Origin of the sequence: Pseudomonas sp. SD17-1, assembly GCF_029201585.1 — a bacterium.
In the GTDB taxonomy this organism is placed as follows: domain Bacteria; phylum Pseudomonadota; class Gammaproteobacteria; order Pseudomonadales; family Pseudomonadaceae; genus Aquipseudomonas; species Aquipseudomonas palmensis.
Map to the genome: position 1 here is coordinate 509033 of NZ_CP104044.1, position 56304 is coordinate 565336.

The following is a 56304-nucleotide window of genomic DNA, read 5'->3' on the forward strand; positions in this document are numbered from 1 at the left end:
ATGTGGCGCGACACCAGCCTACCGCCAAGTTCCTGATTGGCAGCGGCAAGGTCGAGGAATTTCGCGACCTGGTCAAAGCCGAACAGGCCGATTTGGTCATTTTCAATCACACCCTCACGCCCAGTCAGGAACGTAACCTCGAACGTATCTTCGAGTGTCGCGTGCTTGACCGCACGGGTCTTATTCTCGACATCTTCGCCCAGCGGGCACGTACCCACGAAGGCAAGCTGCAGGTCGAACTGGCCCAGCTCGAGCACATGAGCACGCGCCTGGTGCGCGGTTGGACTCACCTCGAGCGGCAGAAGGGCGGTATTGGTCTGCGCGGGCCGGGTGAAACCCAGCTCGAAACCGACCGGCGCCTGCTGCGCATACGCCTGCGCCAGATCAAGGGCCGCCTGGAGAAGGTGCGCAGCCAGCGCGAGCAGGCACGGCGCGGGCGCAAGCGCGCGGATATCCCCTCGGTGTCGCTGGTGGGGTACACCAACGCCGGCAAGTCCACCCTGTTCAATGCGCTGACCCAGTCCGAGGTGTATGCGGCCGACCAGCTGTTCGCCACCCTCGACCCGACCCTGCGTCGGCTCGAGCTGGATGACGTCGGGCCGGTGGTGCTGGCCGACACCGTGGGCTTCATCCGTCACCTGCCGCACAAGCTGGTCGAGGCATTTCGGGCTACGCTCGAAGAGTCGAGCAACTCCGACCTGCTGCTGCACGTGATCGACGCCCATGAGCCGGAGCGCATGGAGCAGATCGAGCAGGTCATGGCGGTGCTCGGCGAGATCGGTGCCGAAGGCTTGCCGATCCTCGAGGTGTATAACAAACTCGACCTGCTCGAAGGGGTCGAGCCGCAGATCCAGCGCGATGCCGACGGCAAGCCGCAGCGGGTATGGGTATCGGCCCGTGACGGTCGTGGCCTGGAGCTGGTGGGGCAGGCGATTGCAGAACTGCTGGGGGATGACCTGTTCATCGGTACCCTGCGCCTGGAACAGCGTTTCGCGCGGTTGCGCGCGCTGTTCTTCGACCTGGGGGCGGTGCAGAGCGAAGACCATGACGAAGACGGCAACACCCTGCTGGCGGTACGCTTGTCCCGGGTCGAGTTCAATCGCCTGGTAAGCCGCGAGGGGATGAAACCGCTGGAGTTCATCGAGCAACACACTTTGCAATACAAGCCCGACCTCGCGGTCGGGCAGCCGTGACAGGCATTCTGTAGCATTGGACGGCGCGCCGTGGGCGCGTCTTTGCTTTATCAGATGGAGAGCGCTATGGCTTGGAATGAGCCGGGTGGCAACTCGAACAATCAGGATCCTTGGGGTGGGCGCCGTGGTGGCGGCGACAAGAAGGGACCACCGGATCTCGACGAGGCCTTCCGCAAGCTGCAGGATAGCCTGAACGGCATGTTCGGCAGTGGCAAGAAACGGGGCGGCGACAGCGGCTCCGGCAAGGGTGCCGGTTTCGGTCTGCTGGGTATCGGCCTGGCCGTACTGGCGGCCATATGGCTGTACAGCGCCGTGTACGTGGTGGACGAACAGGAGCAGGCCGTGGTGCTGCGCTTCGGCAAATACTACGAAACCGTAGGGCCGGGCCTGAACATCTACTTCCCGCCGATCGATCGCAAGTACATGGAGAACGTCACCCGCGAGCGTGCTTATACCAAGCAGGGCCAGATGCTGACCGAAGACGAGAACATCGTCGAAGTGCCGCTGACCGTGCAGTACAAGATCACCAACCTGCAGGATTTCGTGCTGAACGTCGATCAGCCTGAAGTCAGCCTGCAGCACGCGACCGACAGTGCCCTGCGCCACGTGGTGGGTTCCACCTCGATGGACAAGGTGCTGACCGAAGGTCGTGAGCAGATGGCCGTGGAAATCAAGGAGCGTCTGCAACGCTTCCTCGACACCTACCGCACCGGTATCACCGTGACCCAGGTCAACGTGCAGAGCGCGGCAGCCCCGCGTGAAGTGCAGGAAGCCTTCGACGACGTGATCCGTGCCCGTGAAGACGAGCAGCGTGCGCGCAACCAGGCCGAGTCCTACGCCAACGGCGTGGTGCCGGAAGCCCGTGGTCAGGCGCAGCGCATCATCGAGGATGCCAACGGCTACCGCGATGAAGTGGTCTCGCGTGCCAAGGGTGAGGCCGACCGCTTTACCAAGCTGGTGGCCGAGTACCGCAAGGCTCCAGAGGTGACCCGTCAGCGTCTGTACCTGGACACCATGCAGGAAGTGTATAGCAACACCAGCAAGGTCCTGGTATCCGGCAAGGACGGTCAGAGCAACCTGCTCTACCTGCCGCTGGACAAGATGATCGACAGCCGCCGCAGTGGCAGCACCCCGGTCACCAGCGTCACGCCGTCGGCCAATGACGCCGCCAACCGTGCCGCCGCAGACCTGCAACAGCAACAGCGCGAGACGCGCTCCAGGGAGAGCCGCTGATGAGCAATAAATCCCTGATCGCCGTGATCGTCGCCGTGGTGCTGGCGATCGTCGCCTGGAACAGCTTCTACATCGTGGCCCAGACCGAACGCGCCGTGCTGCTGCAATTCGGCCGTGTGGTACAGGCCGATGTGCAGCCTGGCCTGCATGTGAAGGTTCCCTACGTCAACCAGGTGCGCAAGTTCGACGCGCGGCTGATGACCCTTGACGCACCGACCCAGCGGTTCCTGACCCTGGAGAAGAAAGCGGTGATGGTCGATGCCTACGCCAAGTGGCGCGTGCAGGACGCCGAGCGTTTCTACACCGCGACTTCGGGCCTCAAGCAGATCGCCGACGAACGTCTGTCGCGCCGTCTGGAAAGCGGCCTGCGCGACCAGTTCGGCAAGCGCACCCTGCATGAGGTGGTTTCCGGTGAACGTGACGCGCTGATGGCTGACATCACCGCTTCGCTGAACCGCATGGCCAGCAAGGAGCTGGGCATCGAAGTGGTCGACGTTCGCGTCAAGGCCATCGACCTGCCCAAGGAAGTGAACCGCAGCGTGTTCGAACGCATGAGCACCGAGCGTGAGCGTGAAGCTCGCGAGCACCGCGCCAAGGGTAACGAGCTGGCCGAAGGCATCCGTGCCGACGCCGATCGTCAACGCCGCGTGTTGCTGGCCGAAGCCTATCGCGAGTCGGAAGAAACCCGTGGTGATGGTGATGCCCAGGCAGCAGCCATCTACGCCAAGGCCTATGGTCAGGACCAGGAGTTCTACGCGTTCTATCGCAGCCTGAAGGCCTATCGCGAGAGCTTCGCCGACAAGAGCGACGTGCTGGTGCTGGACCCGAGCAGCGAGTTCTTCCGCTTCATGGGCAAGACCAAACCGTAAGCATGCACACCCCGCCCGGCGGCTAAAACGTCGGGCGGGGTGCCTCCCGCGAGAAAACGGGTGTATGATGCGGCAGCCGGGAAATTCCCGGCTTTTTTGCGTCTGCAAGATCGATTGGCCTTTATCGGGCCCGGGCTTGTGGCGCACTTCAGGTTTTACGAGGGTATCGGTACTGCGGTTTCGCTGGAATCAGCGCTGCCCGTCATTGTGTGCCGATAGCTGCTTCACTCAAGGCTCGCCCGCGGGCAGGCCGCCCGGACCATAGGGGAAATGGCGTAATGGCAACGGTAGACCGCTGGCTGCTGCCAGATGGCATCGAAGAAGTACTGCCACCTGAGGCGGCGCGCATCGAGATCGCGCGTCGTCAGGTGTTGGACCTGTTCCAGAGCTGGGGTTACGAGTTTGTCGTGACCCCGCATATCGAGTACCTGGAATCGCTGCTCACCGGTGCCGGCCAGGACCTGGATCTGCGCACCTTCAAGGTCATCGACCCGCAATCCGGGCGGCAGATGGGCTTTCGGGCCGACATCACGCCACAGGTGGCGCGCATCGACGCGCACACCCTGCGCCGTGAAGGGCCGAGCCGCCTGTGCTATGCCGGCAGCGTGCTGCACGCCTTGCCACGTGCCCTGTCGACCTCGCGCAGCCCGATTCAGCTGGGCGCCGAGCTGTACGGCGATGCCAGCCCGGTCAGCGACGTCGAGGTCATCAGCCTGATGCTGGCCATGCTGCAACTGGCCGACGTGCCGGATGTGCACATGGACCTCGGGCATGTCGGTATCTACCGCGGCCTGGCCCGTGCGGCTGGCCTGTCGGGCGCGGTCGAGCAGCAGTTGTTCGACGCCCTGCAGCGCAAGGCCATCGACGAAGTGATCGAGCTGACCGCCACGCTGCCGGCTGACCTGGCCGGCATGCTGCGTTCGCTGACCGAGCTGTGCGGTGGGCGCGAAGTGCTCGAGCAGGCACGTGTGCGCCTGGGCCGTGCCCCGGCCGCAGTGCTGGCGGCGCTGGATGACCTGATGGCGATCGCCGAGCGCCTCGCCACGCGTTACCCCGAGCTGCCGCTGTATTTCGACCTGGGCGAGTTGCGCGGCTACCACTACCACACCGGTGTGGTGTTTGCCGCCTTCGTGCCAGGCGTCGGCCAGTCGATCGCCCAGGGCGGTCGTTATGACGACATCGGAGCAGACTTTGGCCGGGCACGCCCGGCTACCGGTTTCTCCACGGATTTGAAGACCCTGGTCACACTGGGGCGAGCCGAGGTGGTGTTGCCGTCTGGCGGGATCTGGATGCCCGACAGCAGCGATGCAGCACTTTGGCAGTTGGTCTGCCAATTGCGCAGTGAGGGCCAGCGGGTGGTTCAGGCCTTGCCTGGGCAGCCGCTGACCGCCGCCGTCGAGGCGGATTGCGATCGGCAATTGATTCAGCAAAACGGGCTTTGGCAGGTTCTGCCGCTGGCCATTTGAGATTCCACGCCGGCACGAGCCGGCGCCAAGTTTGCGCGAATGAGGACAAGTGTTATGGGTAAGAATGTCGTAGTCCTGGGCACCCAGTGGGGTGATGAGGGCAAAGGCAAGATCGTCGATCTGCTGACCGAACATGCTGCCGCCGTAGTGCGCTACCAGGGTGGCCACAACGCCGGCCACACCCTGGTGATCGACGGTGAGAAGACCGTGCTGCACCTGATCCCCTCGGGCGTGCTGCGCGAAGGCGTGCAGTGCCTGATCGGCAACGGTGTGGTGGTTGCTCCCGACGCCCTGCTGCGCGAGATCACCAAGCTGGAAGAGAAGGGCGTGCCGGTGCGCGAGCGCCTGCGCATCAGCCCGTCCTGCCCGCTGATCCTGTCCTTCCACGTGGCCCTGGACCAGGCCCGCGAAAAGGCCCGTGGCGAGCTGAAGATCGGCACCACCGGTCGCGGCATCGGCCCGGCCTACGAAGACAAGGTTGCGCGTCGTGGCCTGCGTGTGGGCGACCTGCTCAACATGCCACGCTTCGAAGACAAGCTGCGCGAGCTGGTGGACTACCACAACTTCATGCTGGTGGGTTACTACAAAGAGCCGGCCATCGAGTTCGAAAAGACCCTGGCCGAGTGCAAGGAATACGCCGAACTGCTCAAGCCGCTGATGCTGGACGTGACTGCCGAGCTGCACGACCTGCGTCGCGCCGGCAAGGACATCATGTTCGAAGGTGCCCAGGGTTCGCTGCTGGACATCGACCACGGTACCTACCCCTACGTGACCAGCTCCAACACCACCGCCGGTGGCGTTGCGACCGGTTCGGGCGTTGGTCCGATGTTCCTGGACTACATCCTGGGCATCACCAAGGCCTACACCACCCGCGTGGGTTCGGGCCCGTTCCCGACCGAGCTGTTTGACGACGTTGGTGCGCACCTGGCCAAGCAGGGCCACGAATTTGGCGCAACCACCGGCCGTGCCCGTCGTTGCGGCTGGTTCGACGCCGTCATCCTGCGTCGCGCCATCGACGTGAACAGCATCTCGGGCATCTGCCTGACCAAGCTGGACGTGCTCGATGGCCTGGAAACCATCAACATCTGCGTCGGCTACAAGGACGCAGAGGGCAAGGACGTTGCCCCTACCGACGCCGACAGCTACGTGGGCCTGCAGCCTGTGTACGAAGAAGTGCCGGGCTGGAGCGAGTCGACCGTGGGCGCCAAGACCCTGGAAGAACTGCCGGCCAACGCCCGTGCCTACATCAAGCGTGTGGAAGAGCTGATCGGTGCGCCGATCGACATCGTCTCCACCGGCCCGGACCGCAACGAGACCATCGTGCTGCGCCATCCGTTTGCCTGATTCGCTGTAGGCAGTAAAGAACGCCGCTGTCCCTTCGGGTCAGCGGCGTTTTTTTTGGCCAGTTGGTGAAAGGGTCATAAAGGTCAGCCCTGGCTATGAATTTGACCGGTATGCCTGCTGCCCGGCACGGCCTTTGCTGTAAGAATCGTCCTATAAGGTGCCATCACTATAATGGCCCCGCGATACGGAGGGTTCTTGTGTGTCGGCCGTTCTCTCATTGTTACGAAGCCGCCTGTTGCGGCCTGTCTTTGTTGCGTTGGGTATCGCTCTTTTGGTGCAGGTGCTGGTTGCGGTCGCGCTGACGCGGAGCACGGTGACTGCGCTGGAGGCCGATCTGGGTAATCGCCTGGGTGCAGACAGCCAGAAACTGTCGGGTGAACTGGAACAAGCCGGGCGTGAGCTCAGCTCGGGCCTGGACAGCCTTTCGGCCAGTACCCGCCAGCGTTTGTCCGCCGGGCTATCCGCACGCCTTCAGGAGGAGCAGGCGCAACTGCGCGTCACCCTCGAAAAAAGCCTCAAGGAGTCGGCCAATCACATGGCCGAACTGCTGGCATCGGTTGCGCCGCGGGCCATCTGGGATGACGACATACCGGCACTGTCGGAGTTTTCCCGGCGCGCCCAGCGCAATGCCAACGTGCTCTTCGTGGTCTACGACGACGCCCAGGGCCAGCACCTGACCCGCTACCTGAACCGGCAGAACCCGATCAACCAGGCCCTGATGGAAAAGGGCCAGGGCGAACGGGCGCTCGACAAGGTGCTGGATGCGGCGCGCAACGACCCGGCGGTGTACATGATCGAAGCCTCGATCAACCCCAACGGCACCGAGATCGGCAAGGTGGTGATGGGCGTCTCCACGGCGTCGGTCGACAACGAGCTCAAGGCGCTGGACGCGCGCTTCTCGGCGCTGATCGCCAGCGGCGACCAGTTGGTCGGCGACAGCCTGGTGGGCGCTGCGGCCGACAGCAACAAGGCCCTGAGCGCCCGCCTGCAGGCGGCCCAGGCCAGTGCCGCGGCGATGCAGGCCAACACCTCGCAGACCGTGCAGCAAGCAGCGGCGACCCTGCGCTGGAACATCGGCCTGGGGCTGGTGGCGGTGGGCTTCGGCGTATTGCTGGTGGTGGCCGTGGTACTCGGCCGGCGCGTGCTGAGCAAGCTGCGCCTGCTGATTGCCGCGCTCAACGACCTGGCGGCCGGCGACGGCGACCTGACCAAGCGCGTGCCGATCGACAGCCGAGACGAGATCGGCGACATGGCTGCAGCGGTCAACCAGTTCGTCGACAAGCTGCAGCCCATCGTGCGCGAAGCGGGCGAGGTGGCGCAGCGCACCGGGGTCGAGATCGGCACCATGGCGCAGAACAACGCGGGCGCCGATGCGGCGGCCGCTTCGCAGCGCGATGAGGTGGCCGAGAGCCTGCGTGCCCTGTCGAGCATGGCCGATGAAGCCCAGGCCGAAAGCCAGGCCATGCAGGCAGCGTTGCAGCAGGTGGTGGACATTCGCCAGGCCACCGACGAGAACAGCCGTACCTCGGCCCAGGTGGCCAAGCTGATCGAAGCGTTGGCCGGGCAGGTGGGGGCGGGCTCCAAGGTGATCGAGCGGCTGGCCGAGCAGAGCCAGCAGATCGAGGTGGTGCTGGAGGTGATCCACGGGATTGCCGAGCAGACCAACCTGCTGGCGCTCAATGCCGCCATCGAGGCGGCGCGGGCTGGCGAGACCGGGCGCGGGTTTGCCGTGGTGGCCGACGAAGTGCGGGCGCTGGCGAGCAAGACCCAGAGCTCGACCGGCGATATCCAGGCGCACATCGGTGCCTTGCAGCAGGGCGCGCGAGAGGCGGTGGCAGCCATCAGCCAGGCCGGGCGTCAGGCCAGCGAAGGCTTGACCGTGCTCAAGGACAACGCGCGCCTGCAGCAGTCGGTGCAGGTGTCGGTGGAGCAGGTGCATGCGGCGATCGGCCTGGCCACCCGGGCGGCCGAGCAGCAGGCGCAGGGGGCGCAGGCGGTGCGTGGGCGGGTCGAGACGATTCATGCCCAGGCCGAGCGTGCAGCGCAGGTGGTGATGCAGACCACGGCCAGCAGCAAGGTGCTGGATGACCTGGCGGCGCAGTTGAAGGCCAGCCTGGGGCAGTTCAGGGCCTGAGATAGTGTCGTTTGTATCGCGGGTCAAGCCCGCTCCCACAAGGGCCTCATCGATCCTTGTGGGAGCGGGCTTGACCCGCGATGCCTTTCAGGCGCGGTTCAGGTACATCCGCGTCGTCAGCAGGTACACCGGCAACCCCGACACCACAATCAACAGCGCCGCATAGGGCGCCGCCGCCGCGAATTCGACGTTGGCGGTATGCGCCCACACTTCGGTCGCCAGCGTGGTCATGCCGGTGGGGCTGAGCAGCAGGGTGGCGGTCAGCTCCTTCATCGCATCCAGGAACACCAGCGCAAACGCTGCCGCCAGGGCCGGGAAGATGATCGGCAGGGTCACCTTGCAGAACGCCTTGAACGGCGTCGCGCCCAGGGTGCGCGCCGCCTCTTCCAGCTGTGGTGCGGCCTTGGTCAGCGCGGTACGCACCGGCGCCTGCGCCAGCGGCAAGAACAGCAGTGCATAGGCCAGCAACAGCAGGCCGGTGGTCTGGTACAGCGCCGGCACATAGTGCAGGGCGAAATACACCAGGGTCAGCGCAATCACCAGCCCCGGCAGCGCGTGCAGCAAGTAGGGCAGGCGCTCGGCCCAGATCGCCAGGCGGCCCTTGTAGCGCACCACCAGAAAGCTCACCGGTAACGCCAGCAGCAGGCTCACCCCCGCGCCGCCCAGTGCCAGCGACAGCGACGAGAATAGCGCCCGGCTGATGTCGGCCACCGGGAAGGCCGCCGACGATCCCACGCTCAGCCAGTAGCCCAGCATGCCCAGCGGGATGCCGCTGCCCAGCACTGCCAGCAGCAGGCAGCTCAACTGCCCCAGTACACTCCAGCCACCCAGGCGGATCGGCTTGGCGCGGCGTGCCACGCCCTGGCCGATGCGCACGTGCCGCGCCTTGCCGCGTACCCGCAGCTCGAACCACAGCAGCAACAGGCACATGAACAGCAGCACCGCCGAGAGCATCGCCGCATTGGCGTTGCTGAACTCCAGCTCGAACTGCTGGTAGATCGCGGTGGTGAAGGTCTGCAGGCCCAGGATCGACAGCGCGCCGAATTCCACCAGCATGTGCAAGGCAATCAGCAGGCTGCCGCCCAGGATCGACGGCCACAGCAGCGGCAGGGTGACCCGGCGGAACACACCCCAGCGGTTGTAGCCCAGGGTGCGCGCCGATTCTTCAAGCGAGGTATCGAGGTTGCGCAGGGTCGCGGCCACCGGCAGGAACACCAGTGGATACTTGGACAGCGCCATCACCAGGATCGCCCCGCCCAGCCCCTCGAAGCGCGGGCTCAGCGAGACCCAAGTGAAGCCGCTGACGAACGCCGGCACGGCAAACGGCAGGCACAGGATCACGCCCCACAAACGCCGCCCGCGCAGGTCGCTGCGCTCCAGCAGCCAGGCCAGGGCCAGGCCGACCACGGCGCAGGCCACGGTCACCCCGGCCATCAGCAGCAGGGTGTTCTTCATCAGGCCCCAGACGAAGGGCCGCCACAGCAGGTACAACGCCTCGCGCCAGCCGGCCTGCCAGGCCTTGAGGCCCACGTACAGCAACGGCAGCAGGCTCAGGCCCACCAGCAGCAGCACCGGTAGCACCACCCAGATCGAGGGGCGCTTGCGGCGCGGAACATAACGCGCCACAGACGGCGCAGGCAGCACGGCTTCCATCAGAGCAGGCCGACCTCGCGCTCAAGTTCCAGGGCTTCCTCGGCATTGCCCAGGTCGGCCGGGGTGATCTTCGGCGGGCGCAGGTCTTCGAACGGCTTCAGGCCCTGGTCCGAGACCATGCCCTTGTGCAGCGGATACTCGGCGGTGGTCTGGGTGATCACGCGCTGGCCTTCTTCGCTGGCCATCCAGGCGAGCAGGGCCTGGGCTTCCTTGGGGTGCTTGCTGGCCTTGACCGCCGCGGCGCTGGAGATGGTCACCAGGCCACCGACGTCGCCGTCGGCCAGGTAGTAGAGCTTGGAGTCCAGCTGGCCGCGCTCTTTCTTGAGGGCGTACCAGTAGTAGTTGTTCACCAATACGGCAGCCACTTCGCCGTTTTCCACGGCCTTGAGGGCAACCATGTTGTTGGTGTAGGTCTTGCCGAAGGCCTTGAGGCCGGTCAGCCATTCTTCGGCCGCTTCACGCCCGTGCAGCTTGAGGATGGCCACGGCCTGTTCCTGGAACGCGCCGCTGGTGGGCACGAAGCCGACCTTGCCGTCCCACTCGGGGTCGGCGAAGTCCATCACCGATTGGGGCAGGTCTTTTTCGTCGATCACCTTGGGGTTGAAGGCCACCACGCGGGTGCGAGCGGTCACGCCCATCCAGGTGCCGTTGCTGGCCACGTATTCCTTGGGCAGCACTTGCAGGGTCGAATCGTCGATCTTGGCCAGCAGGCCCTTCTCGCCCAGGTTGTTCAGCGGCGGCGATTCTTCGGTATAGATGACGTCGGCCGGGGAGCGTGCGCCTTCTTCCTCGATCTGGCTGGCCAGCTGGTTGCTGCTGCCCTTGCGGATATTGATGTGAATGCCGGTCTTGGCCTCGTAGGCCTTGGCGATGGCTTCGCCGATTTCCTTGTGCTGGCCGTTGTACAGGGTCAGCGTCACAGGGTCGGCGGCCATGGCGGCGGGTGCTGCGAGCACCAGGCTGAACACGGAAACGGCCAGGCCGCGCAAAATCGGGTTGATGCGGATCGTCATGCGGGTGGTTCCTCGCTTGCGGGCTACAAATCTTGAAACAATGATAAACGATATAGTTTCTCAAGTACGCCCGTGAGGAAAAATTCATGAGCTGACTATCGGTTAACTCACTTGATTTGTTGGGCGGGGCGGGGTGGCAACGCAGCGTCCGAATGGGCGGCAGTGGGGTGAGCTCGAATCGCAGGCATAAAAAAACCCGCTTTCGCGGGTTTCTCTAGAATATGGTGCCCAGAAGAAGACTCGAACTTCCACGACCGTAAGGTCACCAGCACCTGAAGCTGGCGTGTCTACCAATTTCACCATCTGGGCAAAGTTGAAGCATTGAAACATGAAACGGTGTAGCGTGTGTTGCGTAAATTCCAGACATGCAAGCTAATCTGAAACTTGAAAATTGGTGCCCAGAAGAAGACTCGAACTTCCACGACCGTAAGGTCACCAGCACCTGAAGCTGGCGTGTCTACCAATTTCACCATCTGGGCATATCGTCGAGGCTTCATGATGCTTCACATCGCGCCGCTTCTCAACTATAACGACGCTGTCCGTCGTTGTGGTGCGCACTATACGGATGCCCTCGAAGGCTGTAAAGCCCCGTTCAGAAAAAATCTCAAAAATTTCAAGTCGTTGTTCCTTGGGCTGTTTTGGCATCACTCAAGGGCCCTGACGGGGCTGTCAAAGCCTCGGATTTCCGGTTTCAATACGGCTATGCCAAACTAACCCTATATAGACAAGGTGAACCCCTACTAATGGCCGATTGGCAGACCCTCGATCCCGAGGCCGCTCGTGAAGCGGAAAAATACGAAAACCCCATTCCTAGCCGTGAGCTGATCCTCCAGCGCCTTGACGAGCGCGGCTCTCCCGCCGCCCGCGAGCAACTGGTGGAAGAGTTCGGCCTGCAGACCGAGGACCAGATCGAGGCCTTGCGTCGCCGCCTGCGCGCCATGGAGCGCGACGGCCAGCTGATCTACACCCGGCGCGGCACCTATGCCCCGGTAGACAAGCTGGACCTGATCCTGGGTCGCATCTCGGGCCACCGCGACGGTTTCGGTTTTCTCGTCCCCGACGATGGCAGCGACGACCTGTTCCTGAGCCCGGCGCAGATGCGCCTGGTGTTCGATGGCGACCGAGCGCTGGCGCGCGTGTCCGGGCTTGACCGGCGCGGCCGGCGTGAAGGCGTGGTGGTCGAAGTGATCTCCCGTGCCCACGAAAGCATCGTGGGGCGCTACTTCGAGGAAGGCGGGGTGGGCTTCGTGACCCCCGACAACCCCAAGGTCCAGCAGGAAGTGCTGGTGACCCCGGGCCGCAATGCCGGCGCCAAGGTCGGCCAGTTCGTCGAGGTGAAGATCACCCACTGGCCGACCCAGCGCTTCCAGCCGCAGGGCGATATCGTCGAAGTGATCGGCAACTACATGGCGCCGGGCATGGAAATCGACGTGGCGCTGCGCAGCTACGACATTCCCCATGTATGGCCCGAGGCGGTCATCAAGGAAGCGCGCAAGCTCAAGCCTGAAGTCGAAGAGAAGGACAAGGAACACCGCATCGACCTGCGTCACCTGCCGTTCGTCACCATCGACGGCGAAGACGCACGGGACTTCGACGATGCCGTGTACTGCGAAAGCCTGGGCAAGCTGCGCCTGTTCTCCGGTGGCTGGCGCCTGTTCGTGGCGATTGCCGACGTGTCCAGCTACGTGCGCCTGGGCTCTGCCCTGGACAACGAAGCCCAGGTGCGCGGCAACTCGGTGTACTTCCCCGAGCGGGTGATCCCGATGCTGCCCGAGGAGCTTTCCAACGGCCTGTGCTCGCTGAACCCGAACGTCGACCGGCTGGCGATGGTCTGTGAAATGACCATCAACAAGTCCGGCCAGATGGTCGACTACCAGTTCTACGAAGCGGTCATCCACTCCCACGCGCGCCTGACCTACAACAAGGTCAGCAGCATGCTCGAACATGCCCGTACCCGTGAAGGCAAGGCGCTGCGCGAGCAGTACAGCCACGTGGTGCCGGACCTCAAGCAGCTGTATGCGCTGTACAAGGTGTTGCTGGCGGCCCGTCACACCCGTGGCGCGATCGACTTCGAAACCCAGGAAACCCGCATCATCTTCGGTGCCGAGCGCAAGATCGCGGAAATTCGCCCGACTGTGCGCAACGATGCGCACAAGTTGATCGAAGAATGCATGCTCGCGGCCAACGTGGCGACGGCCGAGTTCCTCAAGAAGCACGAGATCCCTGCGTTGTACCGCGTGCACGACGGTCCGCCGCCGGAGCGCCTGGAAAAACTGCGCGCCTTCCTCGGCGAGCTGGGGCTTTCGCTGCACAAGGGCAAGGATGGTCCGTCGCCCAAGGACTACCAGGCGCTGCTGTCGCAGATCGCCGGTCGCCCGGACTTCCACCTGATCCAGACCGTGATGCTGCGCTCGCTGAGCCAAGCGGTGTACAGCGCCGACAACAACGGCCACTTCGGCCTGAACTACGAGGCGTACACCCACTTCACCTCGCCGATCCGGCGTTACCCCGACCTGCTGACCCACCGTGCCATCCGCAGCGTGATCCGTTCGCGCCAGGAAACCCCGCACGTCAAGCGGGCCGGCGCGATGAGCATTCCCAAGGCGCGCATCTACCCGTACGACGAGGCGGCCCTGGAGCAGTTGGGCGAGCAGTGCTCGATGAGCGAGCGACGCGCCGACGAAGCCACCCGCGACGTGACCAACTGGCTCAAGTGCGAGTACATGAAGGATCGCGTGGGCGAAAGCTTCCCGGGTGTGATCACCGCGGTGACCGGTTTCGGCCTGTTCATCGAACTGACCGACATCTACGTCGAAGGCATGGTGCACGTCAGTGCCTTGCCGGGTGACTACTACCACTTCGACCCGGTACACCACCGCCTGGCGGGCGAGCGCACCGGTCGCAGCTTCCGCCTGGGCGACACGGTCGAAGTGCGCGTGATGCGCGTGGACCTCGAACAGCGCAAGATCGATTTCGAGATGGCCGAAAACACCCTGAATGCGCCGATCGGTCGCAAGCAGCGTGGTGCCGAGCCTGCCGCCAAGGGCAAGACGGGCGCTGCCTCGGCCAAGTCCAATGGCGCCGCCAAGCCCTACAGCGCGCCGGCCAAGGCCGCCAAGGTCGAAGCGGCACCGGCCGAGCCGCCGCGTCGCAGCCGCAAGAACGAAACCTCCGAAGCCTATTTCCCGGCCGATGCCGCAGCCAAGAACGCCGAAGTGCGCAAGAGCCGGGAAATGAAGAAGGCGTTGCTGTCCGATGCCAAGAACGCCGTGGGCAAGCCTGCGGCCAAGGGCTCGAAGACGTCTTCGGAGAAACCGAGCAAGCACCGCAAGGGGCCGCCAAAAGCCGGTTCCGCTTCACGTAAACCCAAGGGCAAGTCATGAGTCAGCTGGAAAAGATCTACGGTGTGCATGCGGTGGAGGCCCTGTTGCGCCACCACCCCAAGCGGGTCAAGCAGATCTGGCTGGCCGACAGCCGCAGCGAACCGCGGGTGCAGGCCCTGCTGGAGCTGGCCGCACAGAACCGAGTGACGGTCGGCCAGGCTGAACGCCGCGAGATGGACGCCTGGGTCGAGGGCGTGCACCAGGGCGTGGTCGCCGAGGTCAGCCCGAGCCAGGTGTGGGGCGAGGCGATGCTCGAAGAGCTGCTGGACCGCACCGAAGGCGCGCCGCTGATTCTGGTGCTGGACGGTGTGACCGACCCGCACAACCTGGGCGCCTGCCTGCGCACCGCCGATGCGGCCGGTGCGCTGGCGGTGGTGGTGCCCAAGGACAAGTCGGCGACCCTGACCCCGGCGGTACGCAAGGTGGCGTGTGGCGCTGCCGAGGTGATTCCGCTGGTGGCCGTGACCAACCTGGCGCGTACCCTGGAGAAGCTCCAGCAGCGGGGCCTGTGGGTGGTGGGCACGGCGGGGGAGGCCGAACAGGAGCTGTATCAGCAGGACCTGACCGGCCCGACCATCCTGATCATGGGCGCCGAGGGCAAGGGCATGCGCCGCCTGACCCGCGAGCACTGCGATTTTCTGGTGAAGCTGCCGATGGCCGGCAGCGTCAGCAGCCTGAACGTGTCGGTGGCCACGGGCGTGTGCCTGTTCGAGGCGGTGCGTCAGCGTCAGGCCAAGCGCAAGGCCTGATAAGGCGTTGCCACTTTCGCGGGTCAAGCCCGCCCCCACAGGGCTTTCGGTGGCCTGTGTGGGGGCGGGCCTGGCCCGCGATGCTTTCAAGGCTGTTCAAATAATCACCAATTGCCTTGCGTGCGCCCCGGCGCTTCTCTACAATTGCGCCCCTTGCCCCGCTGGCAGGCGCGCATGCGCCCACCGCACAAGGCAAGACAAACAGTGTCATTCACTCCTTGTCTGACCACCCTGGTGGCAGACTACAACCCGTAAGGAGCATTCATGCGTCATTACGAAATCATCTTTCTGGTCCACCCTGACCAGAGCGAGCAAGTCGGCGGCATGGTTGAGCGTTACACCAAGCTGATCGAAGAAGACGGCGGCAAGATCCACCGTCTGGAAGACTGGGGCCGTCGTCAACTGGCCTACGCAATCAACAATGTTCACAAGGCTCACTACGTGATGCTGAACGTTGAGTGCACCGGCAAGGCCCTGGCCGAGCTGGAAGACAACTTCCGCTACAACGATGCCGTGATCCGTAACCTGGTCATCCGTCGCGACGAAGCCGTTACCGGCCAGTCCGAGATGCTCAAGGCTGAAGAAAACCGCAGTGAGCGCCGTGAGCGTCGCGACCGTCCTGAGCACGCTGACAACGCCGAAGGCGATGACAGCGACAACAGCGACAACAGCGATAACGCTGACGAGTAATCCACGGACCTTTTGAGGAGCCTATTACATGGCACGTTTCTTCCGTCGTCGTAAATTCTGCCGCTTCACTGCTGAAGAAGTGAAAGAGATCGATTACAAAGATCTCAACACCCTGAAAGCTTATGTATCCGAAACCGGCAAGATCGTTCCAAGCCGTATCACCGGTACCAAAGCTCGTTATCAGCGTCAGCTGGCTACCGCTATCAAGCGCGCCCGCTTCCTGGCCCTGCTGGCCTACACCGACAGCCACGGCCGCTGAGACCGGGTCGTCGACAGGTAGCAAGGGATAAAGTGCATGCGAGCGTTAGCTGATTTCATCATGCGCGGTCGCGTGCAGGCCACTCTGGTAGTGGTCGGTTGTGCGGCATTGCCGCTGTTGTTCTGGTTGAGTGCCGCCGCCGGGAGCCTGGTGTTCCTGCGGCGCGGTTTCAAGGACGCCTCCGGGATCCTCGCCTGGGCATTGCTGCCCGCGCTGGTCTGGTGGTTCTTCGGTGAACCGCGCACCTTGATGGTGTTGCTGGGAACCTTCGGTCTGGCTGCGTTGCTACGCGCCGGACAGTCCTGGAGCCGGGTGCTGTTGTTCAGCATCGCCTGGGGCCTGGTGTATGGCGTCATCCTGGGTTCGGTGTTCCGCGAACCGATCGAAGCGCTGGCGCAGGTGCTTGAAAAAGCCCTGCCGCAGATGCTCGACGGTCTCTACCAGCAGTTGACGGTAGAAGAGCGGGCCCGACTGGGGAGCGTGATCGCACCGGTGCTTACCGGCCTGATTGCGGCATTGCTGCAGGCAGTCAGTCTGCTGGCCCTGATGTTGGGTCGCTACTGGCAAGCCGCGTTGTACAACCCGGGAGGCTTTGGCAGCGAGTTTCGCGCCATACGGCTCCCGCTGGTACCGGCGCTGTTGCTGCTGGTGTGCATGCTGATAGCGCCGAATTTCGGCAGCGAACTGGCGATGTTGACACCGTTGTGCAGCGTACCGCTGGTGTTCGCCGGGCTGGCCCTGATTCACGGGCTGGTCGCGCAGAAGCGCCTGGCCAGGTTCTGGCTGGTGGGGATGTACGTGACGCTGGTGCTGTTCATGCAGCTGATTTATCCGTTGCTCGTGGTTCTGGCCATTGTCGACAGCCTGATTGATTTTCGCGGTCGTTCTGCATCGAAAGATGCCGGTGACGCGAACGGTGAAGGTTAAAAGTTAAGAGGTTTATACCTAATGGAACTGATCCTGCTGGAAAAAGTCGCCAACCTGGGCAACCTGGGCGACAAGGTAAATGTTAAGGCCGGTTACGGTCGTAACTTCCTGCTGCCATTCGGCAAGGCTACCGCTGCGACCGCTGCCAACCTGGCTGCGTTCGAAGAGCGTCGCGCCGAGCTGGAAAAACTGGCTGCTGACAAGAAAGCTTCGGCTGAAACCCGCGCTGCCCAACTGGCCGAGCTGGAAGTGACCATCACTGCCACCGCCGGTGACGAAGGCAAGCTGTTCGGTTCGATCGGCACCCACGACATCGCTGACGCCCTGACCGCCTCCGGCGTTGAAGTGGCCAAGTCTGAAGTGCGTCTGCCGAACGGCACCATCCGCAACGTTGGCGAATTCGACGTAGCCGTGCACCTGCACAGCGACGTAGAAGCCACCGTTCGCGTGGTTGTCGTCGCAGCCTAAGCTGGACCAATCGACTGGCACCCTGGGTGCCAGCCGGTTAACATCGGGCACGATCCTGCATTGCAGGTCGTGCCCTTTGTCTTTTTCAACACCCTGATTCCCAAGTGGCCATGAACGAGATTACCGCCCCCGAGCAATATGATCTGCAAACCGCTGCCCTGAAGGTGCCGCCGCATTCCATCGAGGCCGAACAGGCCGTACTCGGTGGCCTGATGCTGGACAACAACGCCTGGGAGCGCGTGCTCGATCAAGTCTCCGACGGCGACTTCTACCGGCATGACCATCGCCTGATCTTCCGCGCCATCTACAAGCTCGCCGACCTCAACACTCCGTTCGACGTGGTGACGCTGCACGAGCAGCTCGACAAGGAAGGCCTGAGCTCCCAGGTCGGTGGCCTGGGTTACCTGGGCGAGCTGGCCAAGAACACCCCGTCGGTGGCCAACATCAAGGCCTATGCGCAGATCATTCGCGAGCGTGCCACACTGCGCCAGCTGATCAGCATCAGCAGCGAGATCGCCGACAGCGCGTTCAACCCCCAGGGCCGCAACGCCGCCGAGATCCTCGACGAGGCCGAACGGCAGATCTTCCAGATCGCCGAAGCACGGCCCAAGACCGGTGGCCCGGTAGGGGTCAACGAACTGCTGACCAAGGCCATCGACCGCATCGACACGCTGTTCAACTCCGACAGCGCCATCACCGGTATTTCCACCGGCTACACCGACCTGGACGAGAAGACCAGCGGCCTGCAACCGGCCGACCTGATCATCGTGGCCGGCCGTCCGTCGATGGGTAAGACCACCTTCGCCATGAACCTGGTGGAGAACGCCGTGTTGCGCAGCGACAAGGCGGTGCTGGTGTACTCACTGGAGATGCCAGGCGAATCGCTGATCATGCGTATGCTCTCCTCGCTGGGGCGCATCGACCAGACCAAGGTGCGTTCCGGCCAGCTGGACGACGACGACTGGCCGCGCCTGACTTCGGCGGTCAACCTGCTCAATGACCGCAAGCTGTTCATCGACGACACCGCCGGCATCAGCCCGTCGGAAATGCGCGCACGTACCCGGCGCCTGGTGCGTGAGCATGGCGAGATCGCCATGATCATGATCGACTACCTGCAACTGATGCAGATCCCGGGCTCCAGCGGTGACAACCGTACCAACGAGATTTCCGAGATCTCGCGCTCGCTCAAGGCCCTGGCCAAGGAATTCAACTGCCCGGTCATCGCCCTGTCGCAGCTCAACCGCTCCCTCGAGCAGCGCCCCAACAAGCGCCCGGTGAACTCCGACTTGCGTGAATCGGGTGCGATCGAGCAGGACGCCGACGTGATCATGTTCGTGTACCGCGACGAGGTGTACCACCCCGAGACCGAGCACAAGGGCATCGCCGAGATCATCATCGGCAAGCAGCGTAACGGCCCCATCGGCTTCGTGCGCCTGGCGTTCATCGGCAAGTACACGCGCTTCGAGAACCTGGCACCGGGCAGCTACAACTTCGACGACGACGAATAAGGTACCGATGGCCAATTCCGACTTCTGACGTCGGAATTGGTCAAAATTTGTGCTATATTCCGCGCCCGCGATTTCCCTGATACCAAGAACCGGTCACTGACATGCAAGCAGCCAAACCACTTTTCGACTATCCCAAGTACTGGGCCGAATGCTTCGGGCCAGCGCCATTCCTGCCGATGAGCAGGGAGGAGATGGATCAGCTCGGCTGGGATTCCTGCGACATCATCATCGTGACCGGTGACGCCTACGTCGACCACCCGTCGTTCGGCATGGCCATCATCGGCCGGCTGCTCGAAGCCCAGGGCTTCCGGGTGGGCATCATTGCCCAGCCGAACTGGCAGAGCAAAGACGACTTCATGAAGCTGGGCGAGCCGAACCTGTTCTTCGGTGTCGCGGCCGGCAACATGGACTCGATGATCAACCGCTACACCGCCGACAAGAAGATCCGCTCGGACGACGCCTACACCCCGGGTGGCCTGGCCGGCAAGCGCCCCGACCGTGCCAGCCTGGTCTACAGCCAGCGCTGCAAGGAAGCCTACAAGCACGTGCCGATCGTGCTGGGTGGCATCGAGGCCTCGTTGCGCCGCATCGCGCACTACGACTACTGGCAGGACAAGGTGCGGCACTCGATCCTGATCGACGCCTGCGCCGACATCCTGCTGTACGGCAACGCCGAACGCGCGATCGTCGAAGTCGCCCAGCGCCTGTCCTACGGCCACAAGATCGAAGACATCACCGACATCCGCGGTACCGCCTTCGTGCGCCGCGACACCCCGCAGGGCTGGTACGAAGTGGACTCCACGCGTATCGACCGGCCGGGCAAGGTCGACAAGATCATCAACCCGTACGTGAACACCCAGGACACCCAGGCCTGCGCCATCGAGCAGGAGAAGGGCCCGGTCGAAGACCCGCAGGAAGCCAAGGTGGTGCAGATTCTGGCCAGCCCGCGCATGACCCGCGACAAGACCGTGATCCGCCTGCCGTCCTACGAGAAGGTGCGCAGCGATGCGGTGCTTTACGCCCACGCCAACCGCGTGCTGCACCTGGAAACCAACCCGGGCAACGCCCGTGCGCTGGTGCAGAAGCACGGCGAGGTGGACGTGTGGTTCAACCCGCCGCCCATCCCGATGACCACCGAAGAGATGGACTACGTGTTCGGCATGCCCTATGCGCGCGTCCCGCACCCGGCGTATGGCAAGGAGAAGATCCCGGCCTACGACATGATCCGCTTCTCGGTGAACATCATGCGTGGCTGCTTCGGTGGCTGCACCTTCTGCTCGATCACCGAGCACGAAGGCCGCATCATCCAGAACCGTTCCCACGACTCGATCATTCGCGAGATCGAAGAAATCCGCGACAAGGTGCCGGGCTTTACCGGGGTCATCTCCGACCTGGGCGGGCCGACCGCCAACATGTACCGCATTGCCTGCAAGAGCCCGGAAATCGAATCTGCGTGCCGCAAGCCGTCGTGCGTGTTCCCCGGCATCTGCCCCAACCTGAACACCGACCACTCGGCGCTGATTCAGCTGTACCGCAGTGCGCGTGACCTGCCGGGGGTGAAGAAGATCCTGATCGCCTCGGGCCTGCGCTACGACCTGGCAGTCGAGTCGCCGGAGTACGTCAAGGAGCTGGTCACCCACCACGTGGGCGGCTACCTCAAGATTGCCCCGGAGCATACCGAGGAAGGCCCGCTGAACCAGATGATGAAGCCTGGTATCGGCAGCTATGATCGCTTCAAGCGCATGTTCGAGAAGTACTCCAAGGAGGCGGGCAAGGAGCAGTACCTGATCCCGTACTTCATCGCGGCGCACCCGGGCACTACCGACGAAGACATGATGAACCTGGCCCTGTGGCTCAAGGGCAATGGCTTTCGCGCCGACCAGGTGCAGGCGTTCTACCCGTCGCCGATGGCCTCGGCCACTGCCATGTACCACTCGGGCAAGAACCCGCTGCGCAAGGTCACCTACAAGAGCGACGCGGTGACCATCGTCAAGAGCGAGGAGCAGCGCCGCCTGCACAAGGCGTTCCTGCGGTATCACGACCCCAAGGGCTGGCCGATGCTGCGCGAAGCCCTGCAGCGCATGGGGCGTGCCGACCTGATCGGGCCGGCCAAGCACCAGTTGATCCCGCTGCACCAGCCGGCGACCGACAGCTACCAGAGTGCGCGGCGCAAGAACTCGACGCCGGCGGGCAGCCACAAGGTGGCCAAGGAAACCAAGATCCTGACCCAGCACACCGGCTTGCCGCCGCGTGCCAGCGACGGTGCCAAGCCGTGGGACAAGCGCGAGCAGGCCAAGGCGGCCGCCTTTGCGCGTAACCAGGAAGCGGCCAAGGCACGCAAGGATGCCGCCAAGGGTGGCAAGGGCAAGGGCAAGAAGACCCGCGAGCCGGTGTTGCCACGCTGATACGCGTCGCGACCATCGCGGGTCAAGCCCGCTCCCACAGGTACAGTGCAGATCCATAGGCCACTGACTATCCTGTGGGAGCGGGCTTGACCCGCGATGAGGCCCGCAAGGCCACATCCATCCTTCTCCCCATCCCCGCCACACGCTACCCTGCATCACCTGCCGTCACCGAGCACGCCCATGGCTGACCCGCTGGCCTCACCAAGCCCTGCCTCCTACCACGAGATGTTCGCGGCGGATGGCAGCGTGCGCCCGCATTGGCAGCGCCTGCACCAGCACCTGCAACGCAGCGGTCCCACCCAGCTGGCCCAGCGCCAGGCCCAACTGGCGCGCCATCTGCAGGAAAACGGCGTCACCTACAACATCTACGCCGACCCCGACGGCACCGATCGCCCGTGGGAGCTGGACCTGCTGCCGCAGCTGATCCCCGCGCAGGAGTGGCAGGCGCTGGCGGCGGGCATCGCCCAGCGCGCGCACCTGCTCAACGCGGTACTGGCCGACATCTATGGCCCGCAGCGCCTGATCGGCGAAGGCCTGCTGCCGGCCGAGCTGGTGTTCGGCCACAACAATTTTCTCTGGCCGTGCCAGGGCATCACGCCGCCCGGCTCGACCTTCCTGCATGTGTACGCTGCCGATCTTGCCCGCGGCCCCGATGGGCGCTGGTGGGTCACCGCCGACCGCACCCAGGCGCCCTCCGGGGCCGGCTTCGCGCTGGAGAACCGCACGCTGGTCACGCGCACCCTGCCGGACCTGTACCGCGACCTGCACGTGCAGCACCTGGCCGGCTTCTTTCGCAACCTGCAACAGAGCCTGCTGCGCCTGGCACCCAGCGGTCAGGAACCGCCACTGGTGGTACTGCTGACCCCGGGGCGCTTCAACGAAAGCTATTTCGAGCACCTGTTCCTCGCCCGCCAACTGGGTTACCCACTGGTCGAAGGCAGCGACCTGACCGTGCGCGATGCCACGGTTTACCTCAAGACCCTGGGCGGGCTGCGCCGGGTGCACGCGATCATGCGCCGCCTGGACGACGATTTCTGCGACCCGCTGGAACTGCGTACCGACTCGGCCCTCGGCGTGCCCGGCCTGCTCGACGCGGTACGCCAGGGCCGCGTGCTGGTGGCCAATGCGCTGGGCAGCGGGGTGCTCGAATCTCCCGGCCTGCTCGGCTTTCTGCCGGCCATCAACCAGCACCTGTTCGGCGAGGCCCTGAGCCTGCCGTCGATCGCCACCTGGTGGTGCGGCGAGCCGCCTGCGCTGGAGCAGGCCCTGGCCAGGCTGCCGGAGCTGCTGATCAAGCCGGCGTTCCCCTCGCAGAGTTTCGCTGCGCTGTTCGGGCGCGACCTGGACGAGGCGGCGCGCGATGCCTTGGCCGGGCGCATCCGTGCACGCCCGTATGCCTACGTGGCACAGGAACTGGCGCAGTTGTCCCAGGCGCCGGTATGGCAGGGCACGCTGCAGGCGCGGCCGATCGGCATGCGGGTGTATGCGGTGGCCACCGCCGATGGCTACCGGGTGCTGCCCGGCGGCTTGACCCGGGTGGCCGCCCTGGCCGATGCCGAGGTGGTGTCGATGCAGCGCGGCGGGGCCAGCAAGGACACCTGGGTACTCGGCGAGGCGGCCCCGGTCGGCGAACAGTGGCAGGCCAGCCGCACCCTTGGCGTGGCCGATCTGATCCGCCAGGACCCGTACCTGCCGTCGCGGGTCGTGGAAAACCTGTTCTGGTTCGGCCGCTATTGCGAGCGCTGCGACACCAGCGCGCGCCTGCTGCGCATCCTGCTCAGCCGCTACCTAGATGGCGAACATCCGTCCACCTGGCAGGCGGCGGTGGCCCTGGCCGAAGAGCTTGAGCTGCTGCCCCCCGAGGGCACCCTGGCCGAGCGCCTGCGCGCCGCCTTGCTCGATGCCGACTGGGCGTTCAGCCTGCGCGCCAACCTGCAGCGCCTGCAATGGACCGCCGCCCAGGTGCGCGGCAAGCTCTCGCGGGAGAACTGGCAGGCGCTGGTGGAGTTGCAGCACGAAGCCCAGGCGCTGGGTGGGCAGACGGCGGACTTCGGCGAGCTGCTGGATTTTCTCAACCGCCTGGTGATGTCGCTGGCGGCGCTGTCCGGCTTTGCCCTGGACGACATGACCCGCGATGAAGGCTGGCGCTTTCTGATGATCGGGCGGCGCATCGAGCGCCTGCAGGGCTTGAGCCTGAGCCTGGCCAGTTTTCTGCGCGGCCCCGGCGCCTTCGACCAGGCGGGTTTGGAATGGCTGCTTGAACTGGGCAACAGCAGCATCACCTACCGCTCGCGCTACCTGGCGGTGGCGCAGTTGATCCCGGTGCTGGACCTGCTCCTGCTCGACCAGCAGAACCCCCATGCGGTGCTGTTCCAGCTCAAGCTGCTGGTGCGTGCCCTGGAACGCTCCAGCGATGAGTTCGGCAGCCCGCCAGACCCGACCCTGGCCCTGCTCGCCGAGCGCCTGTACCACTTCGACCTGGGCAGCCTGGAGCACGCGCTGTTCGGCAAGGCCAGCGTGCGCGCGGTGCTCGATGGCCTGGCCGAGTTGCTGGGCGAGATCGCCAAGGCCAGCCTGCAGGCCTCCGAGCGACTGGCGCTGCGCCACTTCGTGCATGTCGATGACATCAGCCAGCAGACGGTGTCGGCCTGATGAGCGCGCGCTACCAGGTACTGCACGACACCCATTACCGCTATGACAGCCCGGTGTCCCTGGCCCAGCAACTGGTGCATCTGTGGCCACGGGCCTGTGCCTGGCAGCAGTGCGAAGACCGGCAATTGCAGGTCGACCCGCTGCCGACCCGGCGGCGCGACGAGCTCGACGGCTTCGGCAACCCGCTGACCCGGCTGGCGCTGGAGCGCCAGCATGATCAACTGCGCGTGGTGACGCGGGTGCAGGTGAACGTGCTGTCGCGCGCCGCGCCAGTTCTGGCTGCCTCGCCGCCGTGGGAACAGGTGTGCCAGGCGCTGGCGTATTCGGGGCAGGCGCTGACTGCGGCCACGCTGGAGGCGTGCCGCTTTCGTTTCGAATCGCCGTATGTGCGGCTGAAGCAGCGTTTCGTCGCGTTTGCCGAGCCGTGTTTCGCCCCGGGCCAGCCGTTGCTGCTGTGCGTGCAGGCCCTGATGCAGCAGATTTTCAGCCAGTTCACCTTCGATGCCGGTGCCACCCAGGTGGCCACCCCGCTGGTGGAGGTGCTGCAGCGTCGCCGCGGCGTGTGCCAGGACTTCGCCCACCTGATGCTCGCGTGCCTGCGCTCGCGCGGGCTGGCGGCGCGCTATGTCAGCGGCTACCTGCTGACGCGCCCGCCGCCCGGGCAGGCCCGGCTGATCGGGGCCGATGCCTCGCATGCGTGGGTGTCGGTGTATTGCCCGGTCAACGGCTGGGTGGATTTCGACCCCACCAACAACCTGCTGCCGGCGCTGGAGCACATCACCCTGGCCTGGGGCCGGGATTTTTCCGATGTGTCACCGCTGCGTGGGGTGATTCTGGGCGGGGGCAGCCATGACCCGCAGGTGCAGGTGACAGTGTTGCCGCTGGATGAAGGCCCGGCGTGACGGCCCATCACTCCGGGCGCGCGAATTCGACGTTGCTGCCAGTGGCACCGCAGGCATAGGCAGCCAGCAGGCTGCGCATCAGACTACCAAGGGACATGTCCTGTACTCCTAATTGAGAGGTTGTCTCATCGTCCCTGAATGGCGCATGATGGTCCCGCGGATTTTGTGTATACAATCCATAGCGAAAATTTACTACCAGCGCGCCTAACCTGCCCCTTGACTCATATCAGGCCGGTGGGGGACGCTCTGGGGCAGTATAGAAACGGATAAAAAACCCCTGCCAAGGAGATTCACGATGTTTGCCAAAGCTGTTGCGGTATCCCTGCTGACCCTCGCCAGTGCCCAGGTCTTCGCTGCCGATTGCAAGGTCACGGTCGATTCCACCGACCAGATGTCCTTCAACACCAAGGCCATTGAGATCGACAAGAGCTGCAAGACTTTCACCGTCGAATTGACCCACTCGGGCAACCTGCCGAAGAACGTCATGGGCCACAACCTGGTGATCAGCAAAGAAGCTGACATGCAGCCAATCGCCACCGACGGCCTGAGCGCCGGTATCGACAAGGATTACCTGAAGGAAGGTGATGACCGCGTGATCGCCCACACCAAGGTGATCGGTGCTGGTGAGAAGGACTCGGTGACCTTCGATGTTTCCAAGCTCAAGGCTGACGAGAAGTACGGCTTCTTCTGCTCGTTCCCTGGCCACATCTCGATGATGAAAGGCACTGTTACCCTGAAGTAACCTTGCCTGGTCTGGCCTCTTCGCCGGCAAGGCCGGCTCCTACCGGGTTTCGTGGATACCCGTAGGAGCCGGCCTTGCCGGCGAAGTCGTTTCAAGGGGCGAATGGCATCTCGCGCTTGTGATGCGTCTTCTCGTACGTGCGCCTGATGATCTCGAACGCTTCCTCGCTCACTGCCTCGCCGTGCAGAAACGCATCGATCTGCGCATAGGTCACCCCATGCGATGCCTCGTCCGGCTTGCCCGGCGCCAGGTCTTCCAGGTCGGCGGTCGGCACCTTCTCCACCAGTGATTCCGGCGCGCCAAAGCTGCGTGCAATGTCGCGCACCTGATGTTTCACCAGCCCGCTCAACGGCGCCAGGTCGCAGGCCCCGTCACCGAACTTGGTAAAAAACCCCATCACCGCCTCGGCCGCGTGATCTGTGCCGATCACCAGCCCGCCACGTGCCCCGGCAATGGTGTACTGCGCCACCATGCGCATGCGCGCCTTGGTGTTGCCCACCACGAAATCCACCAGCGCCGGCTTGCCGTCCCTGAGCGCCTCGACCTCGGCCGCCAGCGCCTGCACCGCCGGCGCGATGTTCACCGTATGGCATTCGTCAGGCTGGATGAAATCGATGCACGCCTGGGCGTCATGCTCGTCATGCTGCACCTGATACGGCAGGCGTACGGCGATGAAGCGGTAATGCACATCGCCCGTCTGTTCGCGCAGCTCGTTGATCGCGCGCTGGGCGAGCAGGGCGCCGGTCAGCGAGTCGACACCACCGCTGATGCCCAGCACCAGGGTCTTGAGCCCGGCGTTCTTCAGGCATTGCTGGATGAAGGCCACGCGCCGGGCCTTCTCGGCCTCGAGCGCGGCCGCGTCGGCGAACGGCGGCTGAACCTTGAGCTGCTGCGCAATCTCTCGCTGGACGGCTTGCATGGGTTACTCCTTGGGCACTTTGAATACGTGGCGCAGGTAGGCGACGAAGTTGGCGTCGCGGCATTGGGTCTTGGCCGCTTCATCGGAAATCTTCGCCACGGGCTGGCCGTTGCAGTCGGTCATTTTAAGTACGATGCTCATCGGCGCCACCCCGGGAATGTCACAGGTGAGGTTGGTGCCGATGCCGAAGCTGACATTGATGCGCCCGCGCAAGGCGCGGAATATCTCCAGGGTCTTGGTCAGGTTCAGCCCGTCCGAGAACACCAGCGTCTTGGTCATCGGGTCGATCCCCAGCTTGCGGTAATGCGCGATGGCCTTCTCTGCCCATTGCACCGGATCGCCGGAGTCATGGCGCAGGCCGTCGAAGAGCTTGGCGAAGTACAGGTCGAAGTCGCCGAGGAATGCATCCATGGTGATGCAGTCGGTCAGTGCTATTCCCAACAGCCCGCGGTACTCGCGCACCCAGCAGTCCAGGGCGGCGATCTGGCTGTCGATCAGCCGCGGGCCGAGCTGCTGGTGGGCCATGATCCACTCGTGGGCCATGGTGCCCAGCGGTTTGATATCCAGTTTGCGTGCCAGATGCACGTTGCTGGTGCCCACGAAGCGCGCCGGGAACTCCGCCGTCAGCACCTTCACCACCTGTTCCTGGACCTTGTAGGAGAAGCGTCGGCGGGTGCCGAAGTCGGCCACCTGCAGTTCGGCCAGCTCCTCGCTGCTGGCATTGGCGCGCAGCCAGTCGAACTTGCGGTACAGCTGGTCGCGTGCATCCACCAGCTTGATCTGTGGATAACGGTGCTGGTTGCGCACCTCGCTGATGATCGCCAGCAGCGGCACCTCGAACAGGATCACGTGCAGCCACGGACCGTGCAGGCGCAGTACCAGTTCGTCGTGCTCGATGGCCAGGTGCAGGTAGCGCAGGTTGAAGCGAAACAGCCCCAGAAAGCGCAGAAAGTCCGGCTTCATGAAGCTGATCTGCTCCAGGAAGCCCAACTGCTCGGCACTGATGCTCAGCTCGCTGAGGCGCTCGATCTGTGCGCGGATCTGCGCCAGATAGGGGCGCAGGTCTTCGCCGTTGCGGCAGCGGAACTCCCACTCCACATCCACGTTGGGGTAGTTGTGCAGCACCGCCTGCATCATCGTCAGCTTGTAGAAATCGGTATCGAGCAGGCTCTGCACGATGCGGTTGGCGAAGGCACTTTCGCTCATAAAGGACTCCAGGTCGGGCGTGCGCCCATCCGGGGCCGCCAATGCAGCCCATTGTGCCAGTCTTTTTGCCGCTGAGGCCGGCGCCGACGGGGTTATTCGGTAGCAGGCTATGGGTAGCGGCGGTTTTCGCATTGGCCAGCTAGCCTCTTATGGTGCCCGCTGTAGCAGATGCGCACCAAGGATGTGCAGTTCGGTTACGTATCTTGTTACAGGCTGGTTGCACGTAAACACAGGTCAGGGTTGCAATGATGGCACTCAAGGGTTGCGCTTCAAGCGGTTCGTGGGTGGCGCCAGGTGCAGGGCAGGAGGTTGCACGGCCCGTGGAAAAGGCGCGAAAGCGGCGCCTGCCGAACCTGATCGCGAGTTTTTACAGAATAAAAATCCAATGGCACGGCCCTTGCTCATCGCAATTGCTGAACGTTGTAGTGCCAACCAAAAAAACTCAGGAGCACCACCTCATGTCGCAGACGTTTTACAAGAAAGGCTTTCTGGCCCTCGCCGTTGCCACGGCGATGGGCGTGTCTTCGTATGTACAGGCCGACGTCAAGATCGGTGTAGCGGGCCCGATGACCGGTGCCAACGCGGCGTTTGGCGAGCAATACATGAAAGGTGCGCAGGCGGCCACCGACAAGATCAATGCCGCGGGCGGCATCAACGGCGAGAAGATCGTGCTGGTCAAGGGCGACGATGCCTGCGAGCCCAAGCAGGCGGTGGCCGTGGCCAACCGCCTGGTCGACCAGGACAAGGTCATCGGCGTGGTCGGGCACTTCTGCTCGTCCAACACCATCCCGGCGTCGGAGGTGTACGACGAGGCCGGGGTCATCGCCATCACCCCCGGCTCGACCAACCCGCAGGTCACCGAACGTGGCCTGAGCGCCATGTTCCGCATGTGCGGGCGCGACGATCAGCAGGGCATCGTGGCCGGCGACTACATCGTCGATGTGCTCAAGGGCAAGAAGGTTGCCGTGCTGCACGACAAGGACACCTATGGCCAGGGCCTGGCCGACGCCACCAAGGCGCAGTTGACCAAGCGCGGCGTCACCCCGGTGCTGTACGAGGGCCTGACCCGTGGCGAGAAGGACTTCAGCGCCGTGGTCACCAAGATCCGCTCCACCGGTGCCGACGTGGTCTACTTCGGCGGCCTGCACCCCGAAGCCGGCCCGCTGGTACGCCAGTTGCGCGAGCAGGGGCTCAAGGACGTCAAGTTCATGTCCGACGACGGCATCGTCACCGACGAACTGGTGTCGACCGCCGGCGGCAAGCAGTACGTCGATGGCGTGTACATGACCTTTGGCGCCGACCCGCGCCTGCTGCCCGACAGCAAGGCGGTGGTGGACGAGTTCCGCAAGGCCGGTACCGAGCCCGAAGGCTACACCCTGTACGCCTACGCCTCGATCCAGGCCCTGGCCGCCGCGTTCAACGGTTCCAAGTCGAACAAGGGTGAAGACGCTGCCAAGTGGCTCAAGGCCAACCCGGTGCAGACCGTGATGGGCGAGAAGAAGTGGGACGCCAAGGGTGACCTGACCGTGTCCGACTACGTGGTCTACCAGTGGGACAAGGACGGCAAGTATCACCAACTGGAAAAACAAAAATAACAACGGCCGGCACCCCGGGCACTCGCTGCCCGGGGCGCGCCCCGGTTTTTGCCGTACCTGTCTTTTCTCGTAGATCTGCACAACCCGGCGCCGCTTGTACCGCCTCAACGGCGGTGCAACGTGGTCGGCGCTTGTGCAATCTCAAATACGTGAGATTGCGTTATGGATGGTATTTTCCTGCAGCAACTGATCAATGGTCTGACCCTGGGGTCGGTCTATGGTCTGATCGCCATCGGCTACACAATGGTCTATGGCATCATCGGCATGATCAACTTCGCGCACGGCGAGGTGTACATGATTTCCGCCTACCTGGCGGCTATCAGCCTGGCATTGCTGGCGTATTTCGGTATCGAGTCCTTTCCCCTGCTGATGCTCGGGACGCTGATCTTCACGGTGGTGGTCACCGGCGTGTATGGCTGGACCATCGAACGCATCGCCTACAAACCCCTGCGCAACTCCACCCGGCTGGCACCGCTGATCAGTGCCATCGGCATTTCGCTGATCCTGCAGAACTACGCGCAGATCAGCCAGGGCGCCCGCCAACAGGGCGTGCCGACCCTGCTCGAAGGCGCCTGGCGCCTTGAAGTGGGCACCGGCTTCGTGCAACTGACCTACACCAAGATCTTCATCCTGGTGGCAGCCTTCGTCGGCATGGCCGCGCTCACCTACATCATCAAGTTCACCAAGCTGGGGCGCATGTGCCGGGCCACCCAGCAGGACCGCAAGATGGCCTCGATCCTGGGCATCAACACCGACCGGGTGATCTCCTACGTGTTCGTCATCGGTGCGGTGATGGCCGCGCTGGCCGGCGTGCTGATCACCATGAACTACGGCACCTTCGACTTCTATGCCGGCTTCATCATCGGCATCAAGGCCTTCACCGCGGCGGTGCTGGGCGGTATCGGCTCGCTGCCGGGCGCGATGCTCGGGGGCATCATCCTGGGGATTTCCGAGTCGCTGTTCTCCGGGCTGATCAACTCCGACTACAAGGACGTGTTCAGCTTCTCGCTGCTGGTACTGATCCTGATCTTCCGTCCCCAAGGCCTGCTGGGTCGCCCACTCGTGGCCAAGGTGTAAGTATGTCTGCTGCCAAAAACGCTTCCATCGATATCAAGCGCAGCCTGGTCGATATGGTTCTCGCCGGGCTGATTTCCCTGATCGTGTTCGGCCCCATCGTCGGCGTGGTGCTCGACGGCTACAGCTTCAACATGCAGCCCGCGCGTGTCGCCTGGCTGGTGGCGGGGGTGATGCTGGGGCGCTTCGTGCTCAGCCTGTTCCTGCAGACCAGCAAGGGCCAGGCCATCCTGCAGGGCTTCGAGAGCAGTGGCTCGGGTGTGCATGTGCTGGCGCCGGACTACAAGTCGCGCCTGCGCTGGATCATCCCGGCACTGATCGTGATTGCCATCGTGTTCCCGTTCTTCGCCAACAAGTACCTGCTTACCGTGGTCATCCTGGGGCTGATCTACGTGCTGCTGGGCCTGGGGCTGAACATCGTGGTGGGCCTGGCCGGGCTGCTCGACCTGGGCTACGTGGCGTTCTACGCCATCGGTGCCTATGGCCTGGCGCTGGGCTACCAGTACCTGGGGCTGGGCTTCTGGACAGTGCTGCCGCTGGCGGCGATCGCCGCGGCACTGGCCGGCTGCATACTGGGCTTTCCGGTGCTGAGGATGCACGGGGACTACCTGGCCATCGTGACCCTGGGCTTTGGCGAGATCATCCGCCTGGTGCTCAACAACTGGCTGTCCTTCACCGGCGGGCCCAACGGCATGCCGGTACCGTCGCCGACCTTCATGGGCCTGGAATTCGGGCGCCGAGCCAAGGACGGCGGGGTACCGTTCCACGAGTTCTTCGGCATCGACTACAACCCCAACGTGAAATTCCTGTTCATCTACATCGTGCTGTTCCTGGTGGTGCTGGCGGTGCTGTACATCAAGCACCGGCTCACCCGCATGCCGGTGGGGCGCGCCTGGGAAGCACTGCGCGAGGACGAGATCGCCTGCCGCTCGATGGGCCTGAACCATGTGCTGGTCAAGCTCTCGGCGTTCACCCTGGGTGCGTCCACCGCAGGCCTGGCCGGGGTGTTCTTCGCCAGCTACCAGGGCTTCGTCAACCCGTCCTCGTTCACCTTCTTCGAGTCGGCGCTGATCCTGGCCATCGTGGTGCTCGGCGGCATGGGCTCGACGGTCGGGGTGGTGATCGCCGCCTTCGTGCTCACCGTGGCGCCGGAGCTGCTGCGCAGCTTCTCCGAGTACCGCGTGCTGCTGTTTGGCGTGCTGATGGTGTTGATGATGATCTGGCGACCGCGTGGGCTGATCCGCATCAGCCGCACCGGTGTGGTCCCGCGTAAAGGAGTGGCGCCATGAGCGACGAAGTGATTCTTTCGGTCGACAACCTGATGATGCAGTTCGGCGGCATCAAGGCGCTCAGCGACGTGAGCCTGAAGGTCCGGCGCAACGCCATCTTCGCGCTTATCGGCCCCAACGGCGCGGGCAAGACCACCGTGTTCAACTGCCTTACCGGGTTCTACAAGGCCAGCGGCGGCAAGATCGAGCTGAACCTGCGCGGCACTCGCACCAATGTCATCCAGCTGCTGGGCGAACGCTTCCAGGCGGCCGACTTCGTGTCGCCCAGAAGCTTTGCCAGCCGCCTGTACTACAAGATGTTCGGCGGCACCCACCTGGTCAACCGGGCGGGGCTGGCGCGTACCTTCCAGAACATTCGCCTGTTCAAGGAAATGTCGGTGGTGGAGAACCTGCTGGTGGCCCAGCACATGTGGGTCAACCGCAACCTGCTGGCCGGGGTGCTCAACACCAAGGCCTACCGTCAGGCCGAGAGCGACGCCCTGGACCATGCCTTCTACTGGCTGGAGGTGGTCGACCTGGTGGACTGTGCCAACCGCCTGGCCGGCGAGCTCTCGTATGGCCAGCAGCGCCGCCTGGAAATTGCCCGGGCCATGTGCACTCGCCCGCAGATCATCTGCCTGGACGAACCCGCCGCCGGCCTCAACCCGCAGGAAACCGAAGCGCTCAGCCGCATGATCCGCGTGCTGCGCGACGAGCATGACCTGACGGTGGTACTGATCGAACATGACATGGGCATGGTAATGAGCATTTCCGACCATATCGTGGTGCTGGACCACGGCAACGTGATCGCCGAGGGCGCGCCGCAGGAGATCCGCAACAACCCGACGGTGATCGCGGCCTACCTGGGCGCCGATGAAGAGGAGCTGGCATGAGCGTACCGATCCTCGAACTGAAGGACCTGGACGTGTTCTACGGCCCGATCCAGGCGTTGAAAAAGGTCTCGATGCACATCGACGAAGGCGAGACGGTAAGCCTGATCGGCTCCAACGGCGCGGGCAAGTCCACGCTGCTGATGTCGATCTTCGGCCAGCCGCGCGCGGCGTCGGGGCAGATCCTCTACCGGGGCACCGATATCACCCACAAGTCGTCCCACTACATCGCCTCCAACGGCATTGCGCAGTCGCCGGAGGGGCGCCGGGTGTTCCCGGACATGTCGGTGGAAGAGAACCTGATGATGGGCACCATCCCGATTGGCGACAAGTTCGCCGGCGAGGACATGCAGCGCATGTTCGAGCTTTTTCCGCGGCTCAAGGAACGGCGCAACCAGCGGGCGATGACCATGTCCGGTGGCGAGCAGCAGATGCTGGCGATTGCCCGGGCGCTGATGAGCCGGCCCAAGTTGCTGTTGCTGGATGAACCGTCGCTGGGGCTGGCGCCGATCGTGGTCAAGCAGATCTTCTCGACCTTGCGCGAGCTGGCCAAGACCGGCATGACCATCTTCCTGGTGGAACAGAACGCCAACCATGCGCTCAAGCTGTCGGACCGCGCCTACGTGATGGTCAACGGGCAGATCCGCATGACCGGCACCGGCCAGGAACTGCTGGTCAACGAGGAGGTGCGCAACGCGTATCTGGGTGGGCACTGACGGCGAACATTAAAGAAGACCCCGGCTTGCCGGGGTTTTTTCTGTGCGTATTACGGCCCAATCGCGGGTCGAGCCCGCTCCCACAGGGGTAGCGGTGAACCTTGTGGGAGCGGGCTTGAATCGCGATCGGGCCGCAGATCGGCCTTGCGGCAGATTGTGGAAAAGTTATTTGAAGGTGTGCAGGTAACGCGACACAACGTCGCTCCAGGCACTTGTTTTCAAAGGCATTGAAGTTGTCCCCGATTCGTGTGGAACCGACTGTGGGTAACTTGGTAGTACATGGCTGAAGACCATGTAATACAAGGCTTACAGAGGTGTGGTTGTTTTTTGAGCAGCGGTTTTTCTGACGCTGCAGCGGGCATTTGTCAAGGCTTTTATGGCGAGGTCGATTGCCCCTCATTTCACCTGTGCAGCCTGTGGATAACTCTGTGGGCAAGCACTGGAAAGACTGGCGCAGGCAGCGAGATCAAAGGCCTCGGGCCATCACTGCAGTTATCCTTTTGCATCTCTGACTGTCGCGTTGTTCAAGGGGCGGCCGCCAGGTCAAGCGAAATACTTCCCACGCCAGGCCACAGCCCGCTCAAACCGTGGGCCGCAGCCTGTGCAGTTGCCCCCAGTCTGTGTGGAAGGGCCTGTGGATAACGTGCGTACAGCTCGCGCCGGGCCTTGCGGGGCAAGGCTTTCAGGGTTTTGATCGTTTTTTGTACAGTTGATTTTCGGCTTGCTGCGCAGCGCCGTGGCGGGGCATGCTGCACGCCCTGTCGATCAGTTGCCCGTGGGCACGTTTTCCCGAGGAGATTTTCCATGACTTCCACCGTATTCATCACGGGCGCCACCTCCGGTTTTGGCGAAGCCTGCGCACGTCGCTTCGCCGAGGCGGGCTGGTCGCTGGTGCTGACCGGTCGGCGCCAGGAGCGCCTGGAGGCGCTGTGTGCGGAGCTGTCCAAGCAGACCGAAGTGCATGGCCTGGTACTCGATGTGCGTGACCGCAAGGCCATGGAAGCGGCCATCGAAGGCTTGCCGCCGACCTTTGCCAAGCTGCGCGGGCTGATCAACAACGCCGGCCTGGCCCTGGGTGCCGACCCGGCGCCCAAGTGCGACCTGGACGACTGGGAGACCATGGTCGACACCAACATCAAGGGCCTGATGTACAGCACCCGCCTGCTGCTGCCGCGCCTGATCGCCCACGGGCGTGGCGCGACGATCCTCAACGTCGGGTCGGTGGCGGGCAACTATCCGTACCCAGGCAGCCATGTGTATGGCGGTACCAAGGCGTTCGTCGGGCAGTTCTCGCTGAGCCTGCGCTGCGACCTGCAGGGCACGGGCGTGCGGGTCAGCAACATCGAGCCGGGGCTGTGCGAGAGCGAGTTCTCGCTGGTGCGCTTCGGGGGTGACAAGGCGCGCTACGACGCCACCTATGCCGGTGCCGAGCCGATCCAGCCGCAGGACATTGCCGAGACCATCTTCTGGATTCTCAACCAGCCGGCGCACATCAACATCAACAGCCTCGAGCTGATGCCGGTGAGCCAGGCGTGGGCGGGGTTCTCGATCGATCGTTCGAAGGCCTGAGTGCACTTTCGCCGGCAAGGCCGGCTCCTGCAACTCATGTAGGAGCCAGCGTTGCTGGCGAAGGCATCAGAGGGCGCGCTGCAACCCTTCCAGGCAGGTCGCCAGGTGGTACGGCGTGGTCGACGGCATATCGTGCCGGCTCACCGCGCCACTGGCGTCGCGGCATTCATGCCAGCCGCCGTCATGCAGAAAGTTCTGCTGCAATGCCTGCAGTTGCGCCAGCACCTTGCCCGCGCTGTCGGGCCGCAGCGCCAACGCACGCAGGTATTCGGCCTGGGCCCAGATGCGCTGGGTGGCGTCACGCACGCTGCCGTCGACATTGAGCATCGCCAGCACCGCACCGTCCTTTACCCCCTGTTGCTCGGCATAGCCGAATGCGCGGCTCAACGAGCCATGCAGCGCGCCGCCGCGCAGCAGCGGTGAGGATTCGAGCAGATAGAACCACTCGAACTGGTGCCCCGGTTCGAACCAGTTATCCACAGCCCCGCGCGGTTTTTCCAGCATCACCCCATGTGCCGGGTCGATGAAGTGCGCCTGCATGGCCTCGGTGAGGTTCACCAGCGCGTCCTGTACCACCGCGTCGTGACGCACCGACAGGGTGGCGAGGAAGGCTTCGGCCAGGTGCATCAGCGGGTTCTGCAACGGCCCGCTGCCCAGCGTCGACCAGTCTTCGGCCAGGCTCGCCTCGTACAGGCCGTGCTCGGTGGCAAAGCGCTCCAGCACCACTTCAAGGGCTGCATTCAAGGTCGACTCGGCCATTGCTTCGTTCACCTTGCCCCAGTAATGCGCGCAGGCGAACACGATGAAGGCGTGGGTGTAGAGGTCCTTGGTGCGGTCCAGCGGGTTGCCCTGGGCGTCGATGCTGTAGAACCAGCCGCCGTGCTCGGCGTCGTGAAAGTGGCGTTGCAGGGTGCGCAGCAGGGCGGCGGCACGTTCCGCGGCGCCAGGCTGCTCGATGCGGCTGCTGAACAGGTACAGCTGGCGCGCGCAGGCCATGGCACGGTAGCGCTGTACCGGCAGGGGCCGGTGCTGCGGGTCGAGGGCTTCGAATGGCAGGGCCATGTCCGCGTTCCAGCCCGGGCCTTGCCACAGCGGCACGATGCGCTGGGCGAAGTGCTGCTGGACGCTGTCGAGCAGGGCAGGGAGTTCAGGCTGGGCGGTACGAAGGTCGGGCATGGAGAGGCGTCGTCGCGGTGGGCGTTTGTGGCGCATGGTAGCAGGAATTGCGGTTCGGCTTGAGCACCCCTTCGCTGGCAAGCCAAGGGCTCAGCGCAGATCGCCGAGCCCTTGCCAGTACTTGGCCCCGACAAAGATGAAGCGCAACTGCTGGGTGATCTTCGCCTGCGCGCTCAACTGCCCCGGTACCGGCTCGGCCGGCGAGTCGATCAGCTCGGGCAGGGTGGCGAACACGGTCTTGACCACCAGGTCGGCCATCACCCCCAGTGCCGCGTCGTCCAGATGCCGCCAGCGCGGCATGCGTTTGAGGTCCGCCGCCAGGTCCGAGCTGATCCCTTCGCGCAGCTTGGCGATGGCCTGGCGCACCGGCTGCGAGCCACCGTACTGCTCGCGGGCCAGGAACAGGAACTGCGCCCGGTTGGCCGCCACCACATCGAGAAAGATGCGCACCGAAGCATCGGTGATGCCGCCCAGTTCGAATTCGTTGTGGCGCACCAGGCGGATGGTCTGGCGGAAAGTTTCGTCCACCTCGTTGACCAGTGCCAGCCCCAGCTGGTCCAGGTCGCAGAAGTGGCGGTAGAAGCCGGTGGGCACGATGCCGGCGGTCTTGGCTACCTCGCGCAGGCTGATGCTGCCGAAGCCTCGGCCGCTCTCCATCAGGTGGCGGGCGGCATCCAGCAGGGCCTGTCGAGTCTGTAGCTTTTGTTCGGCGCGCGGCAGCATGGCGAGTATCGGTTCACAGTCATACAGCCCTGCACTCTAGGGCCTGGGCCGCAAAAAACAAAGCCCGGTCGATGGACCGGGCTGTGGGCGCGGGCACTGGCGCATGGGCTCAGCTCGCGCGGCTGTTGCGTTCGATCAGACGGTCCGAGCCGCCTTCGGCGATGCGAGTGCTGCGTTCGACAAGGCGGTCGGAACCACCTTCGGCAACGCGGTTGCTGCGCTCGATCAGGCGGTCAGAACCGCCTTCGGCCAGGGTCTTGAGGGGCTGTGCAATGACGCTGGCGCTGTCGCGGGCTTCGGCCGAGAGGTTCTGTTCGGTGGCGGGTACGGCGAAGGCGTTGGCAGCCAGCAGGCTTAGGGCAAAACTGAGCAGCAATGGGCGTTTCATGATCTGGCGCTCCTGGGAGGGCTGGTAAGTGGGTACGGCGCCAATGCTACGCTTGGGGGTCAGATAAAGAAGTTCATAAAGATAATGGTAACAATCGACGGCATTGATAGTCGGAAGTGTTAAGTGCCCTCAACGGGCATGGCTGTTCGCCATGCTGTCATCAGGAGATTCGTGCAATGACGCGCCCTGCCAAAATTCTCACCTGGACCTTCGCCACTGTGCTGTTGTTGCTGGCGGTCCTGATCATCGTCATCGCCACCTTCGACTGGAACCGCATCAAGCCCACCCTCAACGAAAAGGTCTCCGAGGCCTTGCACCGACCCTTTGCGATCAATGGCGACCTGGCCGTGCGCTGGCAGCGCGATCGCGACGAGGGCGGCTGGCGCGCCTGGGTGCCATGGCCGCGCTTCATCGCCCAGGACCTGACCCTGGGCAACCCTGAGTGGCTCAAGGCGCCGCAGATGGTCGGCCTGCAGCGCGTGGAGTTTCGCCTCTCGCCGCTGCCGCTGCTGGCCCAGCGCATCGTGATCCCGCGTATCGACCTTACCCTGCCGGTGGCCAGCCTCAAGCGCCTGGCCGATGGCCGCGCCAACTGGACCTTCGATTTCGGGCCCAAGGACGAGAACGCCGAGCCGTCCAAATGGGTGCTGGATATCGGCGCCATCGGCTTCGACAAGGGCGAGGTGGCCTTCGACGACCAGACCCTCAAGACCGTGGTGAAGGTGCAGGTCGACCCGCTGGGCAAGCCCATTCCGTTCACCGACATCGTCGGCAAGGCCAGCGCCGACAAGGCGGCGAGCCAGGGCTCGGCGCCCCAGGACTACGCCTTCGGCTTCAAGGTCGACGGCCGCTACAAGGGCCAGCCGTTGAATGGCAGCGGCAAGATCGGCGGGCTGCTGGCACTGCAGGACGCCACGCAGCCGTTTCCGCTGCAGGCTGACGTGCGCATCGCCGACACGCGCGTCGCGGTGGCCGGCACCCTGACCGACCCGCGCAACCTTGGCGCGCTCGACCTGCGCCTGCGCCTGTCGGGCGCAAGCCTGGGAAATCTGTACCCACTGACCGGCGTGACCCTGCCCGACTCGCCGGCCTATTCCACCGACGGCCACCTGATCGCCAAGCTGCACGAGCCTGGCGGGGCGGTGTTCCGCTACGAGGGCTTCAACGGCAAGATCGGCGACAGCGATATCCATGGCGACATGGCTTTCGTCGCCAGCCAGCCGCGGCCAAAGCTCACCGGCAAGCTGGTGTCCAACCAACTGCTGTTCAAGGATCTTGGCCCGCTGATCGGCGCCGACTCCAACGCCGAACAGAAGGCCCGTGGTGGCGCGAGCAAGCAGCCGGCCGGCAAGGTGCTGCCGGTGGAGGAGTTTCGCACCGAGCGCTGGCGCACCATGGACGCCGACGTGAGCTTCAGCGGCAAGCGCATCGTGCACAGCGAAGAACTGCCCTTCAAGGACCTGGCCGCGCACTTCGTGCTCGATGACGGCGTGCTGCGCCTGGAGCCGCTGAGTTTCGGCGTGGCCGGCGGCAAGCTGGATGCGCAGATCCGCCTGGATGGCCGCGCGGTGCCGATGCAGGGGCGTGCGCGCCTGAGTGCGCGCAACTTCAAGCTCAAGCAGCTGTTCCCCACCTTCGAACCGATGAAGACCAGCTTCGGTGCGCTCAATGGCGATGCCGACATCAGTGGCCGCGGCAACTCGGTGGCGGCCTTGCTCGGCACCTCCAATGGCGACCTGCGGCTGCTGATCAACGATGGCGCGATCAGCCGTGGCCTGATGGAGATCGCCGGGCTCAACGTGGGCAACTACGTGGTGGGCAAGCTGTTTGGCGACAACGAGGTGAAGATCAACTGCGCGGCGGCGGACTTCGGCATCAAGGACGGCCTGGCCAGTACGCGCCTGTTCGTGTTCGACACCGAGAACGCGATCATCTACATCGATGGCACGGCCAACTTCGCCACCGAGCAACTGGACCTGAAGATCAACCCCGAGTCCAAGGGCCTGCGCCTGTTCTCGCTGCGCTCGCCGTTGTACGTGCGCGGGCCGTTCGCCAAGCCGAGTGCAGGCGTGCAGGCGATTCCGCTGGCGTTGCGCGGGGCGGGGATGGTGGCGTTGGGGGTGGCGGTAGCGCCGGCGGCGGCGTTGCTGGCGCTGGTGGCGCCCAGCGGCGGGGACGAGAACCAGTGCACGCCGTTGCTGGAGCAGATGCGTTCGGGCAAGGCGCCCAAGACCGTCAAGGCTGGCTGAAAAAGCTTTGCCGGTAAGGCGGCTCCTGTAGGAGCCGGCCTTGCCGGCGAAGGGGGCGCTACGTTTACAGCCCTTTGAGCAGATCCGCCATATCATCCGCGTGCTCTTCTTCCTGGGCCAGGATGTCTTCGAAGATGCGCCGGGTGGTCGGGTCGCTGTCACCGATGTACTGGATGATCTCGCGGTAGCTGTCGATGGCGATGCGCTCGGCGACCAGGTCTTCGAGCACCATTTCCTTGAGGGTCTTGCCTGCCACGTACTGCGCGTGGGAGTTCTTGCTCAGGTTGTCGGGGTTGAAGTCCGGTTCGCCGCCCAGCTGCACGATGCGCTCGGCCAGCTTGTCGGCGTGCTCCATCTCCTGGTTGGCGTGCTCCAGGAACTCTTCGGCGGCCACGTTGGCCTTGATCCCCTCGGCCATGAAGTAGTGGCGTTTGTAGCGCAGTACGCACACCCACTCGGTGGCCAGCGACTCGTTCAGCAGGCGCAGGATCTTTTCGCGGTCGGCGGTGTAGCCTTCGGTCACCGCACCGTCTTCCACGTGCTGGCGGGCGCGGTGGCGCAGGGTTTGTACATCGGTCAGTTCAACGTTGCTCATCATGTTCTCCAAGCTGAAAACGGGGTTTCACGCTCTGACGGCGCGTCGGGTGCACAGTGTGTGATTGATTGGCGCGCTAAAAGTTTTACGCGCCGGGAAGGGCCTCTTCGTCCTTCTGGCGTTGCTCGCACGTCTTGAAGCCCTTGGCATCCACATGCCCGGTGGCATCGAAACGCACGTAGTAAGCCTGTTGCTTGCCTTCATGGTTTAGCACGTAGTTGTTGCATGTGCCGCCGTGTGGCAGGTCGATGACGGAGGAAGGGCTGCCGCCGATGGCGATCACCTGCTGCATGGTCATGCCGTTGCCCACCTGCTTAACCAGCGGCTGTTCGCGGTAGGTCACGTAGTCCACAGGGTTTTCAGGGCGGTTGCTGCCGCAGCCTACCAGGGTGGCGCTTGCCAGCAGGGCTGCCAGGGCGTGCTTGTACATGGTCTCGCTCCCTTGTGAAGGCCGTCATGGCCTGATAAGGGTTGGAACCGCAGCGCACGCCGGGAGTTCGATTGCAGTTGCCATTGTTGTGCCTGTAGGGTGGTGCGCACTGCCACGGATCGGGAGGGGCCGCCATGTCGCAAGCGCTTGCAACGCGTTATCCACTGGTACTGGTGCCGGGCATGCTCGGCTTCGTGCGCCTGGTGCTGTACCCGTACTGGTTCGGCATTGTCGCGGCCCTGCGCCGGGGCGGGGCCACGGTGTTCCCGGTGCAGGTCTCGCCGATCCACGGCAACGAGGTGCGCGGTGAACAGCTGCTGCGCATCATCGACGACCTGCGCCGCCGCACCGGCGCCGACAAGGTTCACCTGCTGGGCCACAGCCAGGGTGCGCTGACCGCCCGTTATGCGGCGGCCAGGCGCCCGGAATGGGTGGCCTCGGTCACCTCCATCGCGGGCCCCAACCACGGCTCCGAACTGGCCGACTACCTGGACAGGCACTACCCCGGCGATTCCGTCCGCGGGCGCCTTCTCAAACTGGTGCTGCACGGGCTGGCACGGCTGATGGGCTGGCTGGAAACCGGCTGGCGCGGGGCAGGCCTGCCCATCGACGTGCACGCCTCGCACCAGTCGCTGACATTCGAGGGCGTGGCCCTGTTCAACCAGCGTTATCCACAGGGCCTGCCGCTGACCTGGGGTGGCCAGGGGCCGGCCGAGGTCGACGGGGTGCGCTACTACTCGTGGTCGGGCACCTTGCAGCCGGGCATCACCGACAGCGGGCGCAACCGCTTCGATGGCAGCAACCGCTTCTGCCGCCTGTTCGCGCGCACCTTCGTGCGTGAACCGGGCCAGTGCGACGGCATGGTCGGGCGGTTCAGCTCGCACCTGGGCCAGGTGATCGGCGACGACTACCCGCTGGATCACCTGGATATCGTCAACCAGTCACTCGGCGCGGTGGGCAAGGGCGCCGACCCGGTACGGCTGTTTACCGAGCACGCGGCGCGTCTGAAGGCGGCGGGGCTTTGAGGCGGCGCAGCGGGGTGGTCCAGCGTTCGGCCAGAATCACCCCGGCCAGGGTCAGCACGCCGCCCACCAGGTGATACGGCGCCAGGCGCTCGTCGAGCACCAGTGCCGCGATCACCGCGGTCAGCGCCGGCAGCAGGTTGAAGAACAGCGTGGTGCGGCTGGGCCCCAGGCGCACCACCGCCTGCATCCACACCAGTGGCGCCACGATCGAGGCCAGCACGCAGGCATAGAGCACCAGGCCGATGTTGTCCACGCTCAGCCCGGCCTTGGGCGAGAACAGGTACAGCGGCAACAGCACCACGATCGCCACCAGCACCTGCAGGTACAGCAGTTGCAGCGGCGGCAGGCGCAGCTGCCACTTTTTCAGCAGGGTGCTGTACACCGCATAGGCCAGGGTGGCGATCAGCATCATCGCGTCTCCCAGGTTCAGGCCGTGGGCCAGCAGCGCGGCCGGGTCGCCGCCGGACACCACCACCAGCACCCCGGCGAACGACACCAGTGCACCCAGCAGCGCGCCGGCGCTCAGGCGCTGGCCCAGGGTGGCGATGGCCAGGGCCAGCGACATCAGCGGCATCAGCGACAGGATGATGCCCATGTTGGTGGCGCTGGTGATGGCGGCGGCAAAGTACGCCAGGCTCTGGTACACCGCCATGCCCAGCACCCCGAGGATGATGATCTTGCCCAGGTGCGGACGGATCGCCGCGCGGTTGCGCAGCACTGCCCGCAGCAGGAACGGGCTGAGCAGCAGGCCGGCGAGCACCCAGCGGTAGAAGCCGATCTCGGCAGGGAAGATGGCGCCGACGGCCAGCTTGTTGACCACGGTGTTGCCGGCCCAGATCAGAATGGCCAGCAGGGGGAACGCATAATTCATGCAACAGGGACTCTTTGAAGATGACGGCGGTCATTATCCGCCTGTCTGTCTGGATGTTTATACTGCGATCCAGACAACCCGCCCATTGATCCAGACAGCATTCGACCGACAGCATGGCACGCAAATACCTCGACATCCCGCAGCTGGACGCGCTACCGGCACCGGTGTACTTCCGCTATGACGAGTTCGGCGCCGACACCCACAGCGCCGCGCACCGTCACGCCTGGGGCCAGCTCAACTACACCGCCCACGGGGTGATGCAGCTGGAGATCGACGGCCGGCGCTTCTTCTCGCCGCCCAACTACGCGGTATGGGTGCCGCCGGACACCGAGCATGGTTGCTACAACCCCCAGGCCGTGGTGTACCGCTCGGTGTACATCACCCGCGAGCTGAGCCAGAGCCTGCCTGCGCAGCCGTGCAGCCTGGTGATCAGCGACATCCTCAAGGCCATCCTCGGCGATTTTGCCCGGCGCGACGTCAAGGTACCGCGCACCGATGCCGACCAGCGCCTGGCCCAGGTGCTGGTGGACCAGTTGCACTGCGCGCCGGTGCACACCGGCTACCTGCCGTATGCCCAGGGCCCGGGCCTGCGCAGCGTGCTGCAGGCCCTGCAACGCAACCCTGGGGACAACCGTCCGCTGGGCGACTGGGCCGCCAGCGTGCATGTGAGCGAGCGCACCCTGGCCCGCCAGTTCATCCGCGAGCTGGGTATCAGCTTTGGCGAATGGCGCCAGCGCCTGCGGTTTCTGCGGGCCATCGAGGCCCTGGAGGGCGAGCAGAGCATCCAGCAGATCGCCTTCGACCTGGGCTACGGCAGCCCATCGGCTTTTATCGCGATGTTCCAGCGCCAGGCCCAGTGCACCCCGGAGCAGTACCGACGCCAGGCGCGCCGCGGCTGACAGGGGTTTGTAAAAATTCTTGTCTACACTGGTGTCGAGGCTGCGCGGATGGCGTGGCGACCAGGAGAATGCCCCATGAAAATGTTGCGTGTGCCGTTGCTGCTGCTTGGCGTCCTGATGTGTTCGCAGGGGTTCGCCGCCACCGCGCAGCAGGAGAAGATGAAGACCTGCAATGCCGACGCTACCTCCCAGGCGCTCAAGGGTGACGCGCGCAAGGCGTTCATGAGCACCTGCCTGAAAAAGGCCGAGCCCGCGACCCAGCAGGAGAAGATGAAGACCTGCAATGCCGACGCCACCACCCAGGCGCTCAAGGGCGACGAGCGCAAGGCGTTCATGAGTACCTGCCTGAAGAAGAAATGAGCCCCTGCTGAGGCTCAGTCGCGTGCCGGCAGGCCCACATACACCAGCCGGTCCACGCCCTCGCCAAAGAAGAACGAGAACGGCCGCCCCAGTGCGTCCATGCGCTGGTTGCACTCGGTGTGCAGTTCCCGGGCACGCGCATGGGTCATCTCGGCCATCGGCGCCGATACCAGTGGCGGGCCGATCACGAAGTGCAGGTGAATGTTGTCGGGGTTCAGGTAGTCGAGCCAGTTGCGGGTGCTGAACGCCACCTGCAGGGTGCCGTTATCGACCAGTCGACGCAGCGCCGCGTCTTCGAACTGCAGGTGCACTGGCACCTGGGCGGCCTGGAAGTCGCGGTTGCGCACGTGCAGCAGGCCCTGACGGCCCGAGCCGAGCTCGCCTGGCCCGGTGGCGAGCATGTAGAACGGCAGTGTCGGAGTCATGCCGGCCTCCAGGGTGCAGAGCATCTGGTCATCGGCCTGCGGCAGCACCTTGAGGTAGGGGTTGCTGTGCGGCGGGGTACCGATGCCCTGGCCAAGGGCAATGTGCAGGTTCTGCGGGGTCAACACGGTGGTGTCGAAGTGACGCGGCGGCGCGCCGGTGCCCTGGCGCTGGCCGGTCAGCCCCTGGGCCTGGTCGGCGTCGAACCGCAGCTTCATGTTCAGGGTCACCGCATTGCGTGCCGGGATGATGGCTTCGAACACCTCGCGAATCTCGTCCAGCTGCTGTGGGCTCAGTGAGTCGTCCGTCAGGCGCAGGTGCACCACCTTGTCGTTGTACTCGTCCATCTCCATCACCAGGCTGTCGGTGGGGATGTGGTGCGCGGCCAGCAGCGCGAAGATCGATTCGCGGTAGCTGTAATGCACGTCCCGGCTGTAGTACAGGTCGCCCACCGGCGCCTGGAAGTGCAGCAACAGAAAGTCCTTGTCACAGCCTGCGAGCAACAGCGCGAGCGCGCACAGCAGTACCTTACGCATGGGGTTCCTTGGCCGTGTCGGCGTGTTCCTGCAGCGGCAGCAGGCGAGGCTGCCACAGGCGCAGGGTTTCGATGAGGGTGGGCCGACCATTGACGCTAAGAATGATGGCCACGCCCCGGCTGAACATCACCTCCACCTCGTTGTGCGGGTCGGTCTTTTCCTCGATGTCCTCCAGCGGCATGTGCACCGCGATGCCCTGGATGCGGTGGTGTGTTTCGCCGAAGTGCTGCAGCGAGTAGCCCCAGGTGTCCAGCGGGCCTTGCAGGCGGTACACCGCAGCGCGCTTGCCGGTGACGTGGGCCAGTTTCTTCCAGGGCAGGTCGGTGGTGCCGACCAGCTTGCGCAGCATGTAGGCCGGGCCGCCGAGAAACGCCAGGGCCTCGCGCTCGCCGTCGTTCAGCTGGCGTATCGGGGTGGCGCGGCGCAGGTACCTGACGCGGTTGAGCCAGGTCATGAAGAACGTCCAGAAGATCGGCGTGATGCGCCAGACAATCAGCACGCAGAGAATCGGCACCAGTATTTCGAGGATATCTTTTTCGTGCATGCACGCTCCTGCGATTGCGCATGGGCGCGCGGTCATTCCGTGAGGGCGGGCATCATAGAAAGATTGCCCTGGCAACGCCAGCGCGCCGCGCCCCGCGTGCCCCTATGCCTGCTCGTAGAAGGCTGGCAGACTGCCGTCTTTGTGGTCTTTCTGCCTCCGAGGTTGTATGACATTTACCCAGCGCCAGATCGTCCTGGCGAGTTGGCTCATCGTGTTCACCGGGTTGCTGCTGGCGCTGCCGCTCAAGCTGCTGCCCAGCCTGCTGGCCGGCCTGCTGGTGTTCGAGCTGGTCAACATGCTCACGCCCAAGCTGCAGCACCTGATTGCCGGGCAGCGTGCGCGCTGGGTGGCGGTGGCGTTGCTGGGCACGCTGATCGTGAGCGTGCTGAGCCTGCTGTTTGCCGGGGCCATCAGCTTTCTGCTGCACGAGGCGGAGAATCCCGGCGCGTCGCTGGACAAGTTCATGCTGCTGGTGGACCAGGCGCGCGGGCAGTTGCCGCCGTTCATCGATGCCTACCTGCCGGCCAGTGCGGCGGAGTTCAAGGTGGCCATCGGCGAATGGTTGCGCACCCACCTGGCCGACCTGCAACTGGTGGGCAAGGGCGCGGCGCACATGTTCGTGACCTTGCTGATCGGCATGATCCTGGGCGCCATCGTGGCCTTGCAGCGCATCCCCGACCTGACCCAGCGCAAACCGCTGGCCGCGGCCTTGTTCGAGCGCCTGTCGCTGCTGGTGCAGGCGTTTCGCAACATCGTGTTCGCGCAGATCAAGATCTCGCTGCTCAACACCGCCTTTACCGGGGTATTCCTGGCGGTGGTGCTGCCGCTGTTCGGGGTGCACCTGCCGCTGACCAAGACGCTGATCGTGCTGACCTTCCTGCTGGGGCTGCTGCCGGTGATCGGCAACCTGATGTCCAACACGCTGATCACCATCGTCGGCCTGTCGCTGTCGATCTGGGTGGCGGTGGCGGCGCTGGGCTACCTGATCGTGATCCACAAGGTCGAGTACTTTCTCAATGCGCGCATCGTGGGCGGGCAGATTCGCGCCAAGTCGTGGGAGCTGCTGCTGGCGATGCTGGTGTTCGAGGCGGCGTTCGGCTTGCCGGGCGTGGTCGCGGGGCCGATCTACTATGCGTACCTGAAGAGCGAGTTGCGCCGGGCCGAGCTGGTGTAAGGCCGACGGGCCTCTTCGCCAGCCTTGCTGGCGAAGAGGCCAACTCATTTCTGTGGATAAGTGACCGCTTCCACGCGATCCAGCCCCGCACCCATGAAGAACGTATACGGCCGCCCGAGCTTCATCTGCTCGGCGTAGCACTGGCTGTTCAGGGCCTTGACCCGATAGTCGATCTGGTAGGCACGCATCAGCTCGTGCTCGCCCAGGTCCGCCAGCTTGAACGCGATGCTCAGGCTCTTGCGGTTCTGCTCGTCAGCCGGCAGCAGCGCGAGTTCACCCTTGTCGACCTGCTGCTGCAGGCTGGCCTGCTTGAAGCGGTAGCGGGCACTCACCTTCCACAGGCTGAAGGCATCCGCTTCGCCTGTTTCGGCAAACTCCAGCACCACCCGCTGCGGGTCATCGCCCTTGGCCGCGTAGACGTCGGTCATGCCCGGGTAATACTGGCGCGGGCTGATGTACAGCAGGCAACTGACCTCGGCCTGCACCTGTTCGTTGACATCCATCGTGGTGCCCGGCCATTGCTCCGGCATCGCGGCCACCGTGCTCACTTCGTCGCCCGGTTCGGCGGGCAGGGTGAACGAGGCGGGCATCGCCTCCAGGGCCTGCAGCTGGCTTGGGGTCAGGCGCTGGCGCTCGGCGGCGGTGGGTTGCAGGGTGACTTCGATAGCGAAGGTGACAGCGTTGCGCGCCTGCACGATGTCCTCGAACAGCCCGCGCAAGGCGGCCTGCTGCTGTTCATCCAGCGGTTGCAGCAGCACCACATGCACCAGGCGCTTGTCCTCGGCATCCACGTCGAAACGCAGGCGCTTGGGGTCGACCTGGCGCTGTTCGAGGGCCTCGCCGATCATCTGCAGGTTGATCGGGTCCAGCCCCCAGCGGGCGGTGCCGACGTCGGTCTGAAAGCGCACGCTCATGAGTGTTTCATCGCCGCAGCCGCCCAGCAGCAGCGCGCTCGACAGTGCCAGGGTTCTGGCCAGGTTCATTGGGTTTCTTCCTTGTAGGTCACCGATTCGAGCCGGTCCAGGCCGTCCCCGACCCGAAAGCTCAGGGGGCGTGGCAAGTGGTTGGCAGCGCTTTCGCACGAATGGATCAGCTGCGAAGCATTGGGTTGCAACGGAAAACTGCGGTACAGCCGCTGTTGCCCCAGGTCCGAAAAGCCCAGCATCACCACCAGTGGGTCCACCGACAGGTAGTTCGGCTCGACGAGCCACAGTTCGCCTTTGTCGATCCTGCCTTGCAGGCCGGCGTCGGTCAGCCGGTAATGCGCCGGGTAGTGCGCTTCGCCCAGCTCGACGCTGACCTGATTGGCCGTGTCCAGCGTCATCTGCCACAGGCCGGTGATGCCTTCCGGCAACGGCTTTACCGGCAGCGCCTGCAGTTGGCAGGTGACCTTGGAGTTGATGCGTTCGGTCACGTCCCGCGGCACGTTGTCGTCGTCCCTGGGCATCAGCGCCATGGTCAGCACCGTTGGGCTGAGCTCCAGCGGGATCAACAGCGGTTGCGGCAGCGCGTCGATCCGCTGGCGCTCTGCCGCGCTCAGGGCCTGGCGTTGCTCGGGGGTGATGTCCAGGGTGAGTTCGATCTGCAGCGTGTTCGCCGCGCGTGCCTGCAGGATCTCGTCGAACGGTTCGCGCAACGCCTTGCGCTGCGCCTCGCTCAGCGGCTGCAGTTCCCTCACGTACACCAGGTGTTGGTCTTCGAGGTCGACCCGCCAGCGCAGGCTTTTCGGGTCGATCTGGCGTTGCACCAGGGCCTCGTCGATCATCTGCTGCTTGCGCGCGTCCAGGCCGGTGCCCGACGAGCCGGCCGAGTCCTCGAAGCGCAGGGTCATCAGGTCGTCGTTGCAACCGGCCAGCAGCAGGGCGCTGATCAGCGCCAGGGGTTTGAAACTCATCTGTTCACGTCCTTGTGGGGCGGCGGGCTAGCCGTAACGCTTGCGGGCTTCGATCGCCAGGCCGCTACCGATGCTGCCGAAGATGTTGCCCTCGACGTGGCGCGCGTTGGGCAGCATGGCCGCCACGCTCTGGCGCAGGGCGGGGATGCCGCTGGAGCCGCCGGTGAAGAATACCGTGTCGACCTGCGCCACACCGACGCCGGCCTTGTTCAGCAGCTCGCCGACGCTGCCACGCACACGTTCGAGCAGGCTGTCGATGGACGCCTCGAACAGCGCACGGGTCAACTCCACACTCAGCTCGGGCTGCACGCGCTTGAGGTCGACCAGGCGGCTGTCGCTGTGGGTCAGCTCGATCTTGGTGGCTTCCACTTCCATCGCCAGCCAGTGCCCGGCGCGCTGTTCGATCAGCTTGAACAGGCGGTCGATGCCGTCGGTGTCCTCGATGTCGTAGCGCATGCTGCCCAGCGCCAGCTGGGATTTCTGCGAGTACACCGAGTTGATGGTGTGCCAGGTGGCCAGGTTCATGTGGTGGCTGGTGGGCATGAAGGCACCGCTTTTCATGCGGCTGCCATAGCCGAACAGCGGCATCACGCCCTGCAGGCTCAGCTGCTTGTCGAAGTCGGTACCGCCGATGTGCACGCCACCGGTGGCCAGAATGTCGGCGTGGCGGTCATCGAGCATGTGGCGCTCGGGGGCCAGGCGTACCAGCGAGAAGTCCGAGGTACCACCGCCGATGTCGACGATCAGCACCAGCTCTTCGCCCTGGATGCTCGACTCGTAGTCGAAGGCTGCGGCGATGGGTTCGTACTGGAACGACACGTCCTTGAAGCCGATCTTCTTCGCCACCTCGGCCAGGGTGTCTTCGGCCTCCTGGTCGGCGGCCTGGTCGTCGTCGACGAAATGCACCGGGCGGCCCAGCACCACCTCGTCGAAGTCGCGCCCGGCATTGGCCTCGGCACGCTTCTTCAGCTCGCCGATGAACATGCCCAGCAGGTCCTTGAACGGCAGCGCGGTGCCCAGCACGCTGGTGTCGTGCTTGATCAGCTTGGAGCCCAGCAGGCTCTTGAGCGAGCGCATCAGGCGGCCTTCGTAGCCCTCCAGGTACTCGTGCAGGGCCAGCCGGCCATAGACCGGGCGCCGCTCCTCAATATTGAAGAACACCACCGAGGGCAAGGTGATCTTGCCGTCTTCCAGGGCAATCAGCGAATCCACGCCGGGACGGTGCCAGCCGACGGTGGAATTGGAGGTGCCGAAGTCGATACCGCAGGCGCGGGCCGGGGATGCGTGACTCATGGGTGTGCTTCCGGGGGAAAAACGGCCGCGCAGTTTATGCCAGCCATCGGCAGAATCAAGACCGAATATCTGCTCGACAGCAATCCTTTGTCCGACTTGAAAGGCTATGCTTGACCCCAATCTTCACAGCAGTGATGCATTCGATAACCGATGGTGAATCGTAAAGATGGACTTCAAAGACTATTACAAGATCCTTGGCGTAGAGCCCACGGCGGATGAAAAGGCGATCAAGACCGCCTACCGCAAGCTTGCGCGCAAGTATCACCCGGACGTCAGCAAAGAGCGCGACGCCGAAAACCACTTCAAGGAAGTGAACGAGGCCTATGAGGCCCTGAGCAGCCCTGAAAAGCGCGCCGAATACGACGAGCTGCGCAAGTACGGCCAGCACGGCCGGCCCTTCCAGGGCCCGCCGGGCTGGGAAAGCCGTGGCGGTGGCGGTGGCGGTGCCGACTTTGGCGGCGGCGACTTCTCGGACTTCTTCAGTTCCATTTTCGGCTCGGCCGGACGTGGCAACGGCAACCCCTTTGGCCGTGGCCAGCAACGCAGTGCCGGTCGGCGAGGGCAGGACGTGGAAATGGAACTGGCGATTTTCCTCGAGGAAACCCTGGCCAACGAGTCGAAGAAGATCAGCTTCCAGGTGCCGCAGTACAACGCGGCCGGGCAGCGCACGGGCGACACCACCAAGACCCTCAACGTCAAGATCCCTGCCGGGGTGACCGACGGCGAGCGCATCCGCCTCAAGGGCCAGGGTGCACCGGGCGTGGGCGGCGGCGCCAATGGCGACCTGTACCTGATCATTCGCCTGGCACCCCACCCGCTGTTCGATGTCGAAGGTCATGACCTGATCATCACCGTGCCGCTGGCACCGTGGGAGGCTGCGCTGGGCACCAAGGTCGAGATGCCGACCCTGACCGGCAAGGTCAACCTGACCATCCGCCCCGACAGCCAGAGCGGCCAGCGCCTGCGCATCAAGGGCATGGGCCTGAGCAACAAGCAGGGCCAGCGTGGCGACCTGTATGCGCAGCTGAAAGTGGTGATGCCGACGCAATCGAGCGCCGAAGCCCGCGAACTGTGGACCAAACTGTCGGAGAAGGCCGGGTTCAACCCGCGAACTCAATGGAGTAAGTGACCATGAGCAGTACCCTGATCGTTCAACTGGACATGCGAACCCTTTGTCAGGAGGCCGATGTACCGGCAGCCTACGTGATCGAGATCGTCGAGCACGGCATCGTTGAACCTTCGGGGCGAACGCCGGAGGAATGGGTGTTCGACGACCGTGCCCCGGTGCTGGCCAAGCGCGCGGCCAAGCTGCACCAGGAGCTGGAACTGGAGTGGGAAGGGGTGGCGCTGGCGCTGGAGCTGCTGGAGGAAGTGAAGCAGTTGCGCAGTGAGAACTCGATGTTGAAGCAGCGCCTGGGAAGGTTTGTGCAAGGCTGACCGGCCCAATCGCGGGTCAAGCCCGCTCCCACCGATACGCCGTTGGCCTCCAAGCCAGCGCTGTACCTGTGGGAGCGGGCTTGACCCGCGATGAGGCCCTCAGCCCTGTGGGGGCTGCGCCCCCGGTGCCAGCATCAGTTGCATGAAGGTCAGGTCCAGCCACTTGCCGAACTTCACCCCCACCTGCGGCATCTGTCCGTTCAGGGTGAAGCCCAGCCGCTCGTGCAGGCGGATCGACGCCGTATTGCCGCTCTCGATCGCCGCCACCATCACATGCTTGCCACAGCCCCTGGCACGCTCGATCAGCGCCTGCATCAGCAACGGCCCCAGGCCCTGGCCGCGCTGGTCGCTGCGGATGTACACCGAATGCTCCACGGTGTGGCGAAACCCCTCGAACGGGCGCCAGTCGCCGAACGAGGCATAGCCCAGCACGTCCCCTGCCTCATTCACCGCCACCAGAATCGGATAACCCTGCGCCTGGCGCGCCGCGAACCACGCCTGGCGATTGCCCAGGTCGACCGTCTGCTCGTTCCAGATCGCCAGGGTGTTGAGCACCGCATCGTTGTAGATATCACGGATGGCCGGCAGGTCGGCGTGCACGGCGTCGCGGATGTGATTCATGACAGGCTCTCGAAACGGGACAGGCGCACAGATTAAATCGTAACCAGGCCGCGTACACCTTCGGCCTCCATGTTTTCCCCGCGGCCCTGCTGCACGATCTCGCCGCGGGACATCACCAGGTACTGGTCGGCCAGCTCGGCGGCAAAGTCGTAGAACTGCTCCACCAGCAGAATCGCCATGTCGCCACGCGCGGCCAGTTGGCGGATCACCGCACCGATCTCCTTGATCACCGATGGCTGGATGCCTTCGGTGGGCTCGTCGAGGATCAGCAGGCGCGGGCGGCTGGCCAGGGCGCGGCCGATGGCCAGTTGCTGTTGCTGGCCACCGGACAGGTCGCCGCCGCGGCGGTGTTTCATCTGCAGCAGTACCGGGAACAGTTCGTAGATGAAGGCCGGCACCTCCCGCGCCTGGCTGGCGCCGAAGCGTGACAGGCCCATCAGCAGGTTCTCCTCCACCGTCAGGCGCGGGAAGATCTCGCGGCCCTGGGGCACGTAGGCGATTCCGGCGTGCACGCGCTGGTGCGGCTTGAGCGTGGTGATGGCCTGGCCCTCCCAGTGCACGCTGCCTTCGCGGGCGGGCAGCAGGCCCATCAGGCAGCGCAGCAGGGTGGTCTTGCCCACGCCGTTGCGGCCCAGCAGGCAGGTGACCTCACCGACCTTGGCCTGGAACGACAGGCCGCGCAGGATGTGGCTGCCGCCGTAGTACTGGTGCAGGGTGTCGATTTTCAGCATGTGCCTTGTCCTTTTTTGTCTGTACCGGCAACGCCGGCTCCTACAAGAGCCGCGGTGTCTCTGTAGGAGCCGGCGTTGCCGGCGAAGCTTTTCAGCGCCCCAGATAAACCTCGATCACCCGATCATCGGCCTGCACCTGTTCCAGCGAACCCTCTGCCAGCACGCTGCCCTGGTGCAGCACCGTCACATGGTCGGCAATGCTGCCGACAAACCCCATGTCGTGCTCCACCACCATCAGCGAATGCCGGCCGGCCAGGCTTTTGAACAGCTCGGCGGTGAATTCGGTCTCGGCGTCGGTCATGCCCGCCACCGGTTCGTCCAGCAGCAGCAACTGCGGGTCCTGCATCAGCAGCATGCCGATCTCCAGAAACTGCTTCTGCCCATGGGACAGCAACCCCGCCGGGCGCTGCGCCGACCCGGTCAGGCGAATGGTCTGCAGCACCTGGTCGATACGGTCGCGCTGTTCGCCGCCGAGTCTCGCGCACAGGCTGGCCCACACCGACTTGTCGGCCTTCTGCGCCAGTTCCAGGTTTTCGTACACGCTCAAGGCCTCGAACACCGTCGGCTTCTGGAACTTGCGCCCGATACCGGCCTGGGCGATCTGCACCTCGCTCATGCGCGTCAGGTCCAGGGTCTCGCCGAACCAGGCCTTGCCGGTGGTGGGGCGGGTCTTGCCGGTGATCACGTCCATCAGCGTGGTCTTGCCCGCCCCGTTGGGCCCGATGATGCAGCGCAACTCGCCCACGCCGATGTACAGGTTCAGCGCATTCAGCGCCTTGAAGCCGTCGAAGCTCACGCTGATGTCCTCCAGCGTCAGCACCGTGCCGTGGCGCACGTCCAGCCCCGGCTGGCGTGCCTGGCCCAGGCCGATGGCATCGCGACCGCTGCCGGCGTCGATGATCGGTTCGAGCATGAACTCGGGGTGTACGGCAGGCAGCGGTACGCTTCTCATTGTTCACCCCTTTTCTTCAGCAGACCGACCACGCCCCTGGGCAGGTAAAGCGTTACCAGAATGAACAGCGCACCGAGAAAGAACAGCCAGAACTCGGGGAACGCCACGGTGAACCAGCTCTTCATGCCATTGACCACGCCGGCGCCCAGCAGCGGCCCGATCAGCGTGCCGCGCCCGCCCAGGGCTACCCACACGGCGGCCTCGATGGAGTTGGTGGGCGACATCTCGCTGGGGTTGATGATGCCCACCTGCGGCACGTACAGCGCACCTGCCAGGCCGCACAGCACGGCGCTCAGCACCCACACGAACAGCTTGAAGCCGCGCGGGTCGTAGCCGCAGAACATCAGGCGGTTCTCGGCGTCGCGCAGCGCCGTGAGCACGCGCCCGAACTTGCTGCGCGCCAGGCGCCAGCCCAGGTACAGGCTGCCCGCCAGCAAGGCCACGGTGAGCAGGAACAGCACCGCGCGGGTGCCCTGGGCGGTGATCTCGAAACCCAGGATGCTGCGAAAGTTGGTGAAGCCGTTGTTGCCGCCAAAGCCGGTCTCGTTGCGAAAGAACAGCAGCATGCCGGCAAAGGTCAGGGCCTGGGTCATGATCGAGAAGTACACGCCCTTGATCCGCGAACGGAACGCGAAGTAGCCGAACACCAGCGCCAAAAGCCCCGGCGCCAGCACCACCAGGCACAGTGCCCAGGCAAAGTGCTGGGTACCGGCCCAGTACCACGGCAGCTCGCTCCACGACAGAAAGGTCATGAACGCCGGCAGGCCGTCGCCGGCCGCTTCGCGCATCAGGTACATGCCCATGGCGTAGCCGCCCAGGGCGAAGAACAGGCCATGGCCCAGCGACAGCAACCCGGCGTAGCCCCACACCAGGTCCAGCGCCAGGGCAACGATGGCGTAGCACAGGATCTTGCCCACCAGGGTCAGGGTGTAGGCCGACACCTGCAGGCTGTGGCCGGCTGGCAGCAACGACAGCAGTGGCAGGGCGATCAGCACCAGCAGCACCAGGGCGCCGACGGCCAGGGTCAGGCGCGGGCCGGCTTTTTGCGTAGCAGTGACAAGCAGTGGCTGGTTCATCAGTCGATTACCCGTCCCTTGAGGGCGAACAGGCCTTGCGGACGCTTCTGGATGAACAGAATGATCAGCGCAAGGATGAGGATCTTGCCGAGCACCGCACCGATCTGCGGCTCCAGCAACTTGTTGGCTATGCCCAGGCCGAACGCGGCCCACAGGCTGCCGGCCAGTTGCCCGACGCCACCGAGCACCACCACCAGGAACGAGTCGATGATGTAGCTCTGGCCCAGGTCCGGGCCGACGTTGCCGATCTGGCTCAGGGCCACGCCGCCAAGGCCGGCGATACCCGAACCCAGGCCGAAGGCGAGCATGTCCACGCGCCCGGTGGGCACGCCGCAGCAGGCGGCCATGTTGCGGTTCTGGGTGACGGCGCGCACGTTCAGGCCCAGGCGGGTGCGGTTGAGCAGCAGCCAGGTGAGCAGCACCACGCACAGGGCGAAACCGATGATCACCAGGCGGCTGTAGGGCAGCACCAGGTTGGGCAGTACCTGCAGGCCGCCGGAGAGCCAGGCCGGGTTGGCCACCTCGACGTTCTGCGCGCCGAACAGCAGGCGGATGGCCTGGATCAGGATCAGGCTGATGCCCCAGGTGGCCAGCAGGGTTTCCAGCGGGCGCCCGTACAGGTGGCGGATCACCGTGCGTTCGAGCAGCATGCCGACCCCGGCACTCACACCGAAGGCCACCGGCAGTGCCAGCAGCGGGTAGAAGTCCAGCGCGCCGGGGGCGTAGCGCTGCACCAGCACTTGCACCACGTAGGTGCTGTAGGCGCCGAGCATCAGCATTTCGCCGTGGGCCATGTTGATCACCCCCAGCAGGCCGAAGGTGATCGCCAGGCCCAGGGCTGCCAGCAGCAGGATCGAACCCAGCGACAGCCCGCTGAAGGCCTGGCCGAGCAGCTCGCCGATCAGCAGCTTGCGCTTGACCTGGGCCAGGCTGGTTTCGGCGGCGGTGCGCACCGTGGGGTCGGTTTCCACACTGGGATCGAGCAGGCTTTCGAGGCGGGTGCGGGCCATCGGGTCGCCAGTTTCGCCCAGCAGGCGCACGGCGGCCAGGCGTACGGCGGGGTCTGTCGCGACCAGTTGCAGGTTGGCCAGGGCCAGGCCCAGGGCTGCGTGCACGGCGGCGTCGGGCTCGCTGGCAAAGCGCCGGTCGAGGAAGGCGACCTGAGCGGGCTGCGCGCTTTTCTGCAGTTGCTGGGCGGCGGCCAGGCGGACCCTGGCGTCATCGCTGAGCAGTCGATGGCTGGCCAGGGCGTTGTCCACCAGGCCGCGCAGGCGGTTGTTCAGGCGCAGCTTGCGGCTGTCGTCCGGGCCCAGGCGGCCTTGCTGCAGCGAACTCAGCAGTTCGAGGCGCGCGGGGTCGGGTTGCGCCGCCCAGCCCTGCAGCAGGCTGGCCTGTTCGTTGGGCTTGGCGGCGATGAAGTAGTCGGCGTCGCCAGCGGCCCGGGCTGCCAGAGGCAGCAGCAGGAGCAGGGCGAGCAACAGCGAGTGGAGTGCCTTGGGCATGGCGGCTTCCTCGAAAGGTTAGGTGACTGTCAGGGCCTCTTCGCGGGTCAAGCCCGCTCCTACAGAGTTCGGTGATCCCTGTGGGAGCAGGCTTGACCCGCGATGGGCCGCACGGCGGCCCCCTGCCTCAGTTGCCTTTCACGGCATAATCCGGCCGCTTGTCGTTGCCCGGAATGAACGGGCTCCACGGCTGCGCGCGCAGCGGCTGCTCGGTCTGCCACACCACGCTGAACTGCCCGTCATCCTGGATCTCGCCGATCATCACCGGCTTGTGCAGGTGGTGGTTGGTCTTGTCCATGGTCAGGGTGAAGCCCGACGGCGCCTTGAACGTCTGCCCCGCCAGCGCCTCGCGCACCTTGTCCACATCGGTGCTCTTGGCCTTTTCCACCGCCTGGGCCCACATATGGATGCCCACATAGGTGGCCTCCATCGGGTCGTTGGTCACCGCCTTGTCGGCGCCCGGCAGGTTCTTCGCCTTGGCATAGGCCTTCCAGTCGGCCACGAACTGCGTGTTGACCGGGTTGTCCACCGACTCGAAGTAGTTCCATGCCGCCAGGTGCCCCACCAGCGGCTTGGTG

At 64.6% G+C, this 56304-nt stretch carries 50 protein-coding genes, 2 tRNA genes and 1 pseudogene (2 of these 53 only partly in view); 30 read left to right on the plus strand and 23 right to left on the minus strand.

Annotated features, from left to right (window positions below; translation table 11 throughout):
• The 6 genes from hflX to N0B28_RS02355 all read left to right on the plus strand — a co-directional run.
• Window positions 1-1193, plus strand: partial view of a ribosome rescue GTPase HflX gene (gene hflX / locus N0B28_RS02330; protein ID WP_058541590.1) — the 3' portion only. Its footprint begins 139 nt before the window's first position; only the last 1193 of its 1332 coding nucleotides appear in the window; its start codon lies beyond the left edge, outside the window; its stop codon occupies window positions 1191-1193.
• Window positions 1194-1259: 66 nt separating this feature from the next.
• Complete coding sequence (hflK, locus tag N0B28_RS02335) at window positions 1260-2426, plus strand: FtsH protease activity modulator HflK (protein WP_043863533.1); 1167 nt, start codon at window positions 1260-1262, stop codon at window positions 2424-2426.
• Window positions 2426-3295 (plus strand): protease modulator HflC, encoded by an 870-nt coding sequence (gene hflC, locus N0B28_RS02340; protein ID WP_043863532.1) that lies wholly within the window; start codon window positions 2426-2428, stop codon window positions 3293-3295. Before hflK ends, hflC begins: the two co-directional genes overlap by 1 nt.
• Window positions 3296-3573: 278 nt before the next feature.
• Window positions 3574-4761: an ATP phosphoribosyltransferase regulatory subunit gene (locus tag N0B28_RS02345; RefSeq protein WP_043863531.1), complete on the plus strand. Its 1188-nt coding sequence runs from the start codon at window positions 3574-3576 to the stop codon at window positions 4759-4761.
• 54 nt (window positions 4762-4815) lie between these two features.
• A complete protein-coding gene (locus tag N0B28_RS02350) occupies window positions 4816-6105 on the plus strand; it encodes an adenylosuccinate synthase (protein ID WP_058541589.1) in 1290 nt (429 codons plus the stop codon).
• 199 nt (window positions 6106-6304) lie between these two features.
• Window positions 6305-8239, plus strand: coding sequence for a methyl-accepting chemotaxis protein (locus N0B28_RS02355; protein WP_043863529.1), 1935 nt, complete (start codon window positions 6305-6307; stop codon window positions 8237-8239).
• An 87-nt stretch (window positions 8240-8326) separates the two neighbouring features.
• Here N0B28_RS02355 and N0B28_RS02360 read toward each other — a convergent pair whose 3' ends face one another.
• From N0B28_RS02360 to N0B28_RS02375, 4 genes are all read right to left on the minus strand, one after another.
• Window positions 8327-9892, minus strand: coding sequence for an iron ABC transporter permease (locus N0B28_RS02360; protein WP_043863528.1), 1566 nt, complete (start codon window positions 9890-9892; stop codon window positions 8327-8329).
• A complete protein-coding gene (locus tag N0B28_RS02365) occupies window positions 9892-10905 on the minus strand; it encodes an extracellular solute-binding protein (RefSeq protein ID WP_043863527.1) in 1014 nt (337 codons plus the stop codon). The genes N0B28_RS02360 and N0B28_RS02365 overlap by 1 nt, the downstream gene beginning before the upstream one ends.
• A 222-nt stretch (window positions 10906-11127) precedes the next feature.
• A tRNA-Leu gene (locus N0B28_RS02370) sits at window positions 11128-11214 on the minus strand.
• An 83-nt stretch (window positions 11215-11297) separates the two neighbouring features.
• A tRNA-Leu gene (locus N0B28_RS02375) sits at window positions 11298-11384 on the minus strand.
• Window positions 11385-11648: 264 nt separating this feature from the next.
• On the opposite strand from N0B28_RS02375, the gene rnr reads away from it, so the two are divergent.
• The 11 genes from rnr to azu all read left to right on the plus strand — a co-directional run bounded on the left by rnr (window position 11649) and on the right by azu (window position 25590).
• The gene (gene rnr / locus N0B28_RS02380; RefSeq protein ID WP_054916173.1) at window positions 11649-14288 is read left to right on the plus strand and encodes a ribonuclease R; all 2640 of its coding nucleotides are present in this window, start codon (window positions 11649-11651) and stop codon (window positions 14286-14288) included.
• On the plus strand, window positions 14285-15037 hold the full coding sequence (gene rlmB / locus N0B28_RS02385; protein WP_043863525.1) for a 23S rRNA (guanosine(2251)-2'-O)-methyltransferase RlmB: 753 nt from the start codon (window positions 14285-14287) through the stop codon (window positions 15035-15037). Before rnr ends, rlmB begins: the two co-directional genes overlap by 4 nt.
• 264 nt (window positions 15038-15301) lie before the next feature.
• A complete protein-coding gene (rpsF, locus tag N0B28_RS02390; protein ID WP_043863524.1) occupies window positions 15302-15727 on the plus strand; it encodes a 30S ribosomal protein S6 in 426 nt (141 codons plus the stop codon).
• Between the two features lie 28 nt (window positions 15728-15755).
• Window positions 15756-15986: a 30S ribosomal protein S18 gene (gene rpsR, locus N0B28_RS02395; protein ID WP_003171373.1), complete on the plus strand. Its 231-nt coding sequence runs from the start codon at window positions 15756-15758 to the stop codon at window positions 15984-15986.
• Window positions 15987-16022: 36 nt separating this feature from the next.
• Entirely contained in the window at window positions 16023-16913 is an 891-nt protein-coding gene (locus N0B28_RS02400; RefSeq protein WP_043863523.1) for a hypothetical protein, read from the plus strand.
• Window positions 16914-16934: 21 nt separating this feature from the next.
• Window positions 16935-17381 (plus strand): 50S ribosomal protein L9, encoded by a 447-nt coding sequence (gene rplI / locus N0B28_RS02405; RefSeq protein WP_043863522.1) that lies wholly within the window; start codon window positions 16935-16937, stop codon window positions 17379-17381.
• A gap of 110 nt (window positions 17382-17491) precedes the next feature.
• Window positions 17492-18889 carry a replicative DNA helicase gene (gene dnaB, locus N0B28_RS02410; protein WP_043863521.1) on the plus strand — a complete coding sequence of 466 codons (1398 nt, stop codon included), beginning with the start codon at window positions 17492-17494 and terminating at the stop codon, window positions 18887-18889.
• Between the two features lie 101 nt (window positions 18890-18990).
• A complete protein-coding gene (locus N0B28_RS02415; RefSeq protein ID WP_043863520.1) occupies window positions 18991-21294 on the plus strand; it encodes a YgiQ family radical SAM protein in 2304 nt (767 codons plus the stop codon).
• Between the two features lie 180 nt (window positions 21295-21474).
• Window positions 21475-23946, plus strand: a complete 2472-nt coding sequence (locus tag N0B28_RS02420; RefSeq protein WP_275730147.1) for a circularly permuted type 2 ATP-grasp protein — start codon at window positions 21475-21477, stop codon at window positions 23944-23946.
• On the plus strand, window positions 23946-24848 hold the full coding sequence (locus tag N0B28_RS02425; protein WP_275730150.1) for a transglutaminase family protein: 903 nt from the start codon (window positions 23946-23948) through the stop codon (window positions 24846-24848). The genes N0B28_RS02420 and N0B28_RS02425 overlap by 1 nt, the downstream gene beginning before the upstream one ends.
• A gap of 295 nt (window positions 24849-25143) precedes the next feature.
• Window positions 25144-25590, plus strand: coding sequence for an azurin (azu, locus tag N0B28_RS02430; RefSeq protein WP_043863517.1), 447 nt, complete (start codon window positions 25144-25146; stop codon window positions 25588-25590).
• 91 nt (window positions 25591-25681) lie between these two features.
• Here azu and nadE read toward each other — a convergent pair whose 3' ends face one another.
• Window positions 25682-26509, minus strand: coding sequence for an ammonia-dependent NAD(+) synthetase (gene nadE, locus N0B28_RS02435; protein WP_043863516.1), 828 nt, complete (start codon window positions 26507-26509; stop codon window positions 25682-25684).
• A gap of 3 nt (window positions 26510-26512) precedes the next feature.
• Window positions 26513-27715 carry a nicotinate phosphoribosyltransferase gene (gene pncB, locus N0B28_RS02440; protein ID WP_043863515.1) on the minus strand — a complete coding sequence of 401 codons (1203 nt, stop codon included), beginning with the start codon at window positions 27713-27715 and terminating at the stop codon, window positions 26513-26515.
• A gap of 458 nt (window positions 27716-28173) precedes the next feature.
• Here pncB and N0B28_RS02445 point away from each other — a divergent pair, with 458 nt between their 5' ends.
• The 6 genes from N0B28_RS02445 to N0B28_RS02470 all read left to right on the plus strand — a co-directional run bounded on the left by N0B28_RS02445 (window position 28174) and on the right by N0B28_RS02470 (window position 34827).
• A complete protein-coding gene (locus N0B28_RS02445; protein ID WP_043863514.1) occupies window positions 28174-29310 on the plus strand; it encodes a branched-chain amino acid ABC transporter substrate-binding protein in 1137 nt (378 codons plus the stop codon).
• Between the two features lie 162 nt (window positions 29311-29472).
• Window positions 29473-30387, plus strand: coding sequence for a branched-chain amino acid ABC transporter permease (locus N0B28_RS02450; RefSeq protein ID WP_043863513.1), 915 nt, complete (start codon window positions 29473-29475; stop codon window positions 30385-30387).
• Between the two features lie 2 nt (window positions 30388-30389).
• Complete coding sequence (livM, locus tag N0B28_RS02455; RefSeq protein ID WP_043863512.1) at window positions 30390-31673, plus strand: high-affinity branched-chain amino acid ABC transporter permease LivM; 1284 nt, start codon at window positions 30390-30392, stop codon at window positions 31671-31673.
• Entirely contained in the window at window positions 31670-32545 is an 876-nt protein-coding gene (locus N0B28_RS02460; RefSeq protein ID WP_054916169.1) for an ATP-binding cassette domain-containing protein, read from the plus strand. Before livM ends, N0B28_RS02460 begins: the two co-directional genes overlap by 4 nt.
• Window positions 32542-33258 (plus strand): ABC transporter ATP-binding protein, encoded by a 717-nt coding sequence (locus N0B28_RS02465; RefSeq protein ID WP_043863511.1) that lies wholly within the window; start codon window positions 32542-32544, stop codon window positions 33256-33258. Before N0B28_RS02460 ends, N0B28_RS02465 begins: the two co-directional genes overlap by 4 nt.
• An 804-nt stretch (window positions 33259-34062) precedes the next feature.
• Window positions 34063-34827: an SDR family oxidoreductase gene (locus N0B28_RS02470; RefSeq protein WP_043863510.1), complete on the plus strand. Its 765-nt coding sequence runs from the start codon at window positions 34063-34065 to the stop codon at window positions 34825-34827.
• A gap of 66 nt (window positions 34828-34893) precedes the next feature.
• Here N0B28_RS02470 and N0B28_RS02475 read toward each other — a convergent pair whose 3' ends face one another.
• The 3 genes and pseudogenes from N0B28_RS02475 to N0B28_RS02485 form a co-directional block, all read right to left on the minus strand.
• On the minus strand, window positions 34894-36003 hold the full coding sequence (locus N0B28_RS02475; RefSeq protein ID WP_043863509.1) for an AGE family epimerase/isomerase: 1110 nt from the start codon (window positions 36001-36003) through the stop codon (window positions 34894-34896).
• Between the two features lie 90 nt (window positions 36004-36093).
• Window positions 36094-36726, minus strand: coding sequence for a TetR family transcriptional regulator (locus tag N0B28_RS02480; RefSeq protein WP_043863508.1), 633 nt, complete (start codon window positions 36724-36726; stop codon window positions 36094-36096).
• Window positions 36727-36850: 124 nt separating this feature from the next.
• A pseudogene (locus N0B28_RS02485) lies at window positions 36851-37114 on the minus strand (phage infection protein); the annotation flags it as partial.
• 176 nt (window positions 37115-37290) lie between these two features.
• Between N0B28_RS02485 and N0B28_RS02490 the strand changes: the two are divergent.
• Complete coding sequence (locus N0B28_RS02490) at window positions 37291-39363, plus strand: AsmA family protein (RefSeq protein WP_058541582.1); 2073 nt, start codon at window positions 37291-37293, stop codon at window positions 39361-39363.
• Between the two features lie 64 nt (window positions 39364-39427).
• Here the strand turns inward: N0B28_RS02490 and N0B28_RS02495 are convergent, their stop codons facing one another.
• Together N0B28_RS02495 and osmE are read right to left on the minus strand one after the other, a co-directional pair.
• The gene (locus N0B28_RS02495; RefSeq protein WP_043863506.1) at window positions 39428-39958 is read right to left on the minus strand and encodes a ferritin-like domain-containing protein; all 531 of its coding nucleotides are present in this window, start codon (window positions 39956-39958) and stop codon (window positions 39428-39430) included.
• A gap of 85 nt (window positions 39959-40043) precedes the next feature.
• Complete coding sequence (gene osmE / locus N0B28_RS02500; protein ID WP_275730164.1) at window positions 40044-40388, minus strand: osmotically-inducible lipoprotein OsmE; 345 nt, start codon at window positions 40386-40388, stop codon at window positions 40044-40046.
• 134 nt (window positions 40389-40522) lie between these two features.
• Between osmE and N0B28_RS02505 the strand changes: the two genes are divergently transcribed.
• The gene (locus N0B28_RS02505) at window positions 40523-41413 is read left to right on the plus strand and encodes a triacylglycerol lipase (protein ID WP_236176686.1); all 891 of its coding nucleotides are present in this window, start codon (window positions 40523-40525) and stop codon (window positions 41411-41413) included.
• Here N0B28_RS02505 and N0B28_RS02510 read toward each other — a convergent pair.
• Window positions 41373-42284: a DMT family transporter gene (locus N0B28_RS02510; protein ID WP_088514148.1), complete on the minus strand. Its 912-nt coding sequence runs from the start codon at window positions 42282-42284 to the stop codon at window positions 41373-41375. The genes N0B28_RS02505 and N0B28_RS02510 overlap by 41 nt on opposite strands.
• Window positions 42285-42397: 113 nt before the next feature.
• Between N0B28_RS02510 and N0B28_RS02515 the strand changes: the two genes are divergently transcribed.
• Together N0B28_RS02515 and N0B28_RS02520 are read left to right on the plus strand one after the other, a co-directional pair.
• Complete coding sequence (locus N0B28_RS02515) at window positions 42398-43183, plus strand: helix-turn-helix transcriptional regulator (protein WP_043863502.1); 786 nt, start codon at window positions 42398-42400, stop codon at window positions 43181-43183.
• 75 nt (window positions 43184-43258) lie between these two features.
• Window positions 43259-43543 carry a PsiF family protein gene (locus tag N0B28_RS02520; RefSeq protein ID WP_043863501.1) on the plus strand — a complete coding sequence of 95 codons (285 nt, stop codon included), beginning with the start codon at window positions 43259-43261 and terminating at the stop codon, window positions 43541-43543.
• Between the two features lie 14 nt (window positions 43544-43557).
• Here N0B28_RS02520 and N0B28_RS02525 read toward each other — a convergent pair whose 3' ends face one another.
• Entirely contained in the window at window positions 43558-44502 is a 945-nt protein-coding gene (locus N0B28_RS02525) for a hypothetical protein (RefSeq protein ID WP_275730168.1), read from the minus strand.
• Window positions 44495-45046 carry a hypothetical protein gene (locus N0B28_RS02530; protein ID WP_275730171.1) on the minus strand — a complete coding sequence of 184 codons (552 nt, stop codon included), beginning with the start codon at window positions 45044-45046 and terminating at the stop codon, window positions 44495-44497. The genes N0B28_RS02525 and N0B28_RS02530 overlap by 8 nt, the downstream gene beginning before the upstream one ends.
• Before the next feature lie 166 nt (window positions 45047-45212).
• Between N0B28_RS02530 and N0B28_RS02535 the strand changes: the two genes are divergently transcribed.
• Complete coding sequence (locus N0B28_RS02535; RefSeq protein WP_054916161.1) at window positions 45213-46220, plus strand: hypothetical protein; 1008 nt, start codon at window positions 45213-45215, stop codon at window positions 46218-46220.
• Window positions 46221-46264: 44 nt separating this feature from the next.
• On the opposite strand, the gene N0B28_RS02540 is transcribed toward N0B28_RS02535, so the two are convergent.
• Genes N0B28_RS02540 through N0B28_RS02550 form a run of 3 tightly spaced genes read right to left on the minus strand, consistent with a single transcriptional unit; the run spans window position 46265 to window position 49407 of the window.
• Window positions 46265-47203 (minus strand): hypothetical protein, encoded by a 939-nt coding sequence (locus N0B28_RS02540; RefSeq protein ID WP_275730173.1) that lies wholly within the window; start codon window positions 47201-47203, stop codon window positions 46265-46267.
• Window positions 47200-48114: a hypothetical protein gene (locus N0B28_RS02545; protein WP_043863496.1), complete on the minus strand. Its 915-nt coding sequence runs from the start codon at window positions 48112-48114 to the stop codon at window positions 47200-47202. Before N0B28_RS02545 ends, N0B28_RS02540 begins: the two co-directional genes overlap by 4 nt.
• Before the next feature lie 27 nt (window positions 48115-48141).
• Window positions 48142-49407 carry an Hsp70 family protein gene (locus tag N0B28_RS02550; protein ID WP_043863495.1) on the minus strand — a complete coding sequence of 422 codons (1266 nt, stop codon included), beginning with the start codon at window positions 49405-49407 and terminating at the stop codon, window positions 48142-48144.
• 166 nt (window positions 49408-49573) lie between these two features.
• Here N0B28_RS02550 and cbpA point away from each other — a divergent pair, with 166 nt between their 5' ends.
• Together cbpA and N0B28_RS02560 are read left to right on the plus strand one after the other, a co-directional pair.
• Window positions 49574-50536, plus strand: a complete 963-nt coding sequence (cbpA, locus tag N0B28_RS02555; RefSeq protein WP_043863494.1) for a curved DNA-binding protein — start codon at window positions 49574-49576, stop codon at window positions 50534-50536.
• A 2-nt stretch (window positions 50537-50538) separates the two neighbouring features.
• Window positions 50539-50844 carry a chaperone modulator CbpM gene (locus N0B28_RS02560; RefSeq protein ID WP_043863493.1) on the plus strand — a complete coding sequence of 102 codons (306 nt, stop codon included), beginning with the start codon at window positions 50539-50541 and terminating at the stop codon, window positions 50842-50844.
• A gap of 99 nt (window positions 50845-50943) precedes the next feature.
• On the opposite strand, the gene N0B28_RS02565 is transcribed toward N0B28_RS02560, so the two are convergent.
• The 6 genes from N0B28_RS02565 to urtA form a co-directional block, all read right to left on the minus strand.
• The gene (locus N0B28_RS02565; RefSeq protein WP_058541576.1) at window positions 50944-51465 is read right to left on the minus strand and encodes a GNAT family N-acetyltransferase; all 522 of its coding nucleotides are present in this window, start codon (window positions 51463-51465) and stop codon (window positions 50944-50946) included.
• Between the two features lie 32 nt (window positions 51466-51497).
• Window positions 51498-52196 (minus strand): urea ABC transporter ATP-binding subunit UrtE, encoded by a 699-nt coding sequence (gene urtE, locus N0B28_RS02570; RefSeq protein WP_043863491.1) that lies wholly within the window; start codon window positions 52194-52196, stop codon window positions 51498-51500.
• A gap of 91 nt (window positions 52197-52287) precedes the next feature.
• The gene (gene urtD / locus N0B28_RS02575; RefSeq protein ID WP_167400197.1) at window positions 52288-53148 is read right to left on the minus strand and encodes an urea ABC transporter ATP-binding protein UrtD; all 861 of its coding nucleotides are present in this window, start codon (window positions 53146-53148) and stop codon (window positions 52288-52290) included.
• Window positions 53145-54224 (minus strand): urea ABC transporter permease subunit UrtC, encoded by a 1080-nt coding sequence (gene urtC / locus N0B28_RS02580; RefSeq protein ID WP_043863489.1) that lies wholly within the window; start codon window positions 54222-54224, stop codon window positions 53145-53147. The genes urtD and urtC overlap by 4 nt, the downstream gene beginning before the upstream one ends.
• A complete protein-coding gene (gene urtB, locus N0B28_RS02585) occupies window positions 54224-55726 on the minus strand; it encodes an urea ABC transporter permease subunit UrtB (RefSeq protein ID WP_043863488.1) in 1503 nt (500 codons plus the stop codon). The genes urtC and urtB overlap by 1 nt, the downstream gene beginning before the upstream one ends.
• Window positions 55727-55853: 127 nt before the next feature.
• Window positions 55854-56304, minus strand: the final stretch of a protein-coding gene (gene urtA / locus N0B28_RS02590; RefSeq protein ID WP_043863487.1) for an urea ABC transporter substrate-binding protein. It continues 815 nt past the right edge of the window; only the last 451 of its 1266 coding nucleotides appear in the window; its start codon lies beyond the right edge, outside the window; the stop codon is at window positions 55854-55856.

Excerpts from the sequence above, each read along its gene's own strand:
- N0B28_RS02400 (WP_043863523.1), top strand. The coding sequence starts at position 16,023 with ATGCGAGCGTTAGCTGATTTCATCATGCGCGGTCGCGTGCAGGCCACT.
- urtE (WP_043863491.1), bottom strand. The coding sequence starts at position 52,196 with ATGCTGAAAATCGACACCCTGCACCAGTACTACGGCGGCAGCCACATC.
- N0B28_RS02495 (WP_043863506.1), bottom strand. The coding sequence starts at position 39,958 with ATGAGCAACGTTGAACTGACCGATGTACAAACCCTGCGCCACCGCGCC.
- nadE (WP_043863516.1), bottom strand. The coding sequence starts at position 26,509 with ATGCAAGCCGTCCAGCGAGAGATTGCGCAGCAGCTCAAGGTTCAGCCG.
- N0B28_RS02425 (WP_275730150.1), top strand. The coding sequence starts at position 23,946 with ATGAGCGCGCGCTACCAGGTACTGCACGACACCCATTACCGCTATGAC.
- N0B28_RS02540 (WP_275730173.1), bottom strand. The coding sequence starts at position 47,203 with ATGAACCTGGCCAGAACCCTGGCACTGTCGAGCGCGCTGCTGCTGGGC.
- N0B28_RS02520 (WP_043863501.1), top strand. The coding sequence starts at position 43,259 with ATGAAAATGTTGCGTGTGCCGTTGCTGCTGCTTGGCGTCCTGATGTGT.
- N0B28_RS02360 (WP_043863528.1), bottom strand. The coding sequence starts at position 9,892 with ATGGAAGCCGTGCTGCCTGCGCCGTCTGTGGCGCGTTATGTTCCGCGC.
- rplI (WP_043863522.1), top strand. The coding sequence starts at position 16,935 with ATGGAACTGATCCTGCTGGAAAAAGTCGCCAACCTGGGCAACCTGGGC.
- osmE (WP_275730164.1), bottom strand. The coding sequence starts at position 40,388 with ATGTACAAGCACGCCCTGGCAGCCCTGCTGGCAAGCGCCACCCTGGTA.
- N0B28_RS02490 (WP_058541582.1), top strand. The coding sequence starts at position 37,291 with ATGACGCGCCCTGCCAAAATTCTCACCTGGACCTTCGCCACTGTGCTG.
- N0B28_RS02450 (WP_043863513.1), top strand. The coding sequence starts at position 29,473 with ATGGATGGTATTTTCCTGCAGCAACTGATCAATGGTCTGACCCTGGGG.
- N0B28_RS02465 (WP_043863511.1), top strand. The coding sequence starts at position 32,542 with ATGAGCGTACCGATCCTCGAACTGAAGGACCTGGACGTGTTCTACGGC.
- N0B28_RS02515 (WP_043863502.1), top strand. The coding sequence starts at position 42,398 with ATGGCACGCAAATACCTCGACATCCCGCAGCTGGACGCGCTACCGGCA.
- N0B28_RS02560 (WP_043863493.1), top strand. The coding sequence starts at position 50,539 with ATGAGCAGTACCCTGATCGTTCAACTGGACATGCGAACCCTTTGTCAG.
- urtB (WP_043863488.1), bottom strand. The coding sequence starts at position 55,726 with ATGCCCAAGGCACTCCACTCGCTGTTGCTCGCCCTGCTCCTGCTGCTG.
- hflK (WP_043863533.1), top strand. The coding sequence starts at position 1,260 with ATGGCTTGGAATGAGCCGGGTGGCAACTCGAACAATCAGGATCCTTGG.
- N0B28_RS02480 (WP_043863508.1), bottom strand. The coding sequence starts at position 36,726 with ATGCTGCCGCGCGCCGAACAAAAGCTACAGACTCGACAGGCCCTGCTG.
- N0B28_RS02460 (WP_054916169.1), top strand. The coding sequence starts at position 31,670 with ATGAGCGACGAAGTGATTCTTTCGGTCGACAACCTGATGATGCAGTTC.
- N0B28_RS02530 (WP_275730171.1), bottom strand. The coding sequence starts at position 45,046 with ATGCACGAAAAAGATATCCTCGAAATACTGGTGCCGATTCTCTGCGTG.
- N0B28_RS02365 (WP_043863527.1), bottom strand. The coding sequence starts at position 10,905 with ATGACGATCCGCATCAACCCGATTTTGCGCGGCCTGGCCGTTTCCGTG.
- hflC (WP_043863532.1), top strand. The coding sequence starts at position 2,426 with ATGAGCAATAAATCCCTGATCGCCGTGATCGTCGCCGTGGTGCTGGCG.
- pncB (WP_043863515.1), bottom strand. The coding sequence starts at position 27,715 with ATGAGCGAAAGTGCCTTCGCCAACCGCATCGTGCAGAGCCTGCTCGAT.
- urtC (WP_043863489.1), bottom strand. The coding sequence starts at position 54,224 with ATGAACCAGCCACTGCTTGTCACTGCTACGCAAAAAGCCGGCCCGCGC.
- N0B28_RS02535 (WP_054916161.1), top strand. The coding sequence starts at position 45,213 with ATGACATTTACCCAGCGCCAGATCGTCCTGGCGAGTTGGCTCATCGTG.
- N0B28_RS02505 (WP_236176686.1), top strand. The coding sequence starts at position 40,523 with ATGTCGCAAGCGCTTGCAACGCGTTATCCACTGGTACTGGTGCCGGGC.
- livM (WP_043863512.1), top strand. The coding sequence starts at position 30,390 with ATGTCTGCTGCCAAAAACGCTTCCATCGATATCAAGCGCAGCCTGGTC.
- rpsR (WP_003171373.1), top strand. The coding sequence starts at position 15,756 with ATGGCACGTTTCTTCCGTCGTCGTAAATTCTGCCGCTTCACTGCTGAA.
- N0B28_RS02565 (WP_058541576.1), bottom strand. The coding sequence starts at position 51,465 with ATGAATCACATCCGCGACGCCGTGCACGCCGACCTGCCGGCCATCCGT.
- N0B28_RS02545 (WP_043863496.1), bottom strand. The coding sequence starts at position 48,114 with ATGAGTTTCAAACCCCTGGCGCTGATCAGCGCCCTGCTGCTGGCCGGT.
- N0B28_RS02445 (WP_043863514.1), top strand. The coding sequence starts at position 28,174 with ATGTCGCAGACGTTTTACAAGAAAGGCTTTCTGGCCCTCGCCGTTGCC.
- cbpA (WP_043863494.1), top strand. The coding sequence starts at position 49,574 with ATGGACTTCAAAGACTATTACAAGATCCTTGGCGTAGAGCCCACGGCG.
- azu (WP_043863517.1), top strand. The coding sequence starts at position 25,144 with ATGTTTGCCAAAGCTGTTGCGGTATCCCTGCTGACCCTCGCCAGTGCC.
- N0B28_RS02350 (WP_058541589.1), top strand. The coding sequence starts at position 4,816 with ATGGGTAAGAATGTCGTAGTCCTGGGCACCCAGTGGGGTGATGAGGGC.
- rnr (WP_054916173.1), top strand. The coding sequence starts at position 11,649 with ATGGCCGATTGGCAGACCCTCGATCCCGAGGCCGCTCGTGAAGCGGAA.
- dnaB (WP_043863521.1), top strand. The coding sequence starts at position 17,492 with ATGAACGAGATTACCGCCCCCGAGCAATATGATCTGCAAACCGCTGCC.
- N0B28_RS02420 (WP_275730147.1), top strand. The coding sequence starts at position 21,475 with ATGGCTGACCCGCTGGCCTCACCAAGCCCTGCCTCCTACCACGAGATG.
- N0B28_RS02345 (WP_043863531.1), top strand. The coding sequence starts at position 3,574 with ATGGCAACGGTAGACCGCTGGCTGCTGCCAGATGGCATCGAAGAAGTA.
- rpsF (WP_043863524.1), top strand. The coding sequence starts at position 15,302 with ATGCGTCATTACGAAATCATCTTTCTGGTCCACCCTGACCAGAGCGAG.
- N0B28_RS02470 (WP_043863510.1), top strand. The coding sequence starts at position 34,063 with ATGACTTCCACCGTATTCATCACGGGCGCCACCTCCGGTTTTGGCGAA.
- N0B28_RS02510 (WP_088514148.1), bottom strand. The coding sequence starts at position 42,284 with ATGAATTATGCGTTCCCCCTGCTGGCCATTCTGATCTGGGCCGGCAAC.
- urtD (WP_167400197.1), bottom strand. The coding sequence starts at position 53,148 with ATGAGAAGCGTACCGCTGCCTGCCGTACACCCCGAGTTCATGCTCGAA.
- N0B28_RS02415 (WP_043863520.1), top strand. The coding sequence starts at position 18,991 with ATGCAAGCAGCCAAACCACTTTTCGACTATCCCAAGTACTGGGCCGAA.
- N0B28_RS02475 (WP_043863509.1), bottom strand. The coding sequence starts at position 36,003 with ATGCCCGACCTTCGTACCGCCCAGCCTGAACTCCCTGCCCTGCTCGAC.
- N0B28_RS02525 (WP_275730168.1), bottom strand. The coding sequence starts at position 44,502 with ATGCGTAAGGTACTGCTGTGCGCGCTCGCGCTGTTGCTCGCAGGCTGT.
- N0B28_RS02550 (WP_043863495.1), bottom strand. The coding sequence starts at position 49,407 with ATGAGTCACGCATCCCCGGCCCGCGCCTGCGGTATCGACTTCGGCACC.
- rlmB (WP_043863525.1), top strand. The coding sequence starts at position 14,285 with ATGAGTCAGCTGGAAAAGATCTACGGTGTGCATGCGGTGGAGGCCCTG.